63 protein-coding genes (2 of these 63 running past the window's edge) are annotated in these 54,565 nt (G+C 70.6%); 36 read left to right on the top strand and 27 right to left on the bottom strand.

All coding sequences use genetic code 11. The features are described 5' to 3' along the window. On the top strand, positions 1 to 209 hold the 3' portion of the coding sequence (locus AB0M80_RS07940; RefSeq protein ID WP_364560534.1) for a helix-turn-helix transcriptional regulator. It extends 64 nt beyond the left edge of the window; only the last 209 of its 273 coding nucleotides appear in the window; the start codon falls outside the window, past its left edge; the stop codon is at positions 207 to 209. Here the strand turns inward: AB0M80_RS07940 and AB0M80_RS07945 are convergent. From AB0M80_RS07945 to AB0M80_RS08005, 13 genes are all read right to left on the bottom strand, one after another. Further along, a complete protein-coding gene (locus AB0M80_RS07945) occupies positions 206 to 784 on the bottom strand; it encodes an EndoU domain-containing protein (protein WP_364560536.1) in 579 nt (192 codons plus the stop codon). The two genes, AB0M80_RS07940 and AB0M80_RS07945, sit on opposite strands and share 4 nt — an antisense overlap. A gap of 31 nt (positions 785 to 815) precedes the next feature. Then, positions 816 to 2,072 carry a hypothetical protein gene (locus tag AB0M80_RS07950; protein ID WP_364561982.1) on the bottom strand — a complete coding sequence of 419 codons (1,257 nt, stop codon included), beginning with the start codon at positions 2,070 to 2,072 and terminating at the stop codon, positions 816 to 818. Positions 2,073 to 2,143: 71 nt separating this feature from the next. Continuing rightward, entirely contained in the window at positions 2,144 to 2,749 is a 606-nt protein-coding gene (locus AB0M80_RS07955) for an ATP-binding cassette domain-containing protein (protein ID WP_364560539.1), read from the bottom strand. Next, complete coding sequence (locus tag AB0M80_RS07960; RefSeq protein ID WP_364560541.1) at positions 2,746 to 3,621, bottom strand: LLM class F420-dependent oxidoreductase; 876 nt, start codon at positions 3,619 to 3,621, stop codon at positions 2,746 to 2,748. The genes AB0M80_RS07955 and AB0M80_RS07960 overlap by 4 nt, the downstream gene beginning before the upstream one ends. A 13-nt stretch (positions 3,622 to 3,634) precedes the next feature. Then, a complete protein-coding gene (locus tag AB0M80_RS07965) occupies positions 3,635 to 4,477 on the bottom strand; it encodes a TIGR03621 family F420-dependent LLM class oxidoreductase (RefSeq protein ID WP_364560543.1) in 843 nt (280 codons plus the stop codon). 70 nt (positions 4,478 to 4,547) lie between these two features. Then, on the bottom strand, positions 4,548 to 6,371 hold the full coding sequence (locus tag AB0M80_RS07970) for a phosphoenolpyruvate carboxykinase (GTP) (protein ID WP_364560546.1): 1,824 nt from the start codon (positions 6,369 to 6,371) through the stop codon (positions 4,548 to 4,550). A gap of 348 nt (positions 6,372 to 6,719) precedes the next feature. After that, entirely contained in the window at positions 6,720 to 7,421 is a 702-nt protein-coding gene (locus AB0M80_RS07975; protein WP_364560549.1) for a hypothetical protein, read from the bottom strand. 100 nt (positions 7,422 to 7,521) lie between these two features. Further along, the gene (locus AB0M80_RS07980; RefSeq protein WP_364560552.1) at positions 7,522 to 9,360 is read right to left on the bottom strand and encodes a dynamin family protein; all 1,839 of its coding nucleotides are present in this window, start codon (positions 9,358 to 9,360) and stop codon (positions 7,522 to 7,524) included. Further along, complete coding sequence (gene grpE / locus AB0M80_RS07985; protein WP_364560555.1) at positions 9,357 to 9,752, bottom strand: nucleotide exchange factor GrpE; 396 nt, start codon at positions 9,750 to 9,752, stop codon at positions 9,357 to 9,359. Before grpE ends, AB0M80_RS07980 begins: the two co-directional genes overlap by 4 nt. A gap of 48 nt (positions 9,753 to 9,800) precedes the next feature. Beyond that, positions 9,801 to 10,415: a TetR/AcrR family transcriptional regulator gene (locus AB0M80_RS07990; RefSeq protein ID WP_364560558.1), complete on the bottom strand. Its 615-nt coding sequence runs from the start codon at positions 10,413 to 10,415 to the stop codon at positions 9,801 to 9,803. Further along, complete coding sequence (locus AB0M80_RS07995) at positions 10,412 to 10,888, bottom strand: hypothetical protein (protein WP_364560560.1); 477 nt, start codon at positions 10,886 to 10,888, stop codon at positions 10,412 to 10,414. Before AB0M80_RS07995 ends, AB0M80_RS07990 begins: the two co-directional genes overlap by 4 nt. A gap of 44 nt (positions 10,889 to 10,932) precedes the next feature. Continuing rightward, positions 10,933 to 11,580, bottom strand: coding sequence for a hypothetical protein (locus tag AB0M80_RS08000; RefSeq protein WP_364560562.1), 648 nt, complete (start codon positions 11,578 to 11,580; stop codon positions 10,933 to 10,935). 59 nt (positions 11,581 to 11,639) lie between these two features. Then, positions 11,640 to 13,160, bottom strand: coding sequence for a dynamin family protein (locus AB0M80_RS08005; RefSeq protein WP_364561984.1), 1,521 nt, complete (start codon positions 13,158 to 13,160; stop codon positions 11,640 to 11,642). Positions 13,161 to 13,364: 204 nt separating this feature from the next. On the opposite strand from AB0M80_RS08005, the gene AB0M80_RS08010 reads away from it, so the two are divergent. Both AB0M80_RS08010 and AB0M80_RS08015 read left to right on the top strand, forming a co-directional pair. Then, a complete protein-coding gene (locus AB0M80_RS08010; RefSeq protein ID WP_364561987.1) occupies positions 13,365 to 14,534 on the top strand; it encodes a sensor histidine kinase in 1,170 nt (389 codons plus the stop codon). Next, the gene (locus tag AB0M80_RS08015; protein WP_364560564.1) at positions 14,531 to 15,184 is read left to right on the top strand and encodes a response regulator transcription factor; all 654 of its coding nucleotides are present in this window, start codon (positions 14,531 to 14,533) and stop codon (positions 15,182 to 15,184) included. Before AB0M80_RS08010 ends, AB0M80_RS08015 begins: the two co-directional genes overlap by 4 nt. Here AB0M80_RS08015 and AB0M80_RS08020 read toward each other — a convergent pair. Both AB0M80_RS08020 and AB0M80_RS08025 read right to left on the bottom strand, forming a co-directional pair. Further along, a complete protein-coding gene (locus AB0M80_RS08020; protein ID WP_364560567.1) occupies positions 15,181 to 16,092 on the bottom strand; it encodes an SDR family NAD(P)-dependent oxidoreductase in 912 nt (303 codons plus the stop codon). The genes AB0M80_RS08015 and AB0M80_RS08020 overlap by 4 nt on opposite strands. Beyond that, a complete protein-coding gene (locus AB0M80_RS08025; protein ID WP_364560569.1) occupies positions 16,089 to 16,676 on the bottom strand; it encodes a TetR/AcrR family transcriptional regulator in 588 nt (195 codons plus the stop codon). The genes AB0M80_RS08020 and AB0M80_RS08025 overlap by 4 nt, the downstream gene beginning before the upstream one ends. Positions 16,677 to 16,873: 197 nt before the next feature. Between AB0M80_RS08025 and AB0M80_RS08030 the strand changes: the two genes are divergently transcribed. From AB0M80_RS08030 to trmB, 6 genes are all read left to right on the top strand, one after another. Next, a complete protein-coding gene (locus tag AB0M80_RS08030; protein WP_364560572.1) occupies positions 16,874 to 17,812 on the top strand; it encodes an ABC transporter ATP-binding protein in 939 nt (312 codons plus the stop codon). Between the two features lie 15 nt (positions 17,813 to 17,827). Further along, positions 17,828 to 18,577 (top strand): ABC transporter permease, encoded by a 750-nt coding sequence (locus tag AB0M80_RS08035; RefSeq protein ID WP_364560575.1) that lies wholly within the window; start codon positions 17,828 to 17,830, stop codon positions 18,575 to 18,577. Between the two features lie 100 nt (positions 18,578 to 18,677). Beyond that, the gene (locus AB0M80_RS08040; RefSeq protein ID WP_364560578.1) at positions 18,678 to 19,595 is read left to right on the top strand and encodes an ATP-binding cassette domain-containing protein; all 918 of its coding nucleotides are present in this window, start codon (positions 18,678 to 18,680) and stop codon (positions 19,593 to 19,595) included. Further along, positions 19,592 to 20,353, top strand: a complete 762-nt coding sequence (locus AB0M80_RS08045) for a hypothetical protein (RefSeq protein WP_364560581.1) — start codon at positions 19,592 to 19,594, stop codon at positions 20,351 to 20,353. Before AB0M80_RS08040 ends, AB0M80_RS08045 begins: the two co-directional genes overlap by 4 nt. Positions 20,354 to 20,529: 176 nt before the next feature. Beyond that, on the top strand, positions 20,530 to 21,081 hold the full coding sequence (locus AB0M80_RS08050) for a hypothetical protein (RefSeq protein ID WP_364561990.1): 552 nt from the start codon (positions 20,530 to 20,532) through the stop codon (positions 21,079 to 21,081). Positions 21,082 to 21,090: 9 nt separating this feature from the next. Continuing rightward, on the top strand, positions 21,091 to 21,786 hold the full coding sequence (trmB, locus tag AB0M80_RS08055; protein ID WP_364560584.1) for a tRNA (guanosine(46)-N7)-methyltransferase TrmB: 696 nt from the start codon (positions 21,091 to 21,093) through the stop codon (positions 21,784 to 21,786). A 99-nt stretch (positions 21,787 to 21,885) separates the two neighbouring features. Here the strand turns inward: trmB and AB0M80_RS08060 are convergent, their stop codons facing one another. Together AB0M80_RS08060 and AB0M80_RS08065 are read right to left on the bottom strand one after the other, a co-directional pair. Then, complete coding sequence (locus tag AB0M80_RS08060) at positions 21,886 to 24,135, bottom strand: ABC transporter permease (RefSeq protein WP_364560587.1); 2,250 nt, start codon at positions 24,133 to 24,135, stop codon at positions 21,886 to 21,888. Continuing rightward, a complete protein-coding gene (locus tag AB0M80_RS08065; protein WP_364560590.1) occupies positions 24,132 to 24,833 on the bottom strand; it encodes an ABC transporter ATP-binding protein in 702 nt (233 codons plus the stop codon). The genes AB0M80_RS08060 and AB0M80_RS08065 overlap by 4 nt, the downstream gene beginning before the upstream one ends. Positions 24,834 to 25,006: 173 nt before the next feature. Here AB0M80_RS08065 and AB0M80_RS08070 point away from each other — a divergent pair, with 173 nt between their 5' ends. From AB0M80_RS08070 to AB0M80_RS08080, 3 genes are read left to right on the top strand one after another with little or no spacing between them, the layout of a single operon-like run. Beyond that, on the top strand, positions 25,007 to 26,806 hold the full coding sequence (locus AB0M80_RS08070) for a histidine kinase (protein ID WP_364560592.1): 1,800 nt from the start codon (positions 25,007 to 25,009) through the stop codon (positions 26,804 to 26,806). After that, complete coding sequence (locus AB0M80_RS08075; protein ID WP_364560595.1) at positions 26,803 to 27,453, top strand: response regulator transcription factor; 651 nt, start codon at positions 26,803 to 26,805, stop codon at positions 27,451 to 27,453. Before AB0M80_RS08070 ends, AB0M80_RS08075 begins: the two co-directional genes overlap by 4 nt. A gap of 23 nt (positions 27,454 to 27,476) precedes the next feature. Continuing rightward, complete coding sequence (locus AB0M80_RS08080) at positions 27,477 to 28,784, top strand: amidohydrolase (RefSeq protein ID WP_364560598.1); 1,308 nt, start codon at positions 27,477 to 27,479, stop codon at positions 28,782 to 28,784. A 5-nt stretch (positions 28,785 to 28,789) separates the two neighbouring features. On the opposite strand, the gene AB0M80_RS08085 is transcribed toward AB0M80_RS08080, so the two are convergent. The 6 genes from AB0M80_RS08085 to AB0M80_RS08110 form a co-directional block, all read right to left on the bottom strand. Next, on the bottom strand, positions 28,790 to 29,467 hold the full coding sequence (locus tag AB0M80_RS08085) for an SDR family oxidoreductase (protein ID WP_364560601.1): 678 nt from the start codon (positions 29,465 to 29,467) through the stop codon (positions 28,790 to 28,792). A gap of 13 nt (positions 29,468 to 29,480) precedes the next feature. Then, the gene (locus AB0M80_RS08090; RefSeq protein ID WP_364561993.1) at positions 29,481 to 31,091 is read right to left on the bottom strand and encodes an SdrD B-like domain-containing protein; all 1,611 of its coding nucleotides are present in this window, start codon (positions 31,089 to 31,091) and stop codon (positions 29,481 to 29,483) included. A gap of 91 nt (positions 31,092 to 31,182) precedes the next feature. Then, the gene (locus tag AB0M80_RS08095; RefSeq protein WP_364560603.1) at positions 31,183 to 33,246 is read right to left on the bottom strand and encodes a PhoX family phosphatase; all 2,064 of its coding nucleotides are present in this window, start codon (positions 33,244 to 33,246) and stop codon (positions 31,183 to 31,185) included. Positions 33,247 to 33,354: 108 nt separating this feature from the next. Continuing rightward, the gene (locus AB0M80_RS08100; RefSeq protein WP_364560606.1) at positions 33,355 to 34,551 is read right to left on the bottom strand and encodes an MFS transporter; all 1,197 of its coding nucleotides are present in this window, start codon (positions 34,549 to 34,551) and stop codon (positions 33,355 to 33,357) included. Between the two features lie 4 nt (positions 34,552 to 34,555). After that, positions 34,556 to 35,050 (bottom strand): hypothetical protein, encoded by a 495-nt coding sequence (locus AB0M80_RS08105; RefSeq protein ID WP_364560609.1) that lies wholly within the window; start codon positions 35,048 to 35,050, stop codon positions 34,556 to 34,558. A 34-nt stretch (positions 35,051 to 35,084) separates the two neighbouring features. Beyond that, positions 35,085 to 35,552: a helix-turn-helix transcriptional regulator gene (locus AB0M80_RS08110; protein ID WP_364560611.1), complete on the bottom strand. Its 468-nt coding sequence runs from the start codon at positions 35,550 to 35,552 to the stop codon at positions 35,085 to 35,087. Between the two features lie 165 nt (positions 35,553 to 35,717). Between AB0M80_RS08110 and AB0M80_RS08115 the strand changes: the two genes are divergently transcribed. The 16 genes from AB0M80_RS08115 (at position 35,718) to AB0M80_RS08190 (ending at position 46,890) form a co-directional block, all read left to right on the top strand. Then, complete coding sequence (locus tag AB0M80_RS08115) at positions 35,718 to 35,978, top strand: helix-turn-helix transcriptional regulator (RefSeq protein ID WP_364560613.1); 261 nt, start codon at positions 35,718 to 35,720, stop codon at positions 35,976 to 35,978. Then, positions 35,975 to 36,880: a lambda-exonuclease family protein gene (locus AB0M80_RS08120; protein ID WP_364560615.1), complete on the top strand. Its 906-nt coding sequence runs from the start codon at positions 35,975 to 35,977 to the stop codon at positions 36,878 to 36,880. Before AB0M80_RS08115 ends, AB0M80_RS08120 begins: the two co-directional genes overlap by 4 nt. After that, positions 36,877 to 37,686, top strand: a complete 810-nt coding sequence (locus tag AB0M80_RS08125; RefSeq protein ID WP_364560617.1) for a recombinase RecT — start codon at positions 36,877 to 36,879, stop codon at positions 37,684 to 37,686. Before AB0M80_RS08120 ends, AB0M80_RS08125 begins: the two co-directional genes overlap by 4 nt. Continuing rightward, positions 37,683 to 38,051: a hypothetical protein gene (locus AB0M80_RS08130; RefSeq protein ID WP_364560620.1), complete on the top strand. Its 369-nt coding sequence runs from the start codon at positions 37,683 to 37,685 to the stop codon at positions 38,049 to 38,051. Before AB0M80_RS08125 ends, AB0M80_RS08130 begins: the two co-directional genes overlap by 4 nt. Then, positions 38,048 to 38,314, top strand: coding sequence for a hypothetical protein (locus tag AB0M80_RS08135; RefSeq protein ID WP_364560623.1), 267 nt, complete (start codon positions 38,048 to 38,050; stop codon positions 38,312 to 38,314). Before AB0M80_RS08130 ends, AB0M80_RS08135 begins: the two co-directional genes overlap by 4 nt. Next, positions 38,293 to 38,637 (top strand): hypothetical protein, encoded by a 345-nt coding sequence (locus tag AB0M80_RS08140; RefSeq protein WP_364560626.1) that lies wholly within the window; start codon positions 38,293 to 38,295, stop codon positions 38,635 to 38,637. The genes AB0M80_RS08135 and AB0M80_RS08140 overlap by 22 nt, the downstream gene beginning before the upstream one ends. Positions 38,638 to 38,795: 158 nt before the next feature. Continuing rightward, positions 38,796 to 39,038 (top strand): hypothetical protein, encoded by a 243-nt coding sequence (locus tag AB0M80_RS08145; protein ID WP_364560629.1) that lies wholly within the window; start codon positions 38,796 to 38,798, stop codon positions 39,036 to 39,038. Then, positions 39,035 to 40,021: a hypothetical protein gene (locus tag AB0M80_RS08150; protein WP_364560632.1), complete on the top strand. Its 987-nt coding sequence runs from the start codon at positions 39,035 to 39,037 to the stop codon at positions 40,019 to 40,021. Before AB0M80_RS08145 ends, AB0M80_RS08150 begins: the two co-directional genes overlap by 4 nt. Next, on the top strand, positions 40,018 to 40,533 hold the full coding sequence (locus tag AB0M80_RS08155) for a hypothetical protein (protein ID WP_364560634.1): 516 nt from the start codon (positions 40,018 to 40,020) through the stop codon (positions 40,531 to 40,533). Before AB0M80_RS08150 ends, AB0M80_RS08155 begins: the two co-directional genes overlap by 4 nt. Before the next feature lie 16 nt (positions 40,534 to 40,549). Next, the gene (locus AB0M80_RS08160) at positions 40,550 to 40,879 is read left to right on the top strand and encodes a hypothetical protein (RefSeq protein ID WP_364560637.1); all 330 of its coding nucleotides are present in this window, start codon (positions 40,550 to 40,552) and stop codon (positions 40,877 to 40,879) included. After that, positions 40,876 to 41,385, top strand: a complete 510-nt coding sequence (locus tag AB0M80_RS08165) for a WhiB family transcriptional regulator (RefSeq protein WP_364560640.1) — start codon at positions 40,876 to 40,878, stop codon at positions 41,383 to 41,385. The genes AB0M80_RS08160 and AB0M80_RS08165 overlap by 4 nt, the downstream gene beginning before the upstream one ends. 47 nt (positions 41,386 to 41,432) lie before the next feature. Then, positions 41,433 to 41,708, top strand: a complete 276-nt coding sequence (locus AB0M80_RS08170) for a hypothetical protein (protein WP_364560642.1) — start codon at positions 41,433 to 41,435, stop codon at positions 41,706 to 41,708. Between the two features lie 45 nt (positions 41,709 to 41,753). Further along, positions 41,754 to 42,620, top strand: a complete 867-nt coding sequence (locus tag AB0M80_RS08175; protein WP_364560645.1) for a hypothetical protein — start codon at positions 41,754 to 41,756, stop codon at positions 42,618 to 42,620. A 101-nt stretch (positions 42,621 to 42,721) separates the two neighbouring features. Next, positions 42,722 to 43,228 carry a helix-turn-helix domain-containing protein gene (locus AB0M80_RS08180; protein WP_364560648.1) on the top strand — a complete coding sequence of 169 codons (507 nt, stop codon included), beginning with the start codon at positions 42,722 to 42,724 and terminating at the stop codon, positions 43,226 to 43,228. Positions 43,229 to 43,799: 571 nt separating this feature from the next. Further along, entirely contained in the window at positions 43,800 to 45,011 is a 1,212-nt protein-coding gene (locus tag AB0M80_RS08185) for a PBSX family phage terminase large subunit (RefSeq protein WP_364560650.1), read from the top strand. Between the two features lie 34 nt (positions 45,012 to 45,045). Then, positions 45,046 to 46,890, top strand: a complete 1,845-nt coding sequence (locus tag AB0M80_RS08190; protein WP_364560653.1) for a phage portal protein — start codon at positions 45,046 to 45,048, stop codon at positions 46,888 to 46,890. Here the strand turns inward: AB0M80_RS08190 and AB0M80_RS08195 are convergent. Continuing rightward, complete coding sequence (locus AB0M80_RS08195) at positions 46,869 to 47,747, bottom strand: hypothetical protein (RefSeq protein ID WP_364560656.1); 879 nt, start codon at positions 47,745 to 47,747, stop codon at positions 46,869 to 46,871. The two genes, AB0M80_RS08190 and AB0M80_RS08195, sit on opposite strands and share 22 nt — an antisense overlap. Positions 47,748 to 48,026: 279 nt before the next feature. Here AB0M80_RS08195 and AB0M80_RS08200 point away from each other — a divergent pair, with 279 nt between their 5' ends. Beyond that, a complete protein-coding gene (locus AB0M80_RS08200) occupies positions 48,027 to 50,096 on the top strand; it encodes a phage minor capsid protein (RefSeq protein ID WP_364560659.1) in 2,070 nt (689 codons plus the stop codon). After that, positions 50,084 to 50,341: a hypothetical protein gene (locus tag AB0M80_RS08205; RefSeq protein WP_364560662.1), complete on the top strand. Its 258-nt coding sequence runs from the start codon at positions 50,084 to 50,086 to the stop codon at positions 50,339 to 50,341. The genes AB0M80_RS08200 and AB0M80_RS08205 overlap by 13 nt, the downstream gene beginning before the upstream one ends. Here the strand turns inward: AB0M80_RS08205 and AB0M80_RS08210 are convergent. Together AB0M80_RS08210 and AB0M80_RS08215 are read right to left on the bottom strand one after the other, a co-directional pair. After that, positions 50,338 to 50,646: a hypothetical protein gene (locus AB0M80_RS08210; protein WP_364560664.1), complete on the bottom strand. Its 309-nt coding sequence runs from the start codon at positions 50,644 to 50,646 to the stop codon at positions 50,338 to 50,340. The two genes, AB0M80_RS08205 and AB0M80_RS08210, sit on opposite strands and share 4 nt — an antisense overlap. Further along, positions 50,643 to 50,864, bottom strand: coding sequence for a hypothetical protein (locus tag AB0M80_RS08215; protein WP_364560666.1), 222 nt, complete (start codon positions 50,862 to 50,864; stop codon positions 50,643 to 50,645). Before AB0M80_RS08215 ends, AB0M80_RS08210 begins: the two co-directional genes overlap by 4 nt. 135 nt (positions 50,865 to 50,999) lie before the next feature. Between AB0M80_RS08215 and AB0M80_RS08220 the strand changes: the two genes are divergently transcribed. From AB0M80_RS08220 to AB0M80_RS08240, 5 genes are all read left to right on the top strand, one after another. Continuing rightward, positions 51,000 to 51,665, top strand: coding sequence for a hypothetical protein (locus tag AB0M80_RS08220; protein ID WP_364560669.1), 666 nt, complete (start codon positions 51,000 to 51,002; stop codon positions 51,663 to 51,665). An 18-nt stretch (positions 51,666 to 51,683) separates the two neighbouring features. Further along, on the top strand, positions 51,684 to 52,688 hold the full coding sequence (locus AB0M80_RS08225; protein ID WP_364560670.1) for a major capsid protein: 1,005 nt from the start codon (positions 51,684 to 51,686) through the stop codon (positions 52,686 to 52,688). Continuing rightward, entirely contained in the window at positions 52,688 to 52,972 is a 285-nt protein-coding gene (locus AB0M80_RS08230; RefSeq protein ID WP_364560673.1) for a hypothetical protein, read from the top strand. The genes AB0M80_RS08225 and AB0M80_RS08230 overlap by 1 nt, the downstream gene beginning before the upstream one ends. Before the next feature lie 66 nt (positions 52,973 to 53,038). Continuing rightward, positions 53,039 to 53,464, top strand: a complete 426-nt coding sequence (locus AB0M80_RS08235; protein WP_364560675.1) for a hypothetical protein — start codon at positions 53,039 to 53,041, stop codon at positions 53,462 to 53,464. A gap of 2 nt (positions 53,465 to 53,466) precedes the next feature. Next, a complete protein-coding gene (locus AB0M80_RS08240; RefSeq protein ID WP_364560677.1) occupies positions 53,467 to 53,784 on the top strand; it encodes a hypothetical protein in 318 nt (105 codons plus the stop codon). Here the strand turns inward: AB0M80_RS08240 and AB0M80_RS08245 are convergent. Then, entirely contained in the window at positions 53,771 to 54,316 is a 546-nt protein-coding gene (locus AB0M80_RS08245) for a hypothetical protein (protein ID WP_364560679.1), read from the bottom strand. The two genes, AB0M80_RS08240 and AB0M80_RS08245, sit on opposite strands and share 14 nt — an antisense overlap. Positions 54,317 to 54,445: 129 nt before the next feature. Here AB0M80_RS08245 and AB0M80_RS08250 point away from each other — a divergent pair, with 129 nt between their 5' ends. Continuing rightward, a protein-coding gene (locus AB0M80_RS08250; RefSeq protein WP_364560680.1) for a hypothetical protein crosses the window boundary here: on the top strand, positions 54,446 to 54,565 show its 5' end (the start). Its footprint extends 225 nt past the window's final position; 120 of the gene's 345 nt are visible here — the first part of the coding sequence; the start codon lies at positions 54,446 to 54,448; its stop codon lies off the right edge, out of view.

Raw genomic sequence — 54,565 nt, forward strand, 5'->3', positions numbered from 1 at the left:
GGGCGGCGCGGGCCGGCCGGAGCATGGTCGACGTCGCCGCCGAGGCGGGGATCTCGGTCGAGACGCTCCGGAAGATCGAGACCGGCCGGATTCCGACGCCGGCGTTCTTCACGGTCACGGCCATCGCCGACGCCGTCGGCCTGCCGCTGGACGAGCTGCGCGCGGCCGTCACGCCCGCCGCGTCACCACCGCTTTCCCAGGCCAGTTAGAGCGGGCGCAGCTGCTTGAGGATGTGCTCCCGGTCGTTGAGGAAGGCGCAGCCCGGCACCGGCAGGTCGTAGCTGTTGAGCAGCTTCTCGAAGTCGGAGAACTCGTCGGCGGACAAGCCGAACCCGACCTTGACGGCGTGCGCGGCCAGCACGTCGGCCAGCTCCTCCCACTCGCCGGCCCACAGCAGCGTGCGGTAGTGCGTGTAGTCCGCCGGGGAGAGCCGGTTGCCGAGCGTGGTCAGCACGCTGTCGGCGAAGAAGCTGATCCGGTTCTCCTTGAGGTCGGCGACCGTCGGGTTCGCCGGGTCCCGCGCGGTGTCGGGGTTGCGGACCACGCCCGGCCCGGCCACCGGGTAGGCGGTGTGCACGTGCCCGTTGTCCTCGACCAGCACGATCAGGTGCACGTTGAACCGCTCGCCGGCACAGCGCCAGCGGCCGTTGCGCTGCTGCCGCCGGGCCTCGCTGGGATCGTTCGCGACGTCCTTGACCACCGAGATGATCTGCTCGTCGCTCCAGCCGGCCGGGAACTCGCTGGTCGCCCTGCGCCCGACGCCCGGTGCGTGCCCGCCGCCCACTGGCTGCTCCCTTCGTCGCACCGAGGGTAGGTCAAACGGCGGCGGTGAGCAGCACGATGCCGATGACCTGAAGGTCGAGACCGCGGAAGAGCTGGCGGGTGAGATTGGCGGGCACCGGCCCGAGCGGGGTGTCGACGAAGCCGGGATTCGCGTAGTCAACGGCGGTCCGGGTGACCGTGCGCAGGATCGAAAGCACCGACAGCGGCACGGCGAGCCACGCGGTCGCGGCGAACGACGTCCCACCCGCGAGGGTGACCACGGCGAGCACCGCCGCCCAGAGCAGACCCACGCCGGCGAGCACCAAGCCGTGGGCCAGCACCAGGTCGCGGTCCGCCGAGCCCAGCCACCGCCGCCGTCCCGGGTTGCGCCAGAGCTCGCCGAGCCCGCCGCCGAACGGCGTCAGCGCGACGTACGCGCCGATGCCGATCAGGACCGCGCCCGGCACCGTCGGCACCGCGATGTGCGCGACGACGACGGTGAGGTCGATCAGGAGCGCCGCGCCCGCGTACCGCGATCGGCCGAGCGTGGCCGCCCAGGCCAGCCGCAACGGCGTCGGGCGGCGCAGCGAGAGCCCTCCCGCCGGCGCCGACGGCGGGAGCAGCATCATCGGGTCGAGGAAGGTGACGGCGACCGAGCGCAGCACCCGGCCGTCCCACCCGGCGAGCAGCACCGCCCGGCCCGCGCGCGAGACCGGTTCGCCGCCGAACGCCAGTGGCAGCGCCGCGGCCAGCACGCCCGCCGCGACGAACTGGACGGCCGCCGGGCCGAAGCCGAGCGCGGCGATCCCCAGGCCGAGGACCGCCAGCACCAGCGGCCCGAATGCGTCGAGGCGCAGCGACGTCCGCCTGGCCGTGACGAAGGCCGCCACCCCGGTCGCGGCGACGATCGAGACAGCCGCGCGCCACTGGTCGAGGTCCGCCCCGCCGACGGCGAGCAGCAGCGCGGCCAGGTAGCCGGTCACCGCGACGACGCCGGTCCAGGCGCCGAGCAGCCGCAGCGTGACGACGCGGCCGCGGTCCACCGGCGCGAAGTCGAGCCAGGTCAGCTCGGCCGGTTCGACCCACGCGAAGCCGCGGCGCAGCAGGCCCCGCCAGCCCACCGCGCAGCAGAGCGTCAGCAGCCCGAGCACGGCCGAGAAGGCAGGAGTGGACGAGCCGTAGAGCGCGGGCCGCCAGCCGTCGACGTGGAAGAAGGCGGTGAACAGGAACCCGAAGCCGAACAGGAAAACGAAGGTGGCGGTGTCGCCGCTGAAGATCCCGCCGAACCGCTTCCGGCCCGGGATCCGCATCCGGCGCGGAGCCACGTCCACCCTTGCCCCCACCGCCGCCCTCAACCGAGGCGCCTTGCGCCGCTGTGTCATCAAAACAGTTCGAGCACGCTGTCCGCGGCTTCCAGCAGTGGCGGGTGGTGGGTGGCCACCACGACCGCCGCGCCGGCCGCCGTCGACCGGGCGATCACCTCGACCAGCCACTCCTTGCCCGCCGTGTCCAGCGCACGCTCCGGCTCGTCCAGCAGCAGCACCCGGTGCGGCCGCGCGGTGACGCCGAGCAGCAGCAGCCGGCGGCGCTGGCCGGCGGAGAAGTGCCCGGCGGTCACGCGCGTGCGCATCCCCAGTCCCGCGTCGCGCAGCAGCTCTTCGTGGTCACCGAGGTCGGCGCCGAACGAGCCGGACAAGAGCTCCAGGTGCTGCAGCGGCGTCAGCTCGGCGAAGAAGTCGGAGTCGTCGAACAGCACCGACACCTTGCGCCGGAACTCGACGTCCCGCTCGTCCGGTGCCTTGCCGTCGACCAGCACGCGACCCCGCTGCGGCTTCTGCATGCCGTAGAAGCAGCGCATCAGGGTCGACTTGCCGACTCCGTTGGGCCCGGCGATCGCGGCGCACTCGCCGGGGTCGACGGTGAAGTCGAGGTCGTCGAACAGCCACAGCTCGCCGGCCCGGACGCCGAGGGCCTTCGCGTCGATCATCGAAGGTGTTCGAGGACCGGCGCGAACTGCTCCATGTTGTGCTCCAGCACGGTGTAGTAGTTCAGGCCGAAGCGCTCGCGGTGCGCGTGGAGCTGCTCGGCGACCTCGGCGGGCGAGCCGATCAGCGCGGTCGGGACTTCGGCGAGCTGATCGACGCTCAGCACGCCGTGGGTCAGCTTGGCGAGCTCATCGAGCGCTCCCGTGCGGTCGTCGGTGATGCTCACGAAGTGGCAGAGCAGGTTGAACTCGACCTCGCGACCACCGAGCTTCGCCCGGACGAACTCGATGCGCTCCTCGATCTCCTCGGCGCTCGCCGGGGCCGGCGCGGCGCCGTCCGGTGTCTTCGACGTGCCGGTGAAACCGATGATGTCGGCGTGCTCGGCGGCCAGCGTCAAGATCCGGTCGCCGCGGCCGGCGAGCAGCAGCGGCGGCCCGGCCGGGCGCACCGGCGCCGGCTTGTGCTCCGGATCGGCGTACAGCCGCTTGAGCTCGGTGATCGTCCGCTCGAGGTGGTCGACGCGCTCGCGCGCGGACGGGAACGGCATCCCGGCGGCCTCGAACTCTTCCTTGACGTACCCGGCGCCGAGCCCCAGCTCCAGGCGCCCGTCGGTGAACTGGTCGGTGCCGGTGACGTCCCGGGCGAGCAGCACCGGGTTGTAGAACGGCGTGTTGAGCACGAAGGTGTTCAGCTTGACGCGCGAGGTGACCTCGCCGGCCAGCACGAGCGCGGGGAACGGCGGCGCCATGCCGAGGTGGTCGGCCGCCGACAGGACGTCGTAGCCGAGGTCCTCGGCTTTGCGGCACTTCTCGACCCAGGCGGCACGGCTGTCCGGCACGACCATGTTGACACCGAAACGGAAATCCCCAGTCATGATCCCACGGTACTCAACGGAGCTTTTGGATCACCGGGGCGAGCCTGGTCAGGTCGTCTTCGAGCACCGTGAAGTAGCTGGCGCCGAGGGTCTCGCGGGTGCGCCGCAGTTGCTCGGCCACCGCTTCCGCCGAGCCGACGAGGACGGTGGCCAGCGCGCCGAGCTCCTCGACGCCGAGGTGCGGCACGAGCTGGTGTGCCGTCTCCAGGGCCGCCCGCCGGTCATCGGTGATCCGGACGAAGTGGACCATCAGGTTCAGCTCCGCGTCCCGGCCTTCGAGCATCCGCTTCACGAAGCCGGCGCGCTCGGCCAGCGCGGCCGAACCGGCCAGGGCCAGCCGCCCCTCGGCCGCGCCGGGCGCCGTGCCGGTGAGGGAGATGGTGTCGGCGTGCGCGGCGGCGAAGGTCAGCATCCGGTCGCCGCGGCCGCCGAGCAGCAGCGGCGGCCGCGTGCGGTCGGTGAACGCGCGCTCGATCTCGGTGACCACGTCGACGAGCCGGCTGAACCGGCGGCCGGGCGTGCCCCAGTCGATCCCGGCGGCTTCGAACTCCGCACGGACGTACCCGGCGCCGATCCCGATCTCCACCCGGCCGCTGGTGAACTCGTCGAGCGCGGCGAGGTCGCGGGCCAGGAGCACCGGGTTGTGGAAGCTCGCGTTGAGAACGTACGTGTTCAGCCGGATCCGCTCGGTGGCCTCGGCGGCGAGGAGCAGGGCGGGAACCGGCGCCACCCGTCCGAGGTGGTCGACCACTCCGACGACGTCGTAGCCGAGGTCCTCGGCCCTGCGGCATTTCGCCACCCACTCGGCCCGTGATCCGGGCACGTACAACGCCACCCCGAAGCGGAACGGTCTCATGGCCGCGAAACTACCCGGAAACCGGAGAAGGGGACGTCCCGAGGGACGTCCCCTTCTCCGGTCAGAAAACTCAGCCGAGGCGCTGGGCCAGCGCGTCGAGCTCATCACGCAACGACGTCGGCACCCGGTCGCCGATCTTCCCGAACCACTCCTCGATCAGCGGCAGCTCTTCGCGCCACTCCTCGGGCTTGACGTCCAGGGCGGCCTGGATGTCCTCGATCGGCTCGGTGAGGCCCTCGGTGTCGAGGTCCTCGGCGCGCGGCACGAAGCCGATCGGCGTCTCGACCGCGTGGCCGCGGCCCTCGACCCGCTCGACGACCCACTTGAGGATCCGCGAGTTCTCGCCGAAGCCCGGCCACAGGAACCGGCCGTCGTCGCCGCGGCGGAACCAGTTGACGTAGAAGATCTTCGGCAGCTTGTTCGCGTCGGCGTTCTTGCCCAGGTTCAGCCAGTGCTTGAAGTAGTCACCGGCGTGGTAGCCGAGGAACGGCAGCATCGCCATCGGGTCGCGGCGGACGTTGCCGACCGCGCCGGCCGCGGCCGCCGTGGTTTCGGACGACATGGTGGCGCCCATGAACACGCCGTGCTGCCAGTCGCGGGCCTCGTTCACCAGCGGCACGGTGGTCTTGCGGCGGCCGCCGAACAGGATCGCCGAGATCGGCACGCCCTTCGGGTCGTCCCACTCCGGGGCCAGGGTCGGGCACTGCGACATCGGCGTGCAGTACCGCGAGTTCGGGTGGGCGGCCTTCTCGCCGGAGTCCGGCGTCCAGTCCTGGTGCTTCCACGAGGTGGCGTGGGCAGGCTCGTTCTCCATGCCCTCCCACCAGATGTCGCCGTCGTCGGTCAGGGCGACGTTCGTGAAGACCGTGTTGCCCTTCTCGATCGTGCGCATGGCGTTCGGGTTGGTGTGCCAGTCGGTGCCCGGCGCGACGCCGAAGAAGCCGAACTCCGGGTTCACCGCGTACAGGCGGCCGTCTTCGCCGAAGCGCATCCAGGCGATGTCGTCGCCCAGGGTCTCGGCGCGCCAGCCCGGGATGGTCGGCTGCAGCATGGCGAGGTTGGTCTTGCCGCAGGCGCTCGGGAACGCGGCGGCGACGTAGTGGACCTTGTCCTCGGGCGAGATCAGCTTGAGGATCAGCATGTGCTCGGCGAGCCAGCCCTCGTCGCGGGCCATCACCGACGCGATGCGCAGCGAGTAGCACTTCTTGCCCAGCAAGGAGTTGCCGCCGTACCCGGAGCCGTAGCTCCAGATCGCGCGCTCCTCGGGAAAGTGCGAAATGTACTTCGTTTCGTTGCAGGGCCAGGAAACGTCCTTCTCGCCCGGCTCCAGCGGCGCACCGACGGAGTGGAGGGCCGGCACGAATTCGCGCTCGGTGCCGTCCGGGGCGATGAACTTCTCGAGTGCGGCCTTGCCGGCGCGGGTCATCACGCGCATCGAGGCGACGACATAGGCGAAATCGGTGATTTCGATACCCAGCTTGGGATTGTCGTCGCCGAGCGGGCCCATGCAGAACGGGATGACGTACATGGTGCGGCCACGCATCGAGCCCCGGAAGAGCTCGGTCATGGTGGCCTTCATCTCGGCCGGGTCCATCCAGTTGTTGGTCGGACCGGCGTCCTCGGGCCGCTCCGAGCAGATGAAGGTGCGGTCTTCGACGCGGGCCACGTCGTTCGGGTCGGAAGTAGCCCAAAAGGAGTTCGGCTTCGACTTGAGCTGCACGAACGTGCCCGCTTCGACCAGCTCCTGGTTGATGCGGGCAGCTTCCTCGTCAGACCCGTCGACCCACACCACGCGGTCCGGGTTGGTCAGTTCGGCGACCTCCCGGACGAAGGACAGCACGCCGGTGTGCGTCGTCGGCGCGGTGTCCAGTCCGGGGATGGCGACTGCGGTCATCTCTACTCCTGACTTCCGACGACAAATGCGCCCGCACCGGAACGACGTTGTCCCGGTGCGGGCGTCATTGCCGGCGACCGAATGGCTTCGCACACCGGCTGGCGAACCGGTGTGTGCGATTTGGGATTCTTCGAGAGTAGCGGCATGACCGGCAGGTAACCGAGAGCTGACGTGTAGGTTCTCTCACAAGAACGATAAGGGAATCGATTCAGAAGTCACTTGATCGGTGCATTCGGTGGAAATCTTCCGGTGCTGCCGGACACCGCCGTGACCTGCTTGTTTTCATTGACGACATGAAAAAAGCCCGAGACCGGAGTCTCGGGCTTTCAAACTATGACTTGGGTCACTTCAGTTCGGCGAAATCCACTGTCCCGTGCCGGAGTCGATGCGCGCGACGCCCTCCAGCGTCTGCGTGCCGGCGCCGCCCCACTCGGCGTCTCCCGCGGGGTCGCCCTCGTTGCCGGAGTCCATCAGTCCACTGGAGGCCTCGGTCCACTGGCCGGGGCCGGAGTGCTCGAACGTCGTGGTCGTGCCGTCGGCGTCGGTCTGCACCGCGACGTCCGCTTCGCCGTCGCCGTCCTTGTCGGTGAAGGCGATGGTGCCGCCGCTCTTCGTCTCGACGATGGCGGTGTCGTTGTGCCCGTCGTGGTCGGTGTCGATGGTCGCGACCCCCGCGTCCACCTCGCCGTCCGGCAGGTCGGCGTGGATGTGGCCGCCGGAGCTGTCGTCCCGGCCGCCGGTGTCCGAGTCGTCGTGGCCGCCCCCGTGTGATTCCACCCACGCGCCGCTGGCCTCGTCGTAGACAGCCTGCTCCACGACGTGCCCGGTCTCGTCCAGCACGGCGTACTGGTCGGCCTCGCCGTCGTGGTTCGTGTCGATGAAGGCCTGGGCCGTGCCGTCGTCGTGTTCGATGATCGCGGTGTCGTCGACCCCGTCTTCGTTCACGTCGTAGTTGACCTCGGCCTGGTACTCCTGGCCGTCGACGTGGACGGTCATCGCGTCCGGGCTGCTCGCGTCGGTGTCGCTGCCGCCGCTCTCGTCGACCCACATGGGACTCCCCCTTTGAACCGGGTAACGCGTCTCGACCTGCTGTCTGAGGGTATGACTCACCGTAGGCCCGTTCGGTTCCGCTCCACAACCGGGCGGACGCTCAGGCGGTTTTGTCCCGCAGCGCCCGGATCCGGGTCAGGAAGGCTTCGGCGCGCTCGCGGCCATCGCTGACCTCCTTGAGCCGCTTCGACACGATCGCGATCTTCTTGGCGCGTTCCTGCGCGCCCATCTTGATCGTCTTGTCGACTTCCTTCAGCTCGCCCTCGATCGCGTCGATGCGCCGGCTCAGTGCTTCGTCGAGCGCCATCGACAGCTGCTGCTCGGCCTCGATGAGCTGCTCGGCGACGAGCTGGTCGAGCGTCGAGCGGGCGTCCGCGATGGCCTCGACCAGCCATTGCTTCATGTGCTGCTTGTCGGCCGCGTGCTTGCGCGTGCGGGCCATCCACCAGCCGGCGCCGAGGCCGATGATGATCGTCACGGGCAGCACGACCGGGTTGAGGATCGCGACGCCGGCCAGCGGCAGCGCGGCCACCTTGCCGGCGCCGACGCCGCCGGAGATGCCCATGAAGACGAGCAGCTTGTCCTCGGCCGTCGGCGGCTTCTTGTCCGGCGGGCGCAGCACCACCGGCGGACCGCCCGCCCGGGCGAACTGCGCGCGGATGACGTCGAGCTCCGCCGGGGAGAACAGCTCCGACAGCGACACGTTGGTGACCTGGTTCAGGCGCTGCGAGAGCAGCATCGAGATCCGCTGCGACGTCGTCTGCAGCGCGATGTCGACCTGCTGCGGCAGCGCGGCCAGCTCGTCGCGCTTCGCCGCGTCGATCAGCTGGCGGAAGTGCGTCTGGGCGTCCCGCATCTGACGGCTGCTCTCGTGCCCGACCTCGACGCGGGTGCGCTGCACCTCGCCACGCAGCTTCAGCTGCCAGCCGCGGGTCGACGTCCGGCGTTCGGCTTGCAGCTGGTCACGGCGTTCGCGCAGCTGCTCGGCCTCGGCCTCGCCCGCGGACAGGGCCCGGCTCTCGGCCTGCAGCTTCGCCTTGAGCTCACCCAGCACGCTGGACAGTGCGCGCAGCGTGTTCGCCTCGCCGAGCATCGCCGAACGGCCGACGAGCAGCTCCTGCAGCGCGGTCTGCACCGCCGCGACGCCGGACTTCTCCCGCAGCATCGCGGCCATCTGCTCGTTGGGTGCCTTCGCCGCCGTCTCGAACATCCGCGCCGACACCGGGTGGAACACCGCGCCGGCGAAGCGGGGCGCGTGCTCGCGCAGGAGCTGCCGGTCGGCCTCCATGATTTCGCGCCAGCCGCGGAACATGTCCACTTTGGTCAGCGCGAACACCACGGTCTCGACGCGCTCGCCGACGTCGCGCAGGAACTGCAGCTCGCTGGCGGTGAACGGGGCCGAGGCGTCGACGACGAACAGGAGCGCGGTCGCGCCCGCGGCGGCTTCCTTGGCGAGCTCGCCGTGCATCGAGTCGAGCCCGCCGACACCCGGCGTGTCGACCAGCGAAAGCCGTTCCAGCAGCGGGACCGGCCCGGTGACCTCGACGTACCGCGGCGGGATCTGGCCGGGCGGCAGCTCGTGCGCGGCGGACACCCAGTGGATCAGCTGGCCGAGGTCGATCGGCACCGGCGCGAGCTGGCCGGGGTAGCAGGCCTGCGCGCCCCACGCGTCGGCGTGGTCGAACACGAGGTAGGTCGCGGTGGCGACGTCGGCGTCCACAGGGGACAGTCCCGGCCGCGCGAGCAGCGCGTTGACCAGCGAACTCTTCCCGCGGTTGGTCTCGCCGACGACCACGACGGCCGGCTTCTTCGGCCGGGTCTTCCGGATGTCCTCGACCCAGTTGGCGGCGGCCGGATCGGCGTCGCGGACGAGGGTCAGCAGCTGGTCTCGGGTCGCGGCGACCTGCGCGGGCAGGCTCGGCGCGGTCGGTGCGCTCACGGGTTCTTCTTCGCGTAGACGGTGACGATCGGGGCGCGCAGCAGGTGGTCGTGGTCGGCGAACCCGGTGACCTCGGTTTCCGCGACGATGCCGTCGAGCGCCGGGTCGTCGGTCGGGACCGCGCCGCCCGCCTCGTGGCGGGCCGGGTCGAACCGCTCGCCGTCGGGCCGCAGGGCCTGCACGCCGATTGCGGCAAGGCCCTCCTCGAGGCGCTCGACCACGCCGCCGCTGCGGGCGCGATCCAGGGCGTACAGGCACATCTGGATCAAGGCCTGGCGATCGGCGAGCGCGCGCTCCAGGTCAGTTGCGGCGACTGACTGCTGCAAAGGGTGCACATCGGTGTCCGACGCGACGGAACCACCGCCGGTTCCGTCCTTGCGAAACCACGCCACCTGCACCACCCCGTCCCGGTTCCGCCCGATTCCACCAGTTTGGCGGACTCAGCCGCCGGCCGGGGGCGAAACGGGACGGAGGAACCGGACCAGGATCGTCCGGAGGATCGCCTGTTCGGCGGCCAGATCGAGGTCCGGGTCGATGGCAGCCCGCGAAATCATCGCGTCGAGCAGCCCGGCGACCCAGCCGGCGGCCGCGCGCGGGGCGACGCCGGGATCGATCAGCCCCGCACCGGCCGCGCGTTCGAGCAGGACGGCCAGGCCGTCGCGGAGGGCGCCGTCGTTGCGCCGGATGAGCTCGGCGAACTCGGCGTCGCGCGCGGCCTGCGCCGCGGCCTCCAGCACGAGCCGGCCGACTGCCGGGTGCGCGAGCTCGCCGGCCAGTTCGGCGACGACGTCGAGCAGCGCGGCCCACGGGTCGGCCGCCTCCGCCGCGGCGGCCAGCCGTTCGCCGGTGCGGCGGGCGTCGTCGGTGAAGATCGCCGTGAACACCGCGCGCTTGCTGGGGAAGTAGTGGAAGAGGCTGCCGGAGCTGATGCCCGCGGCCCGGCAAATGTCCGCCGTCGTCGTCCGCTCGAACCCCTTTTCGGCGAAGCAGCCGGCCGCGGCGTCGACGATCGCGGCCCGTTTGGCCTCGTGCTTGGCCGGGTCGACGGTCCTCATCGCTCGACCGGCTCGTCCTGCCAGGGGTAGCCGTGCTCGGCGAAGGCCGACGCCAGCTCGGGGCGGCCGAGGTCGGTTTTCTCCCGCGCGATCTCCCGGCCGTCGGTGGTGCGCAGGACGAGCTCCTTGCCGTCGAGGTAGACGGCTTCGAGGTTCGCCTCGATGCGCCGGGTCTTGTCCCCGCGGACCAGCGTGACCCGGGTCGGCGTCACCGTGACGACCAGGCGCTCGTGGGCCCAGATCGCCGCGAACGCCAAGCCGAGCACCAGCCCGCCGGCGACCGCGGCCAGCGTCGCCCACGGCTGGGGCAGCTTGGTGAGAACCTTGAACACGCCCTGGAACGGGAAGGCGGGCAGGTCGCCGACCCAGGCGGCGATGGCCCAGACGCCCACGCCGAGCGCGCCCCCGATGAGGGGGCAGCCGACCCAGGACCCGGTGCGCAGCCATGACGGCTCGTCGACGGTCGTCTCCATGCGCCTATTATTAGACCGCGTACTCGGTTTATGAAAGCCGGCCCTCAGACCAGCTGGTCGATCACCTCGCGCAGGACCGCTTCCAGGCCCGGGCCGTCCTCGGCGAGCCGGGACGAGACGAGCAGCTGGTCCTCCGCCGTGCGCAGCCAGATCGAACCGGCGACCGAGATCTCGATGACGTTCAGCCGGAACGGGTACGCGCGCCGGCCCTCCCGCACCTCGGCCTCCCGCACCAGCTGCCCGAGCCGCTCGCCGGCCACGATCTGGCGGCGGTAGAAGCCGGGCGCCCACGGAGTGCCGCCCGCCGGCTCGCCCGCGCCGCGCAGGGCCGGGCCTCGGGCGTTGGCGAAGTGACGGGCCGCGGGCGGACCGAAGAAGTCGACCGCCGTACGCATCGCCGAGCCCGGGGCGAGGGCCGGCCTGCCGTACCGGGTGCGGGCGCTGCGCGGATCCGGGTCCTCGCGGCTGCGCAGGAAGGCGAGCAGGTCGACCCACCAGTCGGCCCACTGCTCCTGGACGGCCGCCCGGTCGACCCCGGGCGGAACGTGCACCGGCACCCGCGGCTCCACCGGCGGCAGCACCTGTCCTTCGGAAACGGACAGTGCCAGAGCGTCACGGATGTACAGCGCGACGTCGACCTCGGTCTCGCTGCTCCAGCCGGCTCGCCAGGATGTCGTGTTTTCTAGGCGCACGTTTTCACAGTACGCGGAGAACCGGCGCAGCCAGGAGAAACTTGGCAAGCAGAAACAACTCAACCCGGTGGTTCGCGGACCTGTTGCCAGATCAGGAAGTACGCCCGGTGGACGACGTGCGCGACGCGGCTCTGCGCGGGCGTCGCGCCGAAGGACGCGAACGAGCGCCACCAGCCCGCGCGCTCGAGGGCGTGCGCGGCCAGCTCCGGCCGCGGGGCGCCGGGTTTGCCGAGCTGGGCGCCGATGTCGGCGTTGCTGCCGACCCGCAGCACTTCTTCGGCGAGGTCCTCCGGCATGTCGACCGCGCCGGAGGCGACCAGCGTCAGCGCTTCGAGCAGCCGCAGCTGGTGGGCTTCGGGCTTGGCGAGCAGCACCTCGATGGCGTCGTGGACGCGCTGGCGCTCCGCCGGGTCGGCCGAGGCGTGCGCGAGCGCGGTCACCGAGGCCAGCGCCGCGGCCGCCTTGATGCCGTCCGCGCGAGCGGCGAAGACCACCGCCAGCCGCTGCCGCACCGCCTCGAGGCCGGACGCGTCGAGCAACGCCCGCCGCAACGCGCCCGCCGTGATCTCCGGTTCCTTGCGGATGGCCTCGACGGCGTGCGAGATGCCGAACAGGTCGAGCTTCTCCAGCAGCCGCAGCCGGGTGCCCGCCGGGACGTCGCACTCCCAGCTGGTGAAGATGTCGGCCGAGATCAGCATGGTCTGCAGGACGTCGTCGTCGAGGTCGGCGAGCTGCCGCAGGACCTCGGCGTCGGCCGAGGTGAACCCGCCGGACTCGGCGGATTCGGCGATCAGCCCGATCACCGGCAGCACGTCGGCGACGCGCGGCTTCAACGTCGACGCCTGCTTCTCGGCGAGCAGCGTCGCGGCCTTCCAGACGTCGCCACCGGCGCCCTCGACCGACTCGGGCGCGATGGTGTCGGCCTTGTTGAGGACGGCGATCGCGTTGACCGGCCCCGCTTCGCGGCTCGCCGTGGCCGCGGTGAAGGCGGCGAGGGCCTGCTGGTCGTCGGCGCGGACGCCCTGCGTGACGACGTACAGCACGGCTTCCGCACCGGCGACGGCGTTGCGCGAGGTGTCGTCCAGCTCGTCCGAGCCCTCTTCGTCCGCTCCTTTGCGGTGCTTCGCCGCGCCCAGGAGCTGCTCGGTGCGGGACACCGAAGCGGCGTCGAGCGAGCCGAGACCGGGGGTGTCGATCACCGTCATGCCCTGCAGCACGGCGTTGGTGAGGTAGGCCTCGATGTGCGACACCTGCTCGATGTCGACGCCCAGCTCGGCCGGGATCATGCCGTCGGAGGCGAAGGGGAGCACCTGCTTGCGGCCGTCGGTGAAGACGATCTCGACGCGGTCCACCGTGCCGTACTGGAACCGGGTCACCAGCCGGGTGCACTCGCCGATGTCGGTCGGCGCGACCCGGCGGCCGATCAGCGCGTTGACCAGCGTGGACTTGCCCGACTTGATCCGGCCGGCGACGGCCACCTGCAGGGGCGCGCCGAGCCGGCGCAGCACCTCGGCGAACCCGGCGGCGGTGCGCGCGGAGACCTGCGGCTGCAGGCGGTGACACAGGTTGGCCACCGACATCGACAGCGGACCCGCGAGCCGGCCCTGCTCCGGTGACGTCACGGCCCCCAGCCCTCCCGTCGTACGGACACCCCCCTGAATCGTGCCATGCGCCTCATCCGCAGGTCGCACCGAAGGTGGTACCGGCGACCGACGCGCGGTCTCCGTCGCGCGACCTAGTGTTGTGTGGTGCGACGGCTGAGCCTCTGGATGCGTGCCCACCCCATGGCGGGCGACACGGTGCTCGCCGTCCTGCTCGGCCTGTTCGACCTGCTGCTGTTCGCCGCCGACGGCTTCGACGAAATCGCCGAACTGCCGCCCTGGTACATCGCCGTGCCGGTGAACATCGCCATGGTGGCGCCGCTGGTGTTCCGGCGGAAGTCACCGCTGTGGTCGGCCTACGTCGTGCTGGTGATCAGCGTCGTGCACATGACGCTGCAGCTCGGCATCTCCAGCATCGCCGGCCTGGCGATGAGCATCTACTCGGTCGTCGTCTACGCGGGGCGGCGGCAGGGGCTGGTGTACGTCGGTGCCGTCGTCGCCGGGTCGGCCGTGCAGCTGGCGCTGGACCAGACCGTGAACCAGACGGACGAGCTCCTGATCTCGGCGCTGTTCCTCGCGTTCGGGATCGCCCTGTGCTGGACCCTCGGCGAGTTCGTCGGGGCCCGGCGCGCCTACGACGTGGAAGTGGAGGCCAGGTTGCACCTGCTCGAGACCGAACGGGACCAGGCCACCCGGATCGCGGTGGCCGAAGAGCGCGGCCGGATCGCGCGCGAGCTGCACGACGTCGTCGCCCACGCGGTGAGCGTGATGGTCGTGCAGGCCGACGGCGCGTCCTACGCGATCCAGAGCAACCCCGAACTCGCCCAGCGGGCCCTGCAGACGATCTCCGAGACGGGCCGCGGCGCGCTGGGCGAACTGCGGCGGCTGCTGGACGTGCTCCGCAGCGACGACGCGGACGGCGAGCCCCGCGTGCCGCAGCCGGACGCGCACGCCCTCGCCGAGCTGGCCGACCGGATGCGTACCGCCGGGGTGCCGGTGGAGCTGGAGATCGGCGAGCTCGGCGACCTGCCGGCCGGTGTCTCCCTCGGCGTGTACCGGATCGTCCAGGAGTCGCTGACCAACACGCTCAAGCACGCCGGACGCGGCGCGACCGCGTCGGTGCGGGTGCAGCGCACCGGCGACCTGGTGGAGGTGCTGGTGTCCGACGACGGCGCCGGCCGCGTCCCGCAGCTGGTCCCGGCCGGGCGGCGCGACCCCCGGCTGCCGGGCGGGAACGGCTTGATCGGCATGCGCGAGCGCGCGCACGTGTACGGCGGGACATTGGACGTGGGCCCGGCTCCGGCCGGAGGGTGGCAGGTCCGCGCGGCCCTGCCGGTTAGGTTGGACAAGTGATCCGGGTGGTGGTCGTCGACGACCAGGAACTGATGCGCGTCGGGTTCCGGATGGTGCTGGGTGCGCAGGCCGACATCGACGTCGTCGGCGAGGCCGGCGACGGCGCGCAGGCGATCGAGCTGGCCGAACGACTGCGTCCCGACGTCGTGCTGATGGACGTCCGGATGCCGGTGCTCGACGGCGTCGAGGCGACGAAGCGGATCGTCGCCGACGGCACCGCGCGCGTGCTCGTGATGACGACGTTCGACCTCGACGAGTACGTCTACGCGGCGCTGCAGGGCGGGGCGAGCGGGTTCCTGCTCAAGGACACCCAGCCCGACCACCTGGTGTCGGCGCTGCGGGCGGTCGCCTCGGGCGACGCGGTGGTGTCGCCGTCGGTGACCCGCCGGCTCCTGGACCGCTTCGTCGGCACCGGTGGCGCGCCGCGGGACACCGCCGAGCTGGACGTGCTCACCGACCGCGAGCGCGAAGTCCTCGTGTTGATCGCCAAGGGCATGTCGAACCTGGAGATCGCCGAAGCGCTGTTCCTGTCCGAAGCGACGGTGAAGACGCACGTCGGGCGGATCCTGGCGAAGCTGGGCCTGCGAGACCGGGTGCAGGCGGTGGTGCTCGCCTACGAAACCGGTCTCACCCGCCCCGGCATCTCCTAGCGGAAGCCGTCCGGCGGGGTGGCCGCCGGGTCCTTGCCCGCGTGGCGGACCTCGGTGAGCCAGCGGCCGAAGTCCGGACGGTCGCCGTCGACGTCGGTGAAGCCGTACTCCTTCATCAGCGTCCACGACGCCAGCGTCCGGCCGGCGAACCGGCCGACGTCCGGGTCCTGCGCCAGTGCCGCGACGCCGCGGGCCAGCAGGTACGGCGTCTCGGAGATCTTGAAGTCGACCGGCGCGAGCTTGCCGACCGCGTCACGCCAGTTCTCCTCGGTGACCTCGAAGTGGTCGAGCATCGCCTCCGAACGCAGAAAGCCCGGCGTGACGGCCAGCCCGACGCAGCCGTTCTTCTTCAGCTCCACGCCCAGCGCCCGGCCGAGCGCGCGGATGCCGCACTTGGCCAGGTAGTAGGGGAGACCCGCGCCGACGTAGTCGTCGTTGTCGCCGTCGGTCACCTCCAGGACCAGGCCGCGGCGGGCGACCACGAGCGGCAGGAGCCGGTGCAGCGCGATGAGGTGCGTGTCGAGCGCGTTGTGCGTCAGGTTCAGCGCGTCCTCCAGCGGCGTCTCCCAGAAGGGCGCGTCGAAGAGGGCGTACATGTCACCGCCCCAGACGTCGTCGACCAGGAGGTCGATACCGTCCACTTCGGACTCGATGCGCGCTTTCAGTGCGTCCACATCGGACACCGAGGTGAAGTCGCAGCGAACCACCACGGCCTTGCCGCCCGCCGCCTCGACCAGCTCGCCCGTCTCTTCGATCGTTTCCGGGCGCTTCATCGGCGACACCGTTTCGCGCGTGGTGCGGCCGGTGACGTACACCGTCGCGCCTGCGCGGCCCAGCTCCACCGCGATCGCCCGCCCGCAGCCCCGGGTCGCCCCGGTGACCACGGCGACCTTGCCCGCCAGACTCATGCGTCCTCCCGTCCCCGCCACGCGGCCAGCACCGCGTCGACGTCCTCCGCCAGCCGGTCGGCCAGCCGCCCGTGCGGCCGGATCGACCAGTCGATCGACACCCCGTTGATGACGCCGAGCACCGCACGCGCCGCCCGCGGCACGTTCGGGGCGTGCGGCAGCGAACCCGCCGCCGCGCGCACGAGCCGCCGCAGTTCTTCCTCGACCGCCGTGAAGTGCTCACCCAGCAGCGACCGCAGCACCGGGTCGCCGATGTCCACGCCGAGCTGCCCGAGGTGGTTCGCCGCCTCTTCGGCGTCGCCGAGCACCGCGTAGACCGACACCGCCGCGGCGCGCAGGCCGTCGACCGGGTCGTCCGCCCGCTCGGCGCACGCCCGCATCTGCTCGACCGCCCGCCGCGTGGCCCGCCGGCTCATCGCCTGCAGCAGACCGCTCTTCGAGCCGAACCGCTGCGCCACCGTGCCGACCGAAACGCCGGCTTGCGAAGCCACCTGCGCCAGCGTGAAACCGGGGCCGCAGCGGCCGATCACGGTCTCCGCCGCACCCAGCAGCCGCTCGTCGGTGATGCTCCTCGGCCGGGCCACGGAGTTATTGAACCACAGTTCATTAATTGGTGCGAATCAGGGTCGCGTCAGGGTCATCACCCATCGCGCATCGGCCGAAGAGCCAGCAAGGTACTACTCAGGTAGGGGGACCGGTTCGGTCTACAGGGTGACGCGCGAACCATCCCCGACCCGCGACGATGTACGCGTCGTAAGCGAGGGGCGGAAGAGGAGCAGTCATGATCGAGGCAACCAGCCTCACCAAGCGGTACGGGAAGACACTGGCGGTGAACAACCTGTCGTTCTCCGTGGCCGCGGGTCAGGTCACCGGCTTCCTCGGCCCGAACGGGGCGGGCAAGTCCACCACCATGCGCATGATCCTGGGCCTGGACAACCCGACGGGCGGCCAGGTCACCATCGGGGGCAAGAAGTACCACGAACTCAAGGAACCGCTGCGCACCGTCGGCGCGCTGCTCGACGCGAAGTGGGTGCACCCCAACCGCTCGGCGCGCGCCCACCTGCAGTGGATGGCGAAGTCCAACCGCATCTCCACCGCCCGCGTCGACGAGGTGCTCGAGACGGTCGGCCTGACCAGCGTCGCGAACAAGCGCGCCGGCGGGTTCTCGCTCGGCATGTCGCAGCGGCTCGGGATCGCCGCCGCCCTGCTCGGCGACCCCGAGGTGCTGCTGTTCGACGAGCCGGTGAACGGCCTCGACCCCGAGGGCATCCTCTGGATCCGGAAGTTCATGCACCGGCTGGCCGAAGAGGGCCGCACGGTGTTCGTGTCGAGCCACCTGCTTTCGGAAATGGCGCTGACCGCGACCAACCTCGTGGTGATCGGCCGCGGGCAGCTGATCTCGCAGTCGTCGACCCAGGACTTCGTTTCCCGCGCGGCGGAGAACACGGTCAAGGTGCGGTCGCCGCAGCTGGCCGAGCTCCGCGACGCCCTGCAGCGCGCCAGCGCCGGCGTCACCGAGGACGGCAACGCGCTCGTGGTGTCCGGAATGGACAGCGACAAGATCGGCGAGCTCGCCGCGGCCAACGGAATCGTGCTGCACGAACTGAGCCCGCAGACCGGCTCGCTCGAGCAGGCCTTCATGCAGATCACCGGCGACTCCGTCGAGTACCACACCGGTCTCGACGCCGAGGCGCAGCACGTGCTCGAGTCCGCCAAGTAACGGGGAAACAAGATCATGAACCTGCTCGCGGTAGAACGCATCAAGCTGTTCTCCACCCGCTCGCCGTGGTGGTGCGCGCTCATCACCCTGGCCCTGACCATCGGCTTCGCCGCCATCATCGCCGGCGCGACGCCGTCCGACGCCCAGCTCACGCTGTCGGCCACCCAGTTCGGCGGCTCCCAGTTCGGCATCGCCGTCGTCATGGTGCTCGCCGCGCTCGCGGTGACCACCGAATACCGCTTCAACACCATCCGCACCACGTTCCAGGCCGTGCCGCACCGCTCGCCGGCGCTGATCGCCAAGGCGGTCGTCGTCGCGCTCGTGGCGCTGGTGATCGGCGAGATCGCCGCATTCGGGGCCCTCGGCCTCGGCATGCTGATGCGGCCGAACGACAACCTGGGCCTGCACACCGCGCAGGACTGGATGAACGTCGCCGGGCTCGGGCCGGTCTTCGCGATCAGCGCCGTGCTGGCGGTGGCGCTCGGGGTCCTCATCCGGCACAGCGCCGGCGCCATCGCCCTGCTGCTCATCTACTACTTGGCCGTGGAAGAGCTGGTGCAGATCATCCCGAAGGTCGGGCACCACATCCACGAGTGGCTGCCGTTCAACGTCGCGAACAAGTTCCTCCGCGGCTCGGCGATGGTGGACGGCCCGGCGCCGTCGGACTCGCCGCTGAGCCCGGGCTGGGCGCTGGCGTACTTCGCCGGCATCGCGATCGTGTTCCTGCTCGTCGCGCTCGGGGTCGCGAAGAAGCGGGACGCCTGAGGGGATAAAGGGGAGAAACACCGAATCCGGGTCGCGCTGTCGGGGGGCGACCCGGATTCGGTGTTTCGCAGTAGGCTCCTCCCGACGGACGGGGGAGCGCGTGATCGAAGCCAACGCACTGACCAAGCGGTACGGCGCCACGACCGCGGTCAGCGAACTGACCTTCACCGCGCGGTCGGGGCGCGTCACCGGGTTCCTCGGCCCGAACGGCGCCGGCAAGTCCACGACGATGCGGCTGATCCTCGGCCTCGACCGCCCCGACGCGGGCACGGTGCTCGTCGACGGCGTCCCGTACCGGCAGTTGAAAGATCCACTGAGGACGGTCGGCGCGATGCTGGACGCCACCTGGCGCCACCCCGGCCGCAGCGGGCGCGACCACCTGCGCTGGCTGGCCGCGACCAACGGCATCCCGGACAAGCGCGTCGAAGAGGTGCTGGCGCTGGTCGGGCTGACGAGCGTCGGCAACACGCGCGTCCTGCAGTACTCGCTCGGCATGCAGCAGCGGCTCGGGATCGCCGCCGCGATGCTCGGCGACCCGCGCGTGCTGCTCTTCGACGAGCCGGTGAACGGCCTCGACCCCGAGGGCATGGCCTGGATCCGGCAGCTGCTGCACTCGCTGGCCGCGGAGGGCAGGACCGTGTTCGTGTCCAGCCACCTGCTGCCCGAGATGGCGCAGACCGCGCAGGACCTGGTCGTGATCGGCCGCGGCCGGCTGATCTACCAGGGCACCATGGCCGACTTCGTGGCGCGCACGAGCGAACACGGCGTGCGCGTGCGCACCCCGCACACCGACCAGCTGCGCACCGCGCTGGCCGGGCAGGCCGAGTTCACCGAGGCGGACGGTGTGTTCGTGGTGTCCGGATTGGACAGTGACCGGATCGGGCAGCTCGCCTTCGACGCCGGCGCGACGCTGCACGAGCTGAGCCCGATCACCGGTTCGCTCGAGCAGGCCTACCTCGACCTCACCCGCGACGCCGTCGAGTTCCCCGCGGCGCCTTCCCCGGAGGCCGCCCAGTGACCACGCCGACGAACCTCCTCCGCGCCGAGCGCATCAAGCTCTTCAGCACCCGCGCGCTGTGGTGGTGCCTCGCCATCGCGCTCGTCGCGCCGCTCGCCTTCACCGCGCTGTTCTTCGCGCTGGCCGGGCCGGAGATCCCGCCGACGGTGGGCAACACCCAGCTCGCCAGCGGCAACGGCCGGACCGTGCTGCTCGTCCTCGCGGTGCTCGCGACCGCGTCGGAGTTCAACTGGGGCACCATGCGGCTGACGTTCCAGGCGGTGCCGAGCCGGGTGCCCGCGCTGCTGGCCAAGGTGGTGGTCGTCGGCGCGGTCGGCACCGTGCTCGGGCTGGTCGTCGGGTTCGGTTCCTGGGGGCTGGCGGCGCTGGTGCAGCCGGACGCCGACCTCGCACTGCAGTCGGCCGCGGACTGGCGCTCGGTGCTCGGCCAGAGCCTGGTCTTCCTGTTCACCGCGGTCGCCGGGGTCGGCGTCGCGCTCCTGCTGCGCAGCGTCGCCTTCGCGCTGACGGTGGTGCTCGTCTGGACGCAGGTGCTCGAAGGCGTCCTCGTCTTCATCCCGGGCGTCGGCCGGCACATCTACCAGTGGATGCCGTTCCACGCCGCCGACGAGTTCGTCGGGGCCGCCGGTTTCGCCACCGGGCCGCTGCAGCTGCCGTCCGCGCCGCTCGGCCCGTGGGGCTACCTCGGTTACTTCGCGGCGATCACCGTTGCCCTGTTCGTGGCCGGCGTACTCGTCACGGCACGACGTGACGCCTGAGCGTGACCGGCGTCTCATTACCCCAGAAAACCTTGTTAACAAAAGGTGAAACAGCTGTGGCTTCCCTCACAGGCACCGGACATACTGCTATGACCAGGCAAGATTCACAAGGGAACGAACCGGACCCGTCTGAGCTCCCCTGGAGGTGATCCTTGACGGTGGACACCGGTCAAGAATTGGGCAGCACGATTCCCCGAGCCCGCGTCGAAGACGACGCTCCCCGGCTCGAACCCATGTTGGACCTCGAATGGTCGCGGGCGATCGAACTCCCGCAGGCCGCCATGACGGCGTCGACGCCCGCCGAACTCCGCCGGGCGTGGGTGCACCGCGCGCCCGAAGACAGTGTCCTGGCCCTGTTCCGCGCCTCGGCCGGGATGGCGGGACCGATCCCCGCGCCGTGGTGGCTGCGTGCGATGGCGGACGGCAAGCTCGATTCGCGGGACCAGGGTTTCCGCGTCGAGGACCGGATCGCGCAACTGCTCGGCAGGCGCCCCGGGTGGGAATTCGTCCCGTGGGCCGCGGACGGCGAATCCGGCTACTGGGAGTTCATGCCGTCCGAACGCGGGAAATCGGGGCACGCGATTCCCACGACGGTGATGAACACCGACCGGCACCCGGGCTGGATCGACGTCCTGCCCGCGCACACCGGGCGGACCCCGGACCCGATCCCGGTCGCCGGTTTGGCCGGTCTCCGTTCCCGCCTCGGGGTGTTCGAAGGCGTTCGTTAACCTCGCTGGGTGGAAAACGAGGACCAGCCCCGGCTGCGCAGCGTCGTCAGCTACGTGAAGCGCGGTGGCCGGATGACCGTCGGGCAGCAACGCGCGTGGGACGAACTGTGGCCGAAGCTCGGCCGCACGGTCGGTGAACTGCCCGCCGGTCCGCTGGACTTCGCCGCGTGGTTCGGCCGCGAAGCGCCGGTGATGCTGGAGATCGGCTCCGGCATGGGCGAGACGACGTCGCAGCTGGCCGCGGCGGCGCCGGAGCTGAACTACGTCGCGGCCGAGGTCTACGACCCGGGCCTCGGCCAGCTGATGCTGCGCGCCGAAAAGCTCGGCGTCGAGAACCTGCGGCTGCTCCACGGCGACGCCGTCGTGCTGCTGACCGAGCACGTCGAGCCGGACTCGCTGCACGGCGTGCGGCTGTTCTTCCCGGACCCGTGGCCGAAGAAGAAGCACCACAAGCGGCGGATCGTGTCGCCGTCGTTCGCCGCGCTCGTGGCCTCGCGGCTCGCGCCCGGCGGTACTTTTCACATGGCGACCGACTGGGAGAACTACGCCGAGCAGATGCTGGAGGTCTGCTCCGCCGAACCCGCGCTGCGGAACCGGTACGACGGCTGGGCGCCGCGGCCGGAGTGGCGGCCGGTGACGAAGTTCGAGCAGCGCGCGGACGTCGAAGGCCGCGTCTCGCACGACCTGATCTTCGAACGGCGCTGAAGCGCTGAAGGGGACCCTCCCCGGATCCCCGGCGGAGAAGGTCCCCTTCAGCTCACTACCCCCGGTATCCGCCCCTCCCCCGACAGAGGGGCGAACGCCTCATTCTTCGGCCAGCGGCTCCGCCTGGACCCGCTTGAGAGCCGGTGCGCAGACCGACGCGCCGAGCAGGGCCACCCCGACCCCGAGCACGACCGGCGCCAGCAGCCACGGGCTGAGCACGATGCCCCGCGCGTCGACCATGCTGTACAGCCCAACACCGACGAGTACCCCGACGATTCCCGCGCCGATGGTGGCGACCAGTGCCGGCAGCGCGGCTTCCATCCGCAACGCCCTCGCCAGCACCCGCACCGGCGTGCCCGCGGCCATCAGCGCCCCGAAGGTGCGGCGGCGGTCCATCACCGAGCCCGCGGTGGCGACCGCGGCACTGCAGCCGGCCAGGATCCCCGCGGCGATCAGCCCGATCACCGTGACCCGGCGCAGGTCGCCGAGCTCGGTCTGCTGGTTGAACAGGTACTGGTCGCGGCTGCCGATCTCCGCGCCGGCCGCCGGCCCGGCCAGCGCCGTCCGGACGGTCTCGCGGTTCGCGTCGGTGGTCGGCGCGACCACGGTGACGTCCTTCGGCGTGAAGCCGTCCGGCAACGCCGCCGGGTCGATGACGAACGAGCCGGACAGGTCGGCATCCGGGTACTTGACGTTCTCCACCCGCGTCCCCGACCGCGCGGCCACCGCCGGACCTTCCCAGTTGTCGGCGATCTTGTACTGCGCCAGGTCGAGCGCCGAGTCCCCGAAGACGGCCGGGCCGCCCGTGCAGTTCTCCGGCGTGAGGCCGAAGCGGGTCAGCTTCACGGCGTCGGCGCAGGTCATCACCAGCGCGCGGTGGCCGTACCGGTTGGGAGCCTGGCCCCGCACCAGGTAGATCTCGCCGACGGCGACCGCCTTTTCGGACTGCCCGTACTTCTGGAGTGAAGCGTTGGCCTGGTCGACGATCTTGTCCGCGTGCTTGGCGTCGGTGTCGACGTAGAGCACGGAGTCGGAGAAGGACCGCCCGCCGCCGGCCATCGATTCGAACGTCGGCAGCAGCGTCAGCGCCATCGACCCGGCGAACACCGCCAGCACGATCCCGGCGGACGCGCGGTAGGCACCCTTCGGGTCGTCACGCAGGCGGCGGCCGGCCAGCAGCGCGGACGGGCGGCGCCAGATCCGGACGAACGTGCCGCCGACCGCGGACGTCACCCACGGCCCCACGATCGCGGCCGAGCCGACCAGCAGGAACAGGCCCACCATGACCAGGCCGATGCCGCCGGACTCCTTGACCGTCGTCACCGCGACGAGGAAGAAGGCCCCGGCCGTGGGCAGCGCCAGCAGGCGCCACCAGTGCAGCGGCTTCTTCGAGTGGCCGCCGGTGGCGAACAGCGGGTTCTTGAGCACGCGGCGCAGGCCGAGGACCCCGGCCAGCACCACGAGCACCGGGATGGCCACGACGATAAACACCGTCAGGCCGACCGGCAGCGCGAAGTCGGACGCGAGCCAGGTGCCACCGGCCCACGGCACGAACGACGCGAGGCCGTGCAGCGCCGGGCTGATCAGCAGCCCGAGCAGCGCGCCGATCCCGGCCGACAACGTCGTCTCGGCGGCCACCATGTTCGTGACCTGCCCCGGCGTCGCGCCGGCCAGCCGGATCGCGGCGAGCCGCCGCTCCCGCCGGGCCGCGGTCAGCCGCGCCGACGACGCGACCAGCACCAGGCTCGGCACCAGCAGCACGATGATCCCGACCCAGGACAGCAGCATGAGCAGGGCGTCGGGGCTCGCCTTCCCGCCGGGGAAGCCCGCCACCTGGGAGGCGTTCTCCGGCATCGCGTCCGGCGTGTGCCCGGTCAGCGCGACGAGCTGCTCGGGGAACCGGAGGCCGTCTTCGCCCAGTGCGCCGACGGGCTTGCCGAAGCGGTCGCCGAGCTGCGCGGCCGGGTTCGCCTGCAGGAGCCGGCCGAGCGCGGGCGACACGACGGTCTCGCCCGGTCCGGGGAGCTGCGGCACGCCCGGCGGCAGCTGGATCTCGGCCGCGGTCGCGCCCGGCACCAGCGCGACGTCGACGCGGATGAGCTGCTTGCCGTCGAAGTAGTCCTTCGACGCGTTGAAGATCATCTTTGCCGGGCCGTCGGAGCTGCGGCTGTAGAAGTTGTCGCCCTGCCAAAGGGCGCGCTGCTCGCGGTTCTGGGTGGCGAACGGCAGGGTCGCCAGCAGCAGCACCAGCCCGGTCGCGACGGCCACCCCGATCGCGGTGAGGATCGCCGACGTCCGGGTCCGCCGATCCACCCTCAGCACCCGCAGGGCGATCTGGAGCGAGTTCACGCCGCCAGCCTCGTCGCGATCAGGCCGTCGCGGATGGCGACGGTCTTCGGCATCGATTCGGCCAGCTCACGGTCGTGCGTGACCACGATGACCGCGGCGCCCGTTTCGTGGGCGGCGCCGAGCAGGGCGTCCATCGTGTCGCGGCCGGTGCGGGTGTCGAGCGCGCCGGTCGGCTCGTCGGCGAAGATCACCTTCGGCCGGTGGGTCAGCGCCCGGGCGATCGCGACGCGCTGAGCCTCACCACCGGACAGCTCACCGGGGCGGCGGCGTTCCTTGCCCGCCAGGCCGAGGCGCGCGAGCCAGACGCGGCCGGCCTCGATGGCCTCCTTGCGGCCGAGCCCGGCCAGCAGCGACGGCAACGCGACGTTCTCTTCGGCCGACAGCTCCGCGACCAGCATCCCGGACTGGAAGACGAACCCGAACTCGGTGCGGCGCAGCTCGCTGCGCTTCTTCTCGCCGAGGTGGTCGACCCGCTGCCCGGCCAGGAAGATCTGCCCGTCGTCGGCCCGGAGGATGCCGGCCAGGACGTGCAGCAGCGACGTCTTGCCCGAGCCGGACGGCCCGACGATGGCGACGGCGTCCCGCGGCTGGATGTCGATGTCGATGCCGGCCAAGGCGTGCTGCGTGCCGTAGCGCTTCACCAGCCCGCGGCCGGACAGCACCGGGCCGTTCGTCGCATGTGGAGTGTTCGGGTCCACGAGGTTCTCCCTGTCGGTTCGGATCTTGATGCCGATGAGCTTCGCCGAGATCAGGGGGAGTCCACTTCGGGCAGACGGCCAGTCACGCCCCGGCCCGCATCGGCCGATCGGCCGAGGGAGCGCGGGCCACTCGGCCAAGGTGCGGGCGCCGCGGGATCACGTAACGTCACGTTGTGCCCGCCGCGCCTCTGCCGAAAACGCTCTCCACCCGCGCCGCCGCCCTGGTGCGGCGCATCGGCGTGCCCTCCGCCGTGCTCTTCGTGGCGCTGCTGTTCGACGTCATCTACACGACGCAGGCTGCGCTCGACGACCACGGCCCGCGCTTCATCGACTTCGGCCTGCTGCCCGGCATCCTCGCGATGGTGGCTTGCGGGCTCTGGGCCCAGAAGCGGGCCGCCGTCGCCGGGGTGACCGGCGGTGGGGTGCTGGTGTTCTCCACCCTCTTCATCCACGCGTTCCACATCCCGCCGTACTCCAGCGTGCTGCCGAAGGTGACCATCACCGAGGTCGTGGCCGGGGTGCTGCTGGTCTACTACGTGACCCGCCGGGCGCGGGCGGGTGTGGCGTTCTGCGTGGTCGGCTTCCTGGTCTTCGCCGGCCTGGTCGCCGTCTTCGGCCGGTACGCGGGCGTCGGCGAGATCGACAGCGGCACGGGTATCCAGGCGTTGCTGTTCGGCCTGCTGCTGCTCGCCGGTCCGCTCGTGCCCGCCATCGCGGCCCGGGACCGCCGGCCGCAGGCCGATCCGCGGGTGCGCCGGCTGCGCCGGGTGAACGAGCTGGCGATGGGGCAGTGGCCGCTGATGGGCCTGCTCGCCTTCGCGCTGCTGTTCGAGTTCGGTTACACCTACTCGAACACCGTGCGCGGGTTCCCGGTCCTGTTCTGCTCGATCGTCGCGGCCGTGATCGCGGTGCTGTCCCCGCGGCGGCCCGCGGACGCGCTGCTCGGCCTGGCCGGGATCATGCTGCTGTCCGCGGTCATCACGCCGTTCCTGCACCTGCGCTCGTTCGACTACCCGGTGCTGGGTGGTGTGCCGTCCACGCAAATCGTCGCCGGCATGGGCGTGGTGGTGAGCCTGACCAGGGCCCGCGGGCTGAGCCAGTCCTGGGCACGGGTCGCCGTGCTGTCGAGCGTCGTCGCGCTCGGGGCGATCCTCAATTCGGAGGCCGGCCAGGGCCTGCAGACCGATCCCCAGGTCCTGTCCGTCCTCGCCTTCGCCGCGACGCTGTTGCTGGGCATCTCGATCGCCGTCGGCCTGATGCTGCGGTCACGGGACTCCGAGCGCACCCAGATCGTGCAGTCCGCGGTGAGCGACGCGCAGACCGCCGAGCGGATGGCGCTGGCCCGCGAGCTCCACGACGTCGTCGCCCACCACGTCACCGGGATCGTCGTGCAGGCGCAGGCCGCCCGGCTGATGGCCGAGAAGAACCCGCAGATCGCGGTGGACGCGATGGGCCGGATCGAGAACGCGGGCGTCGAGGCGCTCGCGGCGATGCGGCGGCTGGTCCGCTCGATGCGCGGCGACGCGCCGGCCGGGTCGAGCGAGTTCAGCGAACAGGCAACCACCGATCTCGGCGCCGACCTGCGGAAACTGGTCGAGAGCGCCAACCACGGCGTGCCGACGTCGATGCACCTCGACCTGCCGCCGGACCTGCCGCACGAGGTCGGCCGCTCGGCGCTGCGGCTGGTGCAGGAGTCGCTGACGAACGTCGGCAAGCACGCCGCCGACGCGACGGACGCGTTCGTCCTCGCCGAGGTCAGCAGTTCGGAATTGCACCTGCGGGTGACGGACAACGGACGTGAGACGGCGCACCGGCCGGCCGGCGGATCGGGCGGCTACGGTCTGGTCGGAATGCGCGAGCGCGTCGCACTGCTCAAGGGACGGCTGTCGGCCGGGCGGGGCCCGGACGGCGGCTGGCGCGTCGAAGCTTGGCTGCCGCTGGCGGCCGGAGAAGATACGGAAGGGGACGAGTGATCCGGGTACTGATCGCCGACGACCAGGAGATGGTGCGGATGGGCTTCCGCATGATCCTGGAGACGCAGGACGACATCGAGGTCGTCGCCGACGTACCCGACGGCGTCTCGGCGGTCTCGAAGGCCCGCGAGCTGCGCCCGGACGTCTGCCTGCTCGACATCCGCATGCCCGGCCTCGACGGCCTGGAGGTCACCCGGCAGCTGGCCGGGCCGGACGTGACCGACCCGCTGAAGGTGGTCGTGGTCACCACGTTCGACCTCGACGAGTACGTGCACACGGCGCTGCGCAACGGCGCGTCCGGGTTCCTGCTGAAAGACGCGGGCCCGGCGCTGCTGATCGAGGCGGTCCGCGCGGCCGACCGCGGCGACGCGCTGGTCTCGCCGCAGATCACCGTCCGGCTGCTCAAGCACTTCGACGGCGGCGCGGTGAAGTCGCGGGCCACCCCGCCGTCCGAGCCGCTGACCGCGCGGGAACTGGACGTCGTCAAGGCGGCCGCGCGGGGGCTGACGAACACCGAAATCGGCGCGGAGCTGTTCATGTCGTTGTCGACGGTGAAGACGCACCTGGCGTCGGTGCAGAGCAAGATCGGCGCGCGGAACCGGGTGGAGACCGCGGCCTGGGCGTGGCGGAGCGGAGTCGTTTCGTAATTGCGGGTGCGTAGTATCCAGAGATGCAACGCCGTTTCCACGCCCCTGTCGTTCTCCCCGCCGACCCGTCCTGTTCGCTCCTCCGTGACGCGGTCGTCGACGTCGACGCCGATGGGCGCATTTCGTACTGCGGACCGGCGGCCACCGCCCCCGAGTCCGCCGCACCGGTCACCACCCTGACCGGCATCCTGCTCCCCGGCCTGGTCAACACGCACGCGCACAGCCCGATGACGCTGCTGCGCGGCATGGGCGGCGACCTGCCCCTGCTGCCGTGGCTCAACGAGATCATCTGGCCGGCCGAGGCGAAGCTGCGGGCCGACGACGTCCGCACCGGCATGCTGCTCGGCTCGGTCGAGATGCTGCGCCACGGCGTCACGACCAGCGCCGAGATGTACTTCGAAGGCGAGCAGCTGGTCGACGCGGTGCTCACGACGGGCGGCCGCGTGCTGGTCGCCCCGCCGGTGATGGAGCTGCCCGGGCTGGACTGGCGGGCGCAGCTGGCGGCGATCGAGCGCTGGATCGACACGGACGGCCTCCGCTTCGGCCACGGCGACCGCATCGAGCTGGGTTATGGCCCGCACTCGGCGTACATGCTGTCCGAGGAGGGGCTGCGGGCGACGGCGGAGTCGGCTCTTTCGCGGGGCGCGCTGGTGCAGATCCACGTCGCGGAAGCGGCCGCGGAGGACGCGGCGGTCCGTGCCTCGCACGGTTCGGTGCCGGCACTGTTGCAGAAGCTCGGCGTGCTGGACGGGCGGGTGCTGGCGGCGCACGCGATCCATTTGTCGGATTCGGACATCTCGCTGTTCGCTTCGCACGGCGTTGGAATGGCGCACTGCCCGGGTTCGAACGCGAAGCTGGCCTCGGGGATCGCGCGGATCGCGGACCTGCGGGCCGCGGGGGTCGCGGTCGGCCTCGGCACGGACGGCCCGGCGTCCAACGACGACCTCGACCTGTGGGAAGAACTGCAGCTCGCGGCCATGGTCGCGCGCTTGTCCACGGGAGATTCGACGGTACTGACCGCGGCGGACGTGTTCCTGCTGGCCACCCGCGGCGGGGCTTCGGCCTTGGGCCGCTCGGACATCGGGGCGCTGGAGGCCGGCCGGTGGGCCGACCTCGTGCACATCGACCTGGACGACCCGGCGTTCGCTTGCGGCCTGGACGTGCCGGACGCGCAGCTGCTGTCGAACCTCGTCTGGGCGGCCGGCTCGCGGCGGGTCCGGGACGTGTGGGTGGCCGGCGAGCAGGTCGTGGCCGAGGGCGAATCAGTGACGGTGGACCGGGAAAAGGTCCAGGCCGGGGTGGCCGAGACGGCGGCCCGGCTGCGGGCCTAGCGGCATTAGCGAGGACGGAGGATGATCTCCGTCGGGTGGGCGTCCGGGGTGGCTGATACCGCCGTCACCACCGCGGTCGCCACCGAGTCCGGCTTCAGCAAGTGCGACGTGTCGTACTCGCGGCCTTCGCCCGCGAAGATCTCCTGCTGCATCTCCGTGTCCGTGCGCCCCGGGTAGACCGACGTCACGCGGATCTCCGGCTCCTCCTCGCGCAGCGCGTCGGCGAACGCGCGGACCGCGAACTTGCTCGCCGCGTACGGGGACCAGCCCGGGCGGGCGTTCAGGCCCGCACCCGAGTTGATCACCACCACGTGGCCGCGGGCCGCGCGCAACGCCGGGAGCAGCCGGCGGGTCAGCTCGACCACCGCCAGGGTGTTGACCTCGAAATTGTCGCGCCAGGCCGAGGCGGACGCGTCCTCGATGCGGCCCAGCCGCGCCACCCCCGCCGAGTGGACCAGCACGTCCAGGGACGAGATGTCCGCCACGGCGTCCGCGAGCGAAGCGGGATCCGTCAGCTCCACCGGCCACGGCTTCGCGCCCGGGAGCTCCTTCGCCAACGCGGCCAACGCGTCGGCGTCGCGGCCGCCGAGCAGCAGCCGGTGCGTCGGGGCCAGCTGGTGGGCGACCGCTGCGCCGATTCCGCGGGACGCGCCGGTCACCAGGGCGAGGGGAAGATCCGTCATGTCCCCACCGTAGCTACGCGATCCCGATGTCCACCGTGTGGTCTGCGCGCTTGCCGGGGCCGAGGGTGCGCGGGTCCGCGCAGCCGGACGCCGGGTCCGCGTCGGAATCGCGGACGTCGTCGCCGGTGTCCCTGGCCGTCGGGTGGTGGCCGTCGGACGTGAAGCACACCTGGTACGTGCCGTCCTCCAAGCCGGTGAAGCCGTACGAGCCGTCGGAGCCCGTGACCACGCTCGCCACCTCCTTGCCACCGGCGTCCTTCAGCACCGCCTTGACGCCGGCGAGGCCGGGTTCGCCCGCGTCCTGCTGCCCGTTCCCGTCCGCGTCGGCCCAGGCGAAGTCGCCGATCCGGTTCGTCGGGGAGACCAGGCCGAGGTCCGCCGCGAAGTCCTGGTGGGACGGCCCGCCCACGGTGCGCGGCGCGGTGCAGCCGTCGGGGTCGGCGTCGGAGTCCTGGTCTTCGGTGCCGACGTCCCTGCGGGTCACGGTGAAGTCCGCCGGGACGGCAAAGCAGACCTGGTAGGTGCCGTCCTTCAGCTTCTCGAAGCCGTACTTGCCCTTGTCGTCGGTCGTCGCGGTGCCGACCGTGCCGCCCGCGCCGTCCTTCAGCGTCACCTTGACGCCCGCGACGCCGGGCTCGTCCGGGTCCTGCAGCCCATCGCGGTTGCGGTCCGCCCAGACGAAGTCGCCGATCTTCGCGATCGGCGGCGGCGCGACGACGGTGATCGTCGCCGACGCCGTCTTCTCTCCGAGCGTGCCGCCCGGGTAGTGCACGCCGGTGACCTTCGCCGTGTTGACGTGCCCGTTGTCGGCCACCGCCAGGTCCGGGTGCTCGCAGGTCAGCTGCCGGTTCGCGCCCGCGGCCAGCGCGAACGGCGCGAACGGCTCGCCGCACCACGGGTCCTGCACGGTGATCCCGGTGAGGTCCTGCGTGCCCTCGTTGGTCACGGTGACGCGGTAGTGCGCGGTTTCGCCCGCGGTCACCGTCGCGAACGAGCCCCACGCACCAGTCGCCGGGTTCTGCACTTCCTTCTTCACCGAGTACGCCGCGAGCTGGAGGTCGACGCAGTCCCAGTGCAGCCGGTCGAGGGTGGTCGTGGCGAAGAACTTCACCGCGGCCGCCTTGGCCGGCGCCGTCGCCGCCGGGAAGTCCTGCCGGACGAGGTTGCCGTCGCCGGCGTAGTGGTCGGCGACCAGTTTGGTCTCCTGCACCTGCGTGCCGGTGGCGTCGAAGAACCGCAGGCCGGTGCCCGGTTGGTACCTCGGCGCGCGCGAAGCGGTCCAGACGCTGAGCGTGTAGACGCCGCCGGGCACGAACCGCTCGGTCTGGTAGGCGGTGCTGGTCTTGCCGTCCGGTGTCTGCATGACCGCCGACCGCTCCCCGTCTACGGCGTAATTCCGCTCGGTCAGCAGTTTCGGCGCCTTCGCGGCCGGTGTTCCGGGCGGGACCGGCGCGGCCGGGGCGAAGAGGTACCCGTCCGGGGCGCCGTTGCGCGCCGTGAGCTCGACGCTCGGGTTCGCCGCGAGCCCACCGCAGCCCGGGTCCGCGTCCGCAGCCGCGGACGCGGGCACCACCGCCGCCGCGATCGCCACCACCGCCACCGCCAGCGCACGTCCCGAGAGCATCACCTCTCGACTATGGCGCGCGGTGCGGGCCCGCACCGGCCGAGAACCGTCCACTTAAGAGTGAACCTCGGCCGGGACGGGCCCACCCGCGTCAGCGTTCGCCGATGCGGCCGGGCAGCCCGAAGCGGCCCTTCTTCCACACCGAGACGATGGCCGGCCGCGGCTGCGCGGTGCCGCCGTCCGGCCAGTGCGACGTCGGGTTCGCCGAGCTCGTCGCGTTCTCACCCGGGTGCTGGACCGCGACGAGCACCAGGTTGTCGGTCACGACCGGGCCGCACGTCTCGGCACCGACCGGCACCGAGAGGAACTGCTTGACGCGGCCACGCTCCGGGCCGGTGACCGGCACCGAGAAGAGGCCGTCGTTCGCGCCGAGCGTGTTGCCGTCGGTGGAGATCCACAGGTTGCCGTGCCGGTCGAACGCGACGTTGTCCGGGCAGGAGATCGGGCTGACCTGGTCCTTCGGGAACCCGCCGAAGTAGGTGTCCGCCGCCTGGGGATCCCCGCAGACCAGCAGCAGCCGCCAGGAGAACCGGGTCGACGCCGCGTCGCCGCGGTCCTCCTCCCACTCCAGGACGTGGCCGTTCTTGTTGCCCACCCGCGGGTTGGCCTCGTCGACGCCGGCCTTGCCCGCCGCGCCGCGGTCGCTGTTGTTGGTCAGCGCCGCGTAGATCCGGCCGTTGACCGGGTTCGGCTCGATGTCCTCCGGCCGGTCCATCTTCGTGGCCGCGACCTTGTCCGCGGCCTGGCGCGTGAAGACGTAGACCTCCTCGGCCGTGAAGCCGTCCACAAAGGACTTGTCGCCACTGGCCAGCGGGATCCACTCGCCGGTGCCGTCGAACTCGCCGTCGGCGGGCAGCGTGCCCTTGCCGTCGAGCTCCGCGGCCGGGCTGTCGCCGGTGAAGCGGGCGACGTACAGCGTGCCCTCGTCGAGCAGGGCCGAGTTGTGCCGCCGGGCGTAGGCGCTCTTGCCGGGCTTGTACTTGCCCTTCGACACGAACTTGTAGATGTATTCGAACCGGCTGTCGTCACCGGAGTAGACGGCGACCCGGCCGTCGGCGGTGATCTTGATGTTGGCGGCCTCGTGCTTGAACCGGCCGAGCGCGGTGTGCTTGACCGGCGTCGAGTTCGGGTCGTTCGGGTCGATCTCGACGACCCAGCCGAACCGGTTCGGCTCGTTGGGCTCCTGCGCGACGTCCCAGCGCTTGTCGAACCGCTCCCATTTGCGGGTGCTCGTGCCGGCGCCGACGGAGTAGCGCTTGAGCCGCGCGGCCGCGACCGGCTCGGTGACCTTGTCGGAGTTGGCGAAGTACTGGTCGAAGTTCTCCTCGCCGGAGAGCACCGTGCCCCACGGCGTCACGCCACCGGAGCAGTTGTTCTGCGTGCCGCGGACCTTGCGCCCGCTCGGGTCGGCCGAGGTCTGGAGGTACTTCGAGCCGGCGGCCGGACCGCGGACCTCGAAGATCGTGTCGAGGGTGATCCGGCGGCCGTACCGGCTCGGGACGACCTCGAGGCCGCCGCGGACCGGGTCGCGGCGGGCTTGCAGCACCGACAGGCCGTGCGCCGCCCAGGCGATCTTCGCCTGTTCCTCGGTCGGGTTGGCCGGGTCGTACTGGTCGGCCGGGAACATGTGGACCTCGGTGGTGTACTCGTGGTTGACCACGAGCAGGTTGGCCAGCCCCAGCGGATCCTGGGGGATCAGGCCGACGAAGTCGTTGTTGTAGCCGAACTGCTTGGCCTGCGCGGCCGCGGTCTGCTTGGCGAAGTCGAACTTCGGCGCGCCCGCGACGACCGGGTCACCCCAGCGGACGACGACGCGCTGGGCGTAGCCGTCGGGGATGCTGACCGCGTCGAGCTTGTTCGGCGGGACCGGCGTGAAGTCGGTGCCCGGGACGGGACGCGGGCGCGGCTTCGGCGTGGGCGCGGCGGCCGCGGTCCCCGTGGAAAGTGCGGCGAACCCGCCCGCGGCGGCGGCCATCACGGCGCCGGCCTGGAACACCCGGCGGCGTGAGATGTCCTTGACGACGTCGCCGAAGTACTCGTTGCCGGATTCGTTGGCCTCCGGGTGGGCGCACGCGTTGCCGCAGCGGTATTCACAGGTGATCGGGGAGCGGCCACCCGGGTGAGCGGGAAACAGCGGGAGCAGGCGGTCGAGCACTTCGCCTCCATGGTGGGGTTCGGGAACGAACCGAACCTAAGCTCCCAAAACCAGCCCACCCGGACATTCAGATGAACATCGGGTGTACCGCTACCCCGATCGGCCGCGTCAGAACTCTTCGCCGACGAGCACCGCTTCCTGCGGCACCGTGTGCGGGTCCGCCTTCTTCTCCCGCAGCGAGAGCAACGCGCCCGCGACGACGCACAGCACGGCCGAGGCGACGAACGGCGCCTGCGGCGAGCCGAACCACTCGGCGACGTGCCCGACCAGGGTGGCGGCGACCGCGCCGCCCAGCCAGCGGCAGAAGTTGTAGCCCGCGCTGGCGACCGGGCGCGGCGCGTCGCTGATCGACATCGCGGTGCCGGTGAACAGCGTGTTCAGCAGGCCGGACACCAGGCCGGAGACGACGATGCCCGCCACCAGCACCGGCTTGCTCGGCACGGCCAGAACCAGCATCAGCACGGCGTAGCCGAAGACGGCGGCCGCGGCCGCGTGCCGCTCGCCGAGCCGGGCGGCCAGCCGCGGCGCCAGCGCCACACCCGCCACCGCGACGCACAGGCCCCAGCCGCAGAAGACCAGGCCGACGGCGATCGCGCTCCAGCCGAGGACGAACGGCGACCAGGCGAGCACCGCGAAGAACGCGGCGGTGTACAGCGCCGAAGCGATGGAGGTGCGCAGCAGGCCGGGGTGCTTCAGCGCGCGCAGCGGGTCGAGCAGCTTGATCGGGGCCCGCTGCTCGTGCTTGTCGCTCTTGAGGAACACCGCGCACAGCACGAGCGCGCCCGCCATCAGGATCGCGGTGCCGAGGAACGGGCCCCGCCACGAGATGCTGCCGAGCAGCGCGCCCAGCAGCGGACCGATCGACAGGCCGACCCCGAGTGCCGCCTCGTAGAGGAGGATCGCGCCGGACTGCCCGCCGGTCGCGGCACCGACGATCACCGAAAGCGCCGTCGCGATGAAGAAGGCGTTGCCGAGGCCCCACACCACGCGGAGGCCGACGAGCTGCTCGATCGACCCGGCCGCCGCACACAGCGCGGTCGCGGCGACGATCAGCGTCAGCCCGACCAGCACGGTGCGCTTCGCGCCGAAGCGGGCGCTCGCCGCGCCGGTGACCAGCATCGCGACGACCTGGACGCCGAGGTAGGACGAGAAGAGCAGGGTGACCTGGGACGGCGTCGCGTCCAGCCCCTTGGCGATGGACAGCAGGATCGGGTCGACCAAGCCGATCCCCATGAAGGCGATGACCGCGGCGAACACGGATACGAGGAAAAGACACTCATATGGACTAACGGGCGGAGCAGCCATCCGGCTAGCTGCGGGGCCGCACCCGGAGTTGCCGAGAGGAATATCGCCGCAGGTCAGAGAGTGTCCGGGCAGCTCCCCCGCGAGTCTTCTTGCTGATCTCTCGGTATTCGAACACGGAGAGGTCGAGCACTCTCACGTAGAGTGTTCGTACGTCGACGACGAGCTGTTCGGCAATCTCGCCGGCATCGTCGGACCACAAGACGGCGTCGACAAGTTGGGGAACGATGATCAGCCGACGAGCCGCGGTCGCGTGCACGCGTCGCTCGAGCCGGGTATCGAGCCACGCAACGCCGCAGTAGCCGAGCACGTCGTCGCGCCGCTCGTGGTGGACGATCTCGTGCGCGACAGTGCACCGCGCTTCGGCCTGATTCAGGATCGGGTGCACCCGAATCCGACCGCCGCGGTAGTCGCCCCACCCGGCGACGGCGGACGACACGACCACCTCGGCGCCGAGTGCCTCGGCGTGCCGGTACGGGTCGTAAGCGCGGCCCCATTCCATGCGTGTTCCTCCCCAACACGCGGGCGGTGGGAAGTCAGGCGCCGGTATCCGGGCCGGGTTCGTCGGGCTGTTCAGCCTCGCTGAGCCACTCGCGTTCTTGTTGAACCCTCATCGGTTCCGTACTGGGGCTGTCGGCGACGAGTTGGAGAGGGTTACCTCGCTCGAACGTGGCCTTGTTCACGTGCACATCGGGAACTCGGGACGTCAGGTCGCCGAATCGGGCGTCGATCTCGTCGAGCAGCTCGCGCACGGAGTACGCCGAGAGGCTTTGACGAGCCTCGGCCGGCTCGAGCAGTCCAGCACCGACCAGCAGCGGCACAAGGGGCTCGCCGAGAGCCTTGGCGACGGCTCGCGCGTTAGGGATCGTGGGTGGTGAGCCGCGTTTTCGCCAATCAGAGATCCTGCTCTCGGAGACGCCAGAAGCGCGGGCGAGCTGCGCCGGCTTCCATCCTCGTTGCTCGAGTTGCGCTTGCAGGTAAGCCCACCATTGCCCGTCAGCCATGACGGCATCCTACTTCCACACACGGAAGTATCGACACCCGACGAACGTCTGTCACTCGCGTACTTGCGCGCACGGAAGCGTTGAAACTCACTTCCACCTGCCCGTATTGTCGATCTTCCGCGGGGGTTCGCGACTTCCACACGCGGAAGCAGGAGGGGAACGTTAGTGACATCGCACGTCCGCATCCGACCGGATGCGCTGAGCAAGATTGCCACTGCGAAAGGGCTGCGGTCGCGGTATGCGCTCGCGAAGTGCCTCGGCGTGAGTCAGTCGACCGTCGGGCGCGTGCTCGACGGCGAGCAGTGGCCCGGAAACGAGTTCATCGCCGCAACCATCAACGGACTTGGCATCACGTTCGACACGGTTTTCGAGGTCACCGGCGGCGACACGGCCTCGACGCCCGAGTGCGCGGGGATGGCTGGATGAGCGCCGCCGCTGTCCGTGTGGGCACGTTCGAGCCGGGCTCGGCCGAGTGGCTCGCCGCTCGCGCGGCCGCGCTCGGCGGCTCCGAGGTGGCCGCAGTGCTCGGCCTTTCGCCGTGGGAGAGCCGGTTTTCTCTCTGGCACAAGAAGAAAGGCAACACCGGTCCGGCGGAGGACAACGACGTCATGCGGTGGGGTCGCTGGCTCGAGGACCCGATCGCCCGCGCGTTCGCCGCAGCGCACCCCGAGTACCGCGTGCGCCGGTCCGGAACCTGGGCCAGTCGTGCGCGTCGGTGGCAGGTGGCGACGCCCGATCGGCTGTTGTCCAGCTTGACCGCTCGCGCGTTGCTCGAGGTCAAGACCGCGCATAACGCCGACGAGTGGGGCGAGCCGGGTACTGACGAGGTGCCGATCTACTACCGGACGCAAGCCCTGTGGCAGCTCGACACGCTCGGCCTGTCCCGGGCGCACATCGCCGTGTTGATCTCCGGCTCGGACTACCGCGAGTACGTCGTCGACTGGAACATCGCCGAGGTTTCCGTGCTCCGCGAAGCCGCCCGCGAGTTCCTCGACACCCTCGAGCGCGACGAACGCCCCGACATCGACGAGCACACCGCGACCTACCGCACGGTGCGCGCGCTGCACCCGCTCATTGACGACGTCGAGGTCGAGATCGCTCCGACGCTGGCCGAGCGCTACCGCGCCGCGGTCGCCGAGCACAAGGCCGCCGAGGACGCCAAGCGGCGGGCGGGCGCCGAGGTGCTCGACGCGCTCGGTTCCGGCCGGCGCGCCGCGGTCGCCGGCGAGTCGATCGCCATCCGCGTACCGGGCAACGGCGACTCGCCGCCGTCGTTGCGCCCGTCTCCCATCCGTTCGACACCGCAGAAGGTGAGCGCCGCAGCATGACCACTCAGACCGTCACGTCGGCCGTCGCACAGCAGCGGGACAACTCGCCGGCCGCGCTCGTACGCAGGTACCGCACGGACTTCGCGACCGTGCTTCCCAGCCACATCAAGCCCGAGACCTGGCTGCGCATCGCTACCGGTGCCCTGCGCCGGAGTCCGCAGCTTGCGAACGCCGCGGAGAAGAACCCGACGTCGTTGCTCGTTGCGCTGCTCGACGCCGCACGCAAGGGGCTCGAGCCGGGCACGGAGCAGTACTACCTAGTGCCGCGCAAGACCAAGCGCGGTCCCGAGGTGCTCGGCATCACCGGGTATCAGGGCGAGGTGGAACTCATGTACCGAGCCGGCGCGGTGTCCTCGGTCAAGGTCGAGGTGGTGCGCGAACACGACACCTTCGCCTACAACCCGGGCGAGCACGACCGACCAGTGCACGAGATCAACTGGCGCGCCGACCGCGGCGACCTGGTGCTCGCCTACGCCTACGCGAAGATGCGCGACGGGGCGACGAGCAACGTCTCGGTGCTCTCCGCCGCGGACATCGCCGTGATTCTGTCCAAGGCCGAAGGCGCCGACTCGCCGTTCTCGCCGTGGCAGTGGAACCCGAAAGCGATGTGGCTCAAGAGTGCCGCGCACCAGCTCGCGAAGTGGGTGCCGACCAGCGCCGAGCGCGTCTGGCAGCCCGAGGGGCCGCCGCCCGAGACGCCGCCGTCCGCGCCGGTCACTCTGCCCGCCGCCGAGGACGTCGTCGACGCCGAGGTCGTCGAGGACTGGCCGGACGCGCCGGCGGATGCCGCGGACGGTGAGCGATGACCGCGACCAGGGCGAAGGGCCTCGAGGTGATCGCCGACGAGCCGACCGAAGCGCCGATGCGCGCCAAGGGCGGCGCGCCGGTGCTTTGGCGACAGACGCGAACGCTGCTGCTCGCCGATGGCTCGACGACGTACGGGTGCGTCCATTGCGACTACACCTCGGACAACATGCACTCGATCCGGCCGCACCTGAACAAGCACCGGACCACGCCGGCCGCCGAGGTCGAGGTCGACCCGCTCGACGAGCTCACCGTCGGCGAGATCCGGCAGCGGCTCGCCGCGGCCGACGGTTGGCAGGCGCGCGCCGTGCGCGCCGAGCAACACCTGTCGATGCTGCGCTCGGCTCTGCGGGAGGTGACCGCGTGACCGCGGCCGCATTCGCGCGGACCGGCCGTGTTGTCGTCTGCTGCGCCGAGCACCTCGGCGCCGGTTGCTGCGACCCGACCGACTGCTCGCCGTGCTGCCCGGAGTGCCCGACGTGCCCAGTAGTCGCCGACCGAACGCCGGCGCAGCGGGTCTACGACATGTCCGGACACCGCGAGATACTCGCCGACCTGGCCGAGTGGGCTCGCGAGATCCGGTCACGACCGTGGGAGGGGTCCAAGCCGTGGCCGACCAGCTCACCCTAGGCTTCGCCGACCGGCACGCTGGCCAAGAGGCCAACCTCGCCGCCGCGGTCGCCGTGAACCGCGACTACCGGGCCGCCGCCGAGGTCGCGCTCGCCGCACTGGTCCGCGAGGGCCGGCCGTTCACCGCCGAGGACGTCCGCAAGGCGGTTCCCAAGGACGTCGAGCCGCACTCGCCGAACGTCTTGCCGTCCGTGCTCGGGACGTGGGCGGCCCGTCGACTGATCGTGCCGTGCGGCGAGTACCGCAGCCGCCGGCGAAGCCGCCGCGCGAGCCGAAACCGTGTGTGGATCGCTCGCCCTGCCAACGGGAACCCGGACGAGTGAACAACCCGAATTTGTACTTCTAGTACAGAAACGGCGCCGTTCTCGGTTTAGCGTTCCCGCACCGAGATAGCGAAACAACCATTTCAGCACGTCACCGACCAGTGGCGGGCGCGGTGAAGCGCGCCCGCGTCCGCCACTGCACCACCCCAGGGGGACCCGTGATCATCGAATTTCCGAGCGGCCGAATCGCGGCCGCGCCCGTGCGGAAGCTCGACGCGCTCGCCGTCGAGGCCGCGCTCAACGGCCGACGTACGTACGACCAGCTGCACCAGCGCGAGGTGTTCGAGGTCGTCCGGATCGCACGCCGCCGCGGCGACACCCTCGACCAGGTCGCCGCGCTGCTCGACGTGGATTACTTCATGATCGCCGAGGAGTACGAAGCCGCAGCGGGGGCGCGATGAACGCTCGCGCACAGGACCGGCGCGAGTACATCCGGCTCTCCGTCGACCTGCCGTTGCACCCGAAGCTCGTCGAGATCGACGACCCGGCCGCCGGCTGGTTGTACGTGACCGGGCTCTGTTACGCCGGCCAACACCTCACCGACGGGGAAATCCCGCCGGCCGCCGTCGTCCGGCTCGCCGGCGTGCACAAACGGCTCGCCGAGCGGCTCGTCGAGGTCGGACTCTGGCACCGCCTCGGGCACGGCTGCCCGGACTGCCCGCAGCCGCGCCGCGGACACGTCATCGTGCACGACTACCTCGAGCACCAGCGTTCCGCCGGCGAAGCGAAGGCCCTGCGCGACGCTCGCCGCGAAGCAGGCAGCAAGGGCGCGGCCAAGCGATGGGCCAAGCAGCGCGACGCCGTCGAGGGCCAGGTCGACGAGACCGAATCCGACGGCAACCCGGTAGCCGAACCGGTAGCAAGTGCCATAGCCGACGCCACGTACGGGCCAGAGCAAACGGGTAGCAACCCGATGCCAGAGGGAGAGGTAGAGGGAGAACTACTACCCCCTAACGGGGGTAGTAGCCGTGCGCGTGGGGGCGCGCGTACGCGAGGCACGACCACCGCGGCCGAACTCGCCACCGCGTCACGTCCCGATGCATATCGCCTGGTCACGGCATGGCGTGACCAGACCGGCGCCGCCTATCGGCCGGCGACCATTCGTGCTCTCGCTAAGCAGGCCGACGGGATTTTGCGCGACGGTGGCGCCCTGATTCCGCTGCGTGCCGCGCTCGACGAGTGGAACCGCCGGGCCGGTGCACGTCCTGGTCTGTTGCCGCACCTGTACGACGATGCGGTCAAGGCGGCTCAGCTCGCCGAGCAGCCGGCCGCGCGTCCGCCAGTTCGCAGTGCTCGTGGCGAGAAGGTCCGCGGATGGCTCGCGCTCGCCGCCGAGCCCGCGTCCGTCGACGCCGAACAGCTCGTCGACGGGGCGCGCGCATGAACCGGGCCGAAGTCGCGACCCTGCTCGGCGCCGCCTCGGCCGTCGATCCGAAGGTGCCGCAACCCGATCCGGACGTGCTCACGATGTGGGCCGGCATCCTCGACGACGTCCCGGCCGACGTCGCCGGCGCCGCGGTCCGAGCGCACTACCGGCACCAGGGCGAGACCGTCATGCCGGCCGACATCGTCGAGTACTGGCGAACGATCCGGCGCGACGCCGCCGAGCGCGAGCACGACGCGCAGTTGCGAGCACGTGCCATCGAGCGCCCGCCAAATCTGCGCGCCATCCGCGACGGTGTCGCCCGGGTTACCGCGGCGCTCGCCATCACCCGCGGGGTCGATCCCGAGTACGCCGAGGCCGAAGTCGAGGCCCGCCGCGCCTACCTCGCCGTGGCGTGCACCTGGTGCAAGGCCAGACCGGGCGCACCGTGCACCGGTCCCGGTGGCAAGCCGCTCACCAAGCAGCCCGCGCACGACGCCCGGCTCGCCGACGCGCTCGCGTCCACACGTTGACCACCAGGGGGAACCGATGAACAACCACGACGAGACCACCGCGGCGACCGGTCGCCGGCGCCTCCGCGCGCACGCGCGCGTCGACGCCGGCTCGCCGGGCGCTTCCGGTGCGAGTCACCACGGACCCGCGACGGTCGGCCTGTCGGCGCTCGACCAGTTCGCCGCGTTGCTGCGCCAGGCCGGCGAGCGCGCGCCGGCCGTCGTCGAGGGCGACCTCGGCCGCCGGCTCGGCATCGCGCTCGAGGGGCTCGCGCGGCAACCGGGTACGGGGTTGCTGCCCTTCCGGCTTCGCCGGCTCGCCGAGGCCGTGCTCGCCGCGCCGCTGATCGACAAGGCGCCGCAGTGACGCGCGGGCCGTCGTGGCGCGAGGGCGCAGCGTGCCGCGGACGCCTCGACCTCGATTTCATCGACCCGGCCGACGAGCAGGTCGACCAGTGCCGCGCCGTGTGCGCCGAGTGCCCGGTGCGCGAGCTGTGCCTCGCCGACGCGCTCACTTCCGGGGAAGCGTGGGGGATCTGGGGAGGGCTCGACGCCGACGAGCGGGCTGCGGTCGCCGAGCAGGACGGACACCCCGCGCCGACGATTCGGCCGGCGCACGGCACGAACGCCCGGTACGCAAAACACCGGTGCCGCTGTGCGGCGTGCACCGCGGCGCACGCCGAGTACGAACGCGAGCGCCGTGCCCGGCTCCGGGCTCGCCGGCGCGGCACGGTGCCACGCGCGTACGTGCTCGCCGAGCCGGTCCGGTGCGGCCGCACGTGGGCCGGCGCCGGTCAGTACGTGCTAGCGCTGCCCGGTCTCCCGATCCCGGCCGAGGCCGAACTCGACGAGCCGCTCAGCGCAGCCGCGTGAACGGCACCGGTCGTAGGCTGTCCCGACTCGACACGAAGGAAGGTTCGTTGAGCGCACGCGCATTCGCCCGAAGCACGCTCATCGCCGGTGACCTGGTGAACTGTCGCCACGAACACCCGCACAAGCCCGGCCGCGTGTGCCTGCTTGCGAAGGCACACGGCGGACTCGGCGCCGCCGCTCCGCACCGCTCGGTCGAGGGCGACGAGTGGTTCGACGCCGTGTGCCGCACGTGCCGCGGCGCGGGCTCGGTCGACGGCGTCGAGTGCGCGCCGTGCTCTGCGGGCGGATGGGTGCTCGTCGACCAGGCGACCGGCGCCGCGTAGCTGTCGCGCCCGGTCGGTGACACAGCCGGCTCGAGGCTCGAGTGCATGATCGACACGTGCGCCGCGCCGTTCTGCCGTAACGCGACCACCGGCGGCACGGTGTGCCCGTCGTGCCTCGGCCGGCTCCGGGCCGACCTGGTCGACGTCGCTGAGCTGATCGACGACCTCGAGGACACCGTCGCCAGGCTGGCCAACACCGGGCCGCCGCGGGTCGGCTCGCGCCCGGCCGAGACCGGGCTGCCGTTCAACGTCGGCGCCGCCGAGGTCCGCGACATCGTGCACAACGTGCTCTCGACGTGGGTGCGGGACCTGTGGGAAACACATGGCCCACACCGGGCAGTGCCCACCGGCGAGACCGCGCCGGATGGAACGCCGCTCACCGTCGCCGAGCTGGAACCGCTCGACCTCGACGACACCGTGCCCGAGATGGCCGCGTGGCTGCGTCGACATCCGTCGTGGGTCGAGTACCACCCGGCAAGCGGCGAGCTGGTCGACGAGATCGGCGACGCCGTCGAGCAGGTCCGCCGGGCCGTCGACCTCCCGCCGGCGCGCGTGTACTGCGGGCCGTGCCCGGACTGTTCAGCCGACCTCTACGCCCGACCCGAACGGGCCGTCGTTGCGTGCCGTGAATGCGGGATGCGACACGACGTCGAGGCCCAGCGCGAGAAGCTGCTCGAGGCCGCCCGTGAGGTCGAGGCGACGGCAGCGGAGATCGCCCGTGCGTTGCCGAAGCTGCTCGGCCGCGAACTATCGGCGAACACGCTGCGCACGTGGGCGCGCACCGGCAAGCTCGCGAAGCGCAAGCCCGACGAACACGGCCGACCGCGGTACCGCGTCGGCGACGTCATCGACCTTGCGCTCGTGACCCCCGTCCGGGTGCGTGTAACCCGCGAACGGGCCGGTTGTGCTTAAACTGGCGATTAGCAGCGGGTGAGCTATACCCGCACCACGAACTGACAGCCCCGGGCTACCTCCCCCCTCGGTCCGGGGCTGTCTGCTGCTCAGGGGGCGAGGTGACCGCCTTGCCGCGCAACCTCATCACCGATGCGGACCGGGAACGTGTGCGCGAGCTGCACGCCGAGGGCAAGACCCGCAACGACATCGCCCGGGAGATCAACCGCTCGCCGTCCACGGTGACCGGCATCGCCCGCGCGCTCGGCCTGTCCTTCGACCGCTCGGCCACTGCCGCCGCGACGCACGCCCGCCAGGTCGACAACCGGGCTCGCCGCGCCGACATCGTCGGCCGTCTCTACGGCCGCGCCGAGCGCATCCTCGGCCGGCTTGAGGCTGACAGGTACACATTCACCGCGACCACGATCAACGGCGTTGAGTCCAAGGTGCTCGACCACGTGCCGGCACCGGACGAGAAGGCGCTCGCCTCGGCGATGTCGACGCATCTCGGCGCCGCGGCCAAGCTCGAGCAGGTCGACGCTGACACCGGCGCCGATGGCGTCCGGTCGATGCTTGGCGGACTAGCCGTGGCACTCGGCATTCACGTCGCGCCGGGCGAACCCCACTAGCCGAGGTCGAATCTTCTCCGTGGATGAGTCGGTTCCCAGAATTTGCCGCGCACGACTGTGTGCCCGGCTCGCACGTACGGCAAGAGATCGGCGTCGCTAACGTCGCTGACTCGTTCGAGCAACCTGTTTACGCCAGCTTGCCAGAAATACACGACGAGTTCCTCGCCGGGCTCGAGCCGATAAGGCAGGGCTTGACTGTCCGGTGAATCGGGAGTTATGACGACGGATCTCGGGCCAGGACTCGTGAACTCAGCCCGCTTCGGCAGGCTCAAGCCAACTTCGTGCACCGTCGCAGCGGTCCGCCCGGTGTTGGTCACGACAACCAGTACCGGGAATTCTCCACCAGGTACCGGCGGACCGTCGGGAAATTCCGATCGGACCAGCAGCAGGGCGCCCGTTCTCCTCCAAGACACGATTTGCCAGCTCAAGGACGCCAGCGCCACCAAGAGCGCAAGCCATGCCACAGCTGTAGTCATGGCATGACGCTACGACTCTGGCTCGTGGGTTCTCGGCGTAGGGCGGGGTGATCGTGCCCGTTGATCTCCCGTTGTCGCCGGCACAGGTCGAGTCGATGCGCGAGTCGCGTGCCCGCGTAAACATCTGGTCGGGCGCCATCCGGTCAGGTAAGACCATCGCGAGCTTGTTGCGCTGGTTGATCTACGTCGCGCACGCGCCCCGCGGCGGGCAACTCGTCGTTGTCGGGCGCACCCGGGACTCGGTCGCGCGCAACGTGTTCGCGCCGCTGCAAGACCCGAGCTTGTTCGGCGCGGTCGCCGACCACGTTCGCTACACGGCAGGCGCGCCGTCCGGGTGGATTCTCGGCCGGCAAGTGTTCGTGCTCGGCGCCTCCGACAGCAAGGCCGAGAAGGTCTTGCGCGGGTTGACCTGCGCCGGCGCGTACGTCGACGAGGTCACCGTCGTTGCCCGCGAGTTCTTCAAGCAACTACTAGGCCGGATGTCGGTTCCGGGCGCGCAACTGTTCGGCACCACCAACCCGGACAACCCGGCGCACTGGTTGAAGCACGACTACCTCGACCGGCTCGCCGAGCTGCCCGACTGGCGCTCGTTCGCGTTCACCCTCGACGACAACCCCTCGTTGTCCGCCGAGTACCGCGCGAGCATCCGCCGCGAGTACACCGGCTTGTGGTTCCGGCGGTTCATCCTCGGCGAGTGGGTCGCCGCTGAGGGCGCCGTGTTCGACATGTGGGACCCCGACCGGCACGTCGTGCCGTGGGACGAGCTGCCAGACCTGCGGCGCCTGCTCGCCGCCGGCGTCGACTACGGCACCACGAACGCAACCGCGGCGCTGCTGCTCGGCCTCGGCGCCGACGACCGGCTCTACCTCGTCGACGAGTGGCGCCACGATCCCGCGCACGCACGAACTCGGCTTACCGACTCCCAGCTCGCCGCCGGCCTGCGCGAGTGGCTCGACCTCGACCACCACCCGCGCCAGCCGGGCCGCCCCGAGTTCGTCGTCGTCGACCCCGCCGCGGCGAGCTTCCGGGTGCAACTCCAGTCCGACGGCGTGCTCACGCAAGCCGCCGACAACGACGTCGCATACGGCATCCGGACCGTGTCGAGCCTGCTCGCCGAGGACCGGCTACGCGTCGCCGACCGGTGCCGCGGCTTCATCGCCGAGGTACCCGGCTACTCGTGGGACGACAAAGCGACCGCCGCCGGCGAGGACAAGCCGATCAAGATCGCTGATCACTCGCTCGACGGCGGCCGCTACGCCGTGACGACTACTGAGGCGCTCTGGCGGCCTGCTCTCGCCGCCGCCTGAACAGCGGGTACGCCTCCGGCTTGCCCTGCTTGTCTTGGCCGACCGTCCACTCGGACAGGACCCACCCGGCGCGCTCGATGGCCTCGATTTGCTGGGACCAGTCGGCAACCTCGCCGGACATCCCGTGGTGCGTCGCCGCCCAGTTCAACCGCGCCGCGAAGAAAAAGCGACCAGCTGCATACGCCTTCTGTGCGTCGGCGCCGACCTGGGCCGCCTTGGCGTCCTTGATGAAACCCACGTCTCTCCCTGCTCTGGTGAAAGGGGGTGCGTCATGCCGTCTTCGTGGCCTCCCCCGCCGTTCGACGACGCGCACGCGCGTATGCGCGAGTGGGATGCCTGGTACACCGGTGATCCCGAGCGGCTCGTCGAGATCTACACCGGTGAACGCCGGCGCGCTGTTACACCTCGGCTTCGCCCCTCGACCTACCGCGGCGGCCTGGTGGGCGGGCTCGCCCGGTTCTTCTGGGGCCGGCCGGTCCCTGTTGGCCAGACGCGACAGCGGGTGCACGTGCCGCTCGCCGCGGACATCGCGACCGCGTCGGCCGACCTCCTGTTCTCCGAACCGCCTCGCATCGTCGTCGACGACGCCGCGGCACAAGCCCGGCTCGACTTGGTGCTCAACTCGCCGGCGATGCACTCGCGGTTGCTCGAGGCGGCCGAGATCGCCTCGGCGCTCGGCGGCGCCTACCTGCGGGTGGTGTGGGATACCGAGGTGGCCGAGCACGCCATGCTCGACGCCGTCCACGCCGACGCCGCGGTTCCGGAGTGGCGATGGGGTGAGTTGTCCGCGGTCACCTTCTACACGCGGGTGCGCGTCGACGGGCCGGCCGTGTGGCGCCACCTCGAGCGCTACGAACCAGGCCGGATCGTGCACGCGCTGCACGTCGGCACCGACACCGAACTCGGTCGACCGGTTCCGCTCGCAGAGGACCCGGCGACCGCGTGGGCGGCGCCGCTGGTCGACGCCGAGGGCAGCATCGCCACCGGCACCGACCGGCTCGCCGCCGCGTACGTGCCCAACGTTCGCCCTAACCGGGTCTGGCGCGGCACTCCGCAACTCGCTCCGCTGGGCCGGTCGGACTTCGACGGGGTCGAAGGTCTCTTCGACGCGCTCGACGAGACGTACACCAGTTGGATGCGCGACGTCCGGATCGCCAAGGCCCGGCTACTGGTGCCCACTGGGTACTTGCAGGACAACGGCGCCGGCCGCGGCGCGAGTTTCGACGAAGACCGAGAGGTCTACACCGAGTTGAACGCGCTCTCGCGCGGCGGGTCGGACACCCTCACCGTCTCCGCTCACCAATTCGCGATCCGGGTAGCCGAGCACCGCGAGACCGCCGAGGACATCACCCGGACCGCGCTCCGCGCCGCCGGCTACTCACTGGCGACGCTCGGCGACGACGACGGCGACGCCTCGATCACCGCGACCGAGGTCACCGCCCGCGAGAAGCTGTCGAACCGCACCCGAGACAAGAAGGCCCGCTACTGGGCGTCCGGGCTCGCGCAGATCTCCGCCGCCCTGGTTGAGGTCGACCGGTACGCGTTCGGCGGGTCGGCGACCGTGCCGGACGTGCCGAAGGTCGAGTTTCCCGACCGGACGCAACCGGACCCCGAAGCGCTCGCCCGCACGGTGCAGGCGCTCGCCGCGGCCGAGGCTGCCTCGACCGACGTGCGGGTGCGGATGGTTCACCCCGACTGGAACGACGACCAGGTCGGCTCCGAGGTCGCCGCTATCCTCGCCGAATCCGGCCGGAGTGTGCCCGACCCGGCGACCTTCAGCGGGTCCGAACAGTTCGTTCACTCATCAACCAGAGTGACTGACGATAGTTCCCTACCCGCACCTTCTTCCGTAGACGGCTACCCCTTCCACAGCTTGTAGCTGATCTCAGTGATGCCACGAACGTCGACTGGAAGCTTCTGCACTTGAATCGCAGCTACATTGAAGTCTCCAGTCTCCACGCAGTACCATGCACCGACCCCTCCAACAGCCGTTTTCTCAGTGTGGTCGTGTAACGTCTTCAAAATATTAGCGCACTTCTCAAAATCGGGACTTTGCGGAGCAGGGGCCATGTGGTGGCCACCAGGGGTAGAAGTGGCAAAATAAGAGTTCTTGGCTCCAGTAAAGAAAGTAAATTGCAAGTCTGCATTCGGCACACTATTGCCAATCACTCCGGTCTCGAAATCAGCATAGTCACCATCGCGAAAGGCTAATTTTCCCTCCCCAACAGATTGCCCCCGAGATGGAATATCCATATTTGACCCGCCGACACCAGGGGTATTGGATGAAGGGATTGCATTTGACGAATTCGAAGCACCTCTCGACTGACTAGTCTCCGTACTCGTCGCAACGGGAGCTTGACTGATCCCTCCAGCCGTTGAACCCTTGTCATTCGTTGACCGATTCCAGTAACCGGCGAGCGCGCCGCCAGTTGTCGCGGAGCCGATTACAAGCAAGGAAACCATACCAATAACCGACCACCCAACCCCCTTTCCCCATAGCCAGAGTAGTCCTGCGCAAGCTATTGCGACACTTATCAAGCCCGCCACAAGTGCACCTAAACTAACCGTACTTGTTATGAGTTGAGCAATACCGACAATATCAGCAAGCGAGCCCACTCCGGTTATAGCGATAGCCCGCAGACGGCGCTTGGCGTCCACCTTCGGCGCCAACTCCGGGGTCGGTACATCTACATCTGTTTTACGATCTTCTTTCGACTCAGACTTCTGGGCTTCCATGCCAACTCCCCCTCCTAGATCGATCAATAGATACACCACTCACCGGGTTCACGAAGGTACCCGCCGTTGCCAAGCCGACGACATTACACCCGCGCACCACTGCCCACTATCAGGGGCAATGGTTCTGCGCCCCTCCTCAAGACTGCGACCCGGCGATCATTAATTTTCTTGATCGTTTTGCGTGCGCCGCAGACAGAGCCCTGATTACTCCGCCACGTTCGGCGCTCAAGCAATAGATCAAATGACGCACTCAGTGATTGTGGTCATTGTGGGGGTGCTATGTCCTGGGCGCCCGCGTCCCACCATGCCTCCGCCGACGTCGTCGAGCAGCTCGCCGCGGACATCCTCGCGTTGTACACGCAGGCCGAGGCGCGGTTGCTCGACGACATTGCCCGTCGGGTTCGGGCCGGGCGGGACGTGCCTGAGTGGGCCGCGCAGAAGGCCGCCGCGGCGCGTGAGCTTCGGCTCGCCGCCGAGCGGATCGCTACGCAGGTCACCGGGCAGGCAGGCCAGGCGGCCGCCGATTCCGTGTTCGCCGCGTGGCAGGCCGGCGTCGAGCAAGGGCTCGCCCAGCTCGCCGAACTCGGCGCGCTGTCGTCCGAGCAGCTCGAGCAGCTCGCGGGCGTGGTGCCCGGAATGCAGGCGGCCGCCATCCTCGCCGCCGACCTCACCAGCCGACTCGAGGCGTTGCCGCTGCGCGTCTTGCGCTGGCAGCAGGACGCCTATCAAACGGCGGTCGCCGCAGCGGCGCCCGATCAGTTGCTCGGTACCGGCACGATCCACTCGGCGCAGCGCGCCGCGTGGGACCGGCTCGCCGCCCAAGGCGTGACCGGATTCGTTGACCGCGCCGGCCGCGACTGGAACCTCGCGAGCTACGTCGAGATGGCCGTGCGCACCGCGACCGGGCGCGCGTGGAACGACGGGCACCTCGCTCGCATGGCGCAGGCCGGCGTCGATCTGGTCACGATCACCCGCTCGCGCCATGCCTGCCGGCTGTGTACCCGCTGGGAAGGGCGGGTGTTGGCGCTGTCCGGTCCGGCCGGCGAGCACCAGGTCGAGCACACCCTCACCGACGAGACGGTCACCGTCGACATCACCGCCACCGTCGAGCAGGCGCGGCTCGAGGGGCTCATGCACCCGAACTGTCGGCATCAGTTCGTGCCCTACCTGCCCGGGGTGACCAAGCTCGACGAGATCCGCGAGCACGACGCCAAGGCCGAGCAGGACCGTGAAGACCTGCGCGCGCTCGAGCGCAAGGTGCGCCGGAACAAGCGCAAGGCCGCGGCCGCACTCACCGACGACGAGCGCCAGGCCGCCGAGCGTCGGGTGCGCGAGACACAAGCCGAGATCCGCGAGCACGTGAAGCGGACCGGGCTCAACCGCAAGCGCTACCGCGAGCAAGTCAACCTCGGACACGGCGACCTCCGGGCCGCCGAGCGCCGGCGCGACCAGCTCGCCGACCAGGTCGCCGAGGGCAGCACCGAACAGAACCGGCTCGACGCCATCGCCGCCGAGAAAGGCCGCCGGCGTGAAGCCGAGCGGCTCGCCGCGGAGAAGGCTGCGGCCGACAACGCCATCGCCGACGCGCTCACCGCGCAGCAGCGGACGCCAGCCGAGCTGAGCGACGACGAACTCGCCGTCGCCGACCAGGTGTTCGCCGAGCGCGCCGAGTTGCTCGGCAAGCCCGGTCAGGTCGGGCGGACGCACCAGGCCGTACGGGACGAAATCGAACGGCGGGCCGCGCCGCCGGCCGCACCCGTCGATCTCCGGGAGCTGTCCGACGAGCAGCTCGCCGACCGGCTCGCCGAGGTCAGCGACGACGAGGACGCGGTCGCCGCGGTGCTCGCGGAGCTGGACCGGCGCGAAGCCGACCAGCAGTACGCCGACGCGGTCGCCGACGAGCCGGACGCCGAGAAGTGGGCCGAGGTCGACAGGCTCGTCGAGACCGGACTCGACTACGAACAGGCGTACGCCGAGGTGTTCGACAAGGACGTCGAGAAGATGCGCCGCGAGGACGCCATCGCCCGGCTTCGGCGCGAGGGCTACCGCGGCCGCGGGTTCGACGAACTCGCCCGCGCCGCGTACGCCGAGCGGCTCGAGCGCGACTACTTCGCCGCTGAGGCCGCGACCAACGGCGTCCTACTCACCGCGGAAGGACAGCGCGCCGGGCAGGACCCGCGGAACCTGTGGCGCCAGAACGAGAACTACGCCCGCCGGTGGGCGTCCGACGAGCTGAAACAGTGGTGGGACGAAAACGGTAGGGTCACGTTCGACCAATTCGTCGCCGAGCAGCTCGGCGGCGGCAACGGCGAACGGTTCCGCACCGGGGGTGAGTCGTGGCTGCAATAACCGCCGAGCAGGTCCGCGCCGCCCGCGACCAGGGCTACGCGGCCGGCTACGGACTCGCGCCACCAACGCCAAACCCGTACGCCCCGGCGCACGTGCCCGAGTGGCTCGGCCCGCGGACGCCCGCCGAGCGCGCCCACCACGCGAATGCCGAGCGCGGACCGCTCGCGCTCGCGCGCGTGTGGCGCCAGGGCTACCAAGACGGGCAAGCCGCCTACGCGCGCGAGCGTTCAGCCGGAGACAGCTAGGCCGGTTCGGACGGGCCGCCGTCGAGTAGCTCGCGTTCCCAGTCCCTCAATTCCGGCTCAACCTTCGGTGCAGGCGGCCGACCGCCACCCGCGCCGCGCCCTGGCATTCCGGCGCGCCATTGCTCGATCTCTGGCACGCGCTCCGGCAGCCAACCAGGGATGCCACCGTCGATTTCGACGTCTGGCGTAGGGAACGGGTGCGACGAGTCGGCGGGGTAGCGCTTGAGCCATTTGTCGACCGCGTGCCGGGTAACGCCGAAACGCTCGGCCAGACCGTTTACGCCGAGGTAGCGAACGGTGCTCACGAGAGCACCACCCCGCCGAACAGCTCGTCGCGGACATAGAGCGTCATGGGGCCGACGGGTTCCGGCCACGCGAACGGGGCCGGCTCCGCGACCGCGTTTTCGGCCGCGACCTCGGCGCACGCCTCCCAGATATCGACCTGTCCCGGGATCTGGTCGGCGATGTGCTGGCGCATGGCCTCTGCCTCGAGCAGCGGCTTGACCTCGAAAAGCGCGTCCATCTTTTCACCCCTCAAAACCTTGTCTCGATTTGAGACCAGGTTAAAGGTGCGCATAAGCCTTGTCAACGATCGAGACAACGTTTCTTCCTCGGCCAGGCGCCGAGAACCCATCCCACGACCGCCCAGGAGGCAACCGTGTCTGCACCCATCACCCCGGCCGACCCCGCCGGCGAGCCGGCCGGGACAACCGGCGAGCCGGCCGCCACCGGTCAGCAGCCGCCGGCAGCCGGTCAGCCGAGCGCGCCGGCACCGGCACCTGCCGATCAGGGCGCGGCCGCGGACGAACTCGCCGCACTGGACCCGGCGACGCTGGCGAAGATGGTGCGCGACCTGCGCACCGAGAACGCCGCGGACCGCACGAACGCGAAGACGAAGGCAGCTGACGAAGCGCGGCAGCAGCTCGCGCAGGACATCGGCAAGGCCCTCGGCCTGGTCGCCGGCGACGACGACAAGGCCGACCCGGCCAAGCTGGCCGAGCAGGTCACCGCCGAGCAGCAGCGCGCCCGCGCCGCCGCGGTCGAGCTGGCCGTGTTCAAGTCCGCCGGCCCGCTCGGCGCGGACCCGGCCGCGCTGGTCGACTCGCGCGCATTCCTCTCCGCGGTCGAGCAGCTCGACCCCGCCGCGGCCGACTTCGCCGACAAGGTCGGCGCAGCGATCACCAAGGCCGTGACCGACAACCCGAAGTTGCGCGCCGCCGGCCAGGTGCCGCCGCGCAGCAGCGGGCAGCACGCCGGCGGGTCCGGCGAGAAGCCCGCCGCGAAGTCGCTCACGGACGCCATTTCCCGCCACTACGGCAGCTAAGCCCCATAGGAGAGTTCCATGCCCGTGACCTTGGCCGAGGCCAAGAACAACGCACAGACCGACTACGACCCGGCCGTGATCGACGAGTTCCGCAAGGAATCGGCGATCCTCGACTCGCTGATCTTCGACGACGTCGTCAATCCCTCCGGCGGGGGCGCGACCCTCACCTACGGGTACCGCCGACTGATCACCCAGCCGACCGCGGATTTCCGCGCGCTCAACTCCGAGTACGCGCCGCAGAACGTCACCACCGCGCCCTACTCGGTCAACCTGGCCGTGCTCGGTGGCTCGTATGAGATCGACCGGGTTATCGCCAAGGTCGGCCCGGCCGCGTCCGCCGCGGTGTCGCTGAACATGTCGCAGAAGATCAAGGCCGCGAACACCCGGTTTCAGGACGCGGTAATCAACGGCGACACTGCTGTCGACACCAACGGGTTCGACGGGCTCGACAAGGCGCTCGTGGGCTCCACCACAGAGTTTCGCGCCAGCCAGGTCACCGACTGGACCGACTTCGACACCAACGCGCGCGCCGAGCACAAGGCGCTCGACGCCGTCGACGAGTTCCTCTCGCTGCTCGACGGCGCTCCGTCGGTGGTCATCGGCAACGCGAAGTCGCTTGCTCGAGTCCGGGCGGCCGCGCGCCGAGCCGGCATGTACACCCGCGACCCGGTCGAGGGGCTGATCGGCGTCAACGGCCGGCCGGTGGTCCGCGAGACCTACGGCGGGGTGCTGCTCGTCGACGCCGGCGCGAAGGCCGGCACGAACAACCCGATTGTGCCGATTCTCGGCCGGACCGTTGGCGGCACCGCGGCGACCGGGCTCACCGACTTGTACGCCTACCGCGTGGGGCTCGACGGCTTCCATGGCGTCGCGACCGTCGGCACGCAGCTCGTCGAGAGCTGGCTGCCCGACTTCACCGTCGCCGGCGCCGTGAAAAAGGGCGAGGTGGAGCTCGGTCCGGTCGCCGTCGCGCTCAAGGCCACGAAATCCGCCGCCGTCTTCCGCAACATCAAGGTGCAGTGATGCCACGACACACCATCGAAACCCCCGTCGCCGACTACGCGGGCACCGTCGCCGGCGTCCGGTTCACCGCCGGCCGCGGCGAGACCGACGACGAGAACGCCGTCGCCTACTTCCAGCGCCAGGGCTACACCGTGACGCCAGTCGAGGACGACGTCGAGCCCGACGAGCCGCCCGACGACGACCCGCCGAACGACACCCCGCCCGTCGACGAGGTACCGGTCGACACCCCGCCGGCCGAGCCCGACGGGACCAAGCGCGCCAGCCGCCGGACGCCCGTGAAGTAGCCGCCGCGGCCGGCACCCGCCCCGACGGGCACCGGCCGCGGCTTCCAGCGACGAGAGGGGGGCGCCGTGGCGCGCGTGTACGCGACCGCCGAGGACTACGCGAATTGGCTCGACGTCACCACCCCTCCCGACGGCGTCACCCGGCAGCTCGCCCGCGCGTCGCAGCTCGTCGACTGGCTGCTCGTCACCGCGGTCTACCTCACCGACCCGGCCGGCTACCCGAGCGATCCGAACGTGCGCGCCGCGGTGCGCGACGCCACGTGCGCCACCGTCGCATGGTGGGAAGACACCGGCGACGACTCCGGCGCGGCCTCCCGGTTCACCTCCACCGGCATCGGGTCTGTGACCCTCACCCGGGCGACCACCGCGGCCGCCGGCACACCCGGCGGCGCACAGGTCGCACGGCTCTCGCCCGAGGCCATGCAGATACTGACCGCGGCCGGCCTGCTCGGCGACGGCCCGGTCGAGCAGGAGGTCGCTCGGTGGCGCTAACCATGCCCGCGTTCCTGCTCCCGCACACCGTGACCGTCAAGCCTTACACCGGCAGTGGCGCGTACGGGCCGACGTTCGGCCGGCCGTTCACCGTCCGCCGCGCGTACGTCGAGGACCGCCGGCGCAGGGTTCGAGCGACCGACGGCGCCGAGACCATCAGTGAAACGACCGTGATCACCCAACCCTGCGCCGCGATACCGGCCGGCTCGGAGGTCACCGTGTGGCCCGGGACGCCAGCCGAGCGCACAGCGACCGTCATCACCTCGAGCACCCTCGATCATCCCAGCGCGCCGGCGCACCTCGAGATTACCCTGACGTGATACCCGGCGAGTTGGGCGACTCCTCTTGCTGAAGTAAGACTCGATAAAATCGCGTGCTCGCCCACATATAGGTCAAGAGGAACGAAACAGACATTCCACCAAGGATAATCAATACTACAAAGGTTGCCCCCGAGCCCGGATCGCCTGTCTTATCGCCAAGTGTGACACCTACTCGCGTCGCCACCACACCCAAGGCGTCGACAACTTTCCGTATTTCAATGAGACCTACCCCTACAATGATCTTCGTCAGCCAGTCTGACACTTGAACTAAGTTCGTGTTTGCCTGATAGAAACGGGCGCTCATACCAGGACTATTCGGCGCAGATTTGGGCACACCGAAGAGAAATCCTGCGATCCCTCCGAGCGCCGCAGCAGCATACAATGTCATCACAGCGACAGCGACTCTTTGCGCAACACCGTCGCCAAGCGTGAAAAGAAGAGCCGCGGCGACCGCAATCAGCGTCCAGACGATCGACGCAATCAAAACCAAGTCGCTGAATTCAGCAGATTTTGCGGGTGGCTTATCTGGCACGGATACCACACCCTTGCTCTAGTCGTAATTCACGCCGTGCGATCGCTTCCAAGTGCGCAGCATGTTGTCAAGGTCGCAACAGACCACGCAGTTGTTACAGAAGCCGACGTATCGATTGGAGCCTTACCCATGCGACTCAAGGCCGAGTTCCGCTGGAAGGGCGATCACGTCCTCGATGACTTCACCCGCGGCGCAGAGAAGGGCGTCAAGCTCGCCGCCAAGCATGTCCGCGGCGTCGCCGTGAACCGC

The sequence above is a fragment of the Amycolatopsis sp. NPDC051045 genome (genome assembly GCF_040682955.1).
Lineage (GTDB): Bacteria > Actinomycetota > Actinomycetes > Mycobacteriales > Pseudonocardiaceae > Amycolatopsis.

What these genes read in the sequence shown, in the direction of transcription:
- AB0M80_RS07950 (WP_364561982.1), bottom strand. Translation starts at nt 2,072, where the DNA reads ATGCGGATCCCGGGCCGGAAGCGGTTCGGCGGGATCTTCAGCGGCGAC.
- AB0M80_RS07955 (WP_364560539.1), bottom strand. Translation starts at nt 2,749, where the DNA reads ATGATCGACGCGAAGGCCCTCGGCGTCCGGGCCGGCGAGCTGTGGCTG.
- AB0M80_RS07960 (WP_364560541.1), bottom strand. Translation starts at nt 3,621, where the DNA reads ATGACTGGGGATTTCCGTTTCGGTGTCAACATGGTCGTGCCGGACAGC.
- AB0M80_RS07965 (WP_364560543.1), bottom strand. Translation starts at nt 4,477, where the DNA reads ATGAGACCGTTCCGCTTCGGGGTGGCGTTGTACGTGCCCGGATCACGG.
- AB0M80_RS07970 (WP_364560546.1), bottom strand. Translation starts at nt 6,371, where the DNA reads ATGACCGCAGTCGCCATCCCCGGACTGGACACCGCGCCGACGACGCAC.
- AB0M80_RS07975 (WP_364560549.1), bottom strand. Translation starts at nt 7,421, where the DNA reads ATGTGGGTCGACGAGAGCGGCGGCAGCGACACCGACGCGAGCAGCCCG.
- AB0M80_RS07990 (WP_364560558.1), bottom strand. Translation starts at nt 10,415, where the DNA reads ATGAGGACCGTCGACCCGGCCAAGCACGAGGCCAAACGGGCCGCGATC.
- AB0M80_RS07995 (WP_364560560.1), bottom strand. Translation starts at nt 10,888, where the DNA reads ATGGAGACGACCGTCGACGAGCCGTCATGGCTGCGCACCGGGTCCTGG.
- AB0M80_RS08005 (WP_364561984.1), bottom strand. Translation starts at nt 13,160, where the DNA reads ATGTCGGTGGCCAACCTGTGTCACCGCCTGCAGCCGCAGGTCTCCGCG.
- AB0M80_RS08010 (WP_364561987.1), top strand. Translation starts at nt 13,365, where the DNA reads ATGGCGGGCGACACGGTGCTCGCCGTCCTGCTCGGCCTGTTCGACCTG.
- AB0M80_RS08020 (WP_364560567.1), bottom strand. Translation starts at nt 16,092, where the DNA reads ATGAGTCTGGCGGGCAAGGTCGCCGTGGTCACCGGGGCGACCCGGGGC.
- AB0M80_RS08030 (WP_364560572.1), top strand. Translation starts at nt 16,874, where the DNA reads ATGATCGAGGCAACCAGCCTCACCAAGCGGTACGGGAAGACACTGGCG.
- AB0M80_RS08035 (WP_364560575.1), top strand. Translation starts at nt 17,828, where the DNA reads ATGAACCTGCTCGCGGTAGAACGCATCAAGCTGTTCTCCACCCGCTCG.
- AB0M80_RS08080 (WP_364560598.1), top strand. Translation starts at nt 27,477, where the DNA reads ATGCAACGCCGTTTCCACGCCCCTGTCGTTCTCCCCGCCGACCCGTCC.
- AB0M80_RS08085 (WP_364560601.1), bottom strand. Translation starts at nt 29,467, where the DNA reads ATGACGGATCTTCCCCTCGCCCTGGTGACCGGCGCGTCCCGCGGAATC.
- AB0M80_RS08090 (WP_364561993.1), bottom strand. Translation starts at nt 31,091, where the DNA reads ATGCTCTCGGGACGTGCGCTGGCGGTGGCGGTGGTGGCGATCGCGGCG.
- AB0M80_RS08100 (WP_364560606.1), bottom strand. Translation starts at nt 34,551, where the DNA reads ATGGCTGCTCCGCCCGTTAGTCCATATGAGTGTCTTTTCCTCGTATCC.
- AB0M80_RS08105 (WP_364560609.1), bottom strand. Translation starts at nt 35,050, where the DNA reads ATGGAATGGGGCCGCGCTTACGACCCGTACCGGCACGCCGAGGCACTC.
- AB0M80_RS08110 (WP_364560611.1), bottom strand. Translation starts at nt 35,552, where the DNA reads ATGGCTGACGGGCAATGGTGGGCTTACCTGCAAGCGCAACTCGAGCAA.
- AB0M80_RS08120 (WP_364560615.1), top strand. Translation starts at nt 35,975, where the DNA reads ATGAGCGCCGCCGCTGTCCGTGTGGGCACGTTCGAGCCGGGCTCGGCC.
- AB0M80_RS08125 (WP_364560617.1), top strand. Translation starts at nt 36,877, where the DNA reads ATGACCACTCAGACCGTCACGTCGGCCGTCGCACAGCAGCGGGACAAC.
- AB0M80_RS08130 (WP_364560620.1), top strand. Translation starts at nt 37,683, where the DNA reads ATGACCGCGACCAGGGCGAAGGGCCTCGAGGTGATCGCCGACGAGCCG.
- AB0M80_RS08150 (WP_364560632.1), top strand. Translation starts at nt 39,035, where the DNA reads ATGAACGCTCGCGCACAGGACCGGCGCGAGTACATCCGGCTCTCCGTC.
- AB0M80_RS08155 (WP_364560634.1), top strand. Translation starts at nt 40,018, where the DNA reads ATGAACCGGGCCGAAGTCGCGACCCTGCTCGGCGCCGCCTCGGCCGTC.
- AB0M80_RS08160 (WP_364560637.1), top strand. Translation starts at nt 40,550, where the DNA reads ATGAACAACCACGACGAGACCACCGCGGCGACCGGTCGCCGGCGCCTC.
- AB0M80_RS08175 (WP_364560645.1), top strand. Translation starts at nt 41,754, where the DNA reads ATGATCGACACGTGCGCCGCGCCGTTCTGCCGTAACGCGACCACCGGC.
- AB0M80_RS08185 (WP_364560650.1), top strand. Translation starts at nt 43,800, where the DNA reads ATGCGCGAGTCGCGTGCCCGCGTAAACATCTGGTCGGGCGCCATCCGG.
- AB0M80_RS08195 (WP_364560656.1), bottom strand. Translation starts at nt 47,747, where the DNA reads ATGGAAGCCCAGAAGTCTGAGTCGAAAGAAGATCGTAAAACAGATGTA.
- AB0M80_RS08200 (WP_364560659.1), top strand. Translation starts at nt 48,027, where the DNA reads ATGTCCTGGGCGCCCGCGTCCCACCATGCCTCCGCCGACGTCGTCGAG.
- AB0M80_RS08215 (WP_364560666.1), bottom strand. Translation starts at nt 50,864, where the DNA reads ATGGACGCGCTTTTCGAGGTCAAGCCGCTGCTCGAGGCAGAGGCCATG.
- AB0M80_RS08225 (WP_364560670.1), top strand. Translation starts at nt 51,684, where the DNA reads ATGCCCGTGACCTTGGCCGAGGCCAAGAACAACGCACAGACCGACTAC.
- AB0M80_RS08230 (WP_364560673.1), top strand. Translation starts at nt 52,688, where the DNA reads ATGCCACGACACACCATCGAAACCCCCGTCGCCGACTACGCGGGCACC.
- AB0M80_RS08240 (WP_364560677.1), top strand. Translation starts at nt 53,467, where the DNA reads ATGCCCGCGTTCCTGCTCCCGCACACCGTGACCGTCAAGCCTTACACC.